This is a genomic window from Actinoplanes sp. NPDC026670 (assembly GCF_040638175.1).
Lineage (GTDB): Bacteria > Actinomycetota > Actinomycetes > Mycobacteriales > Micromonosporaceae > Actinoplanes.
Window position 1 is genome coordinate 1 of sequence record NZ_JBEZXU010000008.1, and the last position, 55,627, is coordinate 55,627.

Annotated in this window: 55 protein-coding genes and 1 pseudogene (1 of these 56 cut by a window edge); 28 read left to right on the plus strand and 28 right to left on the minus strand. The window is 71.2% G+C overall.

The features are described from left to right. Window positions 1–131: 131 nt before the first annotated feature. The 10 genes and pseudogenes from AB0E94_RS10030 to AB0E94_RS10075 all read right to left on the minus strand — a co-directional run bounded on the left by AB0E94_RS10030 (window position 132) and on the right by AB0E94_RS10075 (window position 13,618). Window positions 132–917 (minus strand): ABC transporter permease, encoded by a 786-nt coding sequence (locus tag AB0E94_RS10030; protein WP_360324579.1) that lies wholly within the window; start codon window positions 915–917, stop codon window positions 132–134. A 260-nt stretch (window positions 918–1,177) separates the two neighbouring features. Further along, window positions 1,178–2,113: pseudogene (locus AB0E94_RS10035) on the minus strand (ATP-binding cassette domain-containing protein); the annotation flags it as partial. Window positions 2,114–2,316: 203 nt separating this feature from the next. After that, window positions 2,317–5,634, minus strand: a complete 3,318-nt coding sequence (locus AB0E94_RS10040) for a BTAD domain-containing putative transcriptional regulator (protein ID WP_360324582.1) — start codon at window positions 5,632–5,634, stop codon at window positions 2,317–2,319. Window positions 5,635–5,758: 124 nt separating this feature from the next. Continuing rightward, a complete protein-coding gene (locus AB0E94_RS10045; RefSeq protein WP_360324584.1) occupies window positions 5,759–7,222 on the minus strand; it encodes a GGDEF domain-containing protein in 1,464 nt (487 codons plus the stop codon). 13 nt (window positions 7,223–7,235) lie between these two features. After that, entirely contained in the window at window positions 7,236–8,300 is a 1,065-nt protein-coding gene (locus tag AB0E94_RS10050; protein ID WP_360324588.1) for a bifunctional glycosyltransferase family 2/GtrA family protein, read from the minus strand. A gap of 5 nt (window positions 8,301–8,305) precedes the next feature. Continuing rightward, the gene (locus AB0E94_RS10055; protein WP_360324591.1) at window positions 8,306–9,259 is read right to left on the minus strand and encodes a phosphodiester glycosidase family protein; all 954 of its coding nucleotides are present in this window, start codon (window positions 9,257–9,259) and stop codon (window positions 8,306–8,308) included. 63 nt (window positions 9,260–9,322) lie between these two features. Then, window positions 9,323–10,216: a helix-turn-helix transcriptional regulator gene (locus AB0E94_RS10060; protein ID WP_360324593.1), complete on the minus strand. Its 894-nt coding sequence runs from the start codon at window positions 10,214–10,216 to the stop codon at window positions 9,323–9,325. Between the two features lie 185 nt (window positions 10,217–10,401). Continuing rightward, window positions 10,402–12,240, minus strand: a complete 1,839-nt coding sequence (locus AB0E94_RS10065; RefSeq protein ID WP_360324596.1) for a carbohydrate-binding domain-containing protein — start codon at window positions 12,238–12,240, stop codon at window positions 10,402–10,404. Beyond that, a complete protein-coding gene (locus AB0E94_RS10070; protein ID WP_360324599.1) occupies window positions 12,240–13,019 on the minus strand; it encodes a polyphosphate polymerase domain-containing protein in 780 nt (259 codons plus the stop codon). Before AB0E94_RS10070 ends, AB0E94_RS10065 begins: the two co-directional genes overlap by 1 nt. Next, entirely contained in the window at window positions 13,016–13,618 is a 603-nt protein-coding gene (locus AB0E94_RS10075) for a DUF4956 domain-containing protein (protein ID WP_360324602.1), read from the minus strand. The genes AB0E94_RS10070 and AB0E94_RS10075 overlap by 4 nt, the downstream gene beginning before the upstream one ends. Before the next feature lie 170 nt (window positions 13,619–13,788). Here AB0E94_RS10075 and AB0E94_RS10080 point away from each other — a divergent pair, with 170 nt between their 5' ends. From AB0E94_RS10080 to AB0E94_RS10095, 4 genes are read left to right on the plus strand one after another with little or no spacing between them, the layout of a single operon-like run. Continuing rightward, a complete protein-coding gene (locus AB0E94_RS10080) occupies window positions 13,789–15,171 on the plus strand; it encodes a ferric reductase-like transmembrane domain-containing protein (protein ID WP_360324604.1) in 1,383 nt (460 codons plus the stop codon). A gap of 12 nt (window positions 15,172–15,183) precedes the next feature. Further along, window positions 15,184–15,582 (plus strand): FMN-binding protein, encoded by a 399-nt coding sequence (locus tag AB0E94_RS10085; RefSeq protein WP_360324606.1) that lies wholly within the window; start codon window positions 15,184–15,186, stop codon window positions 15,580–15,582. A gap of 8 nt (window positions 15,583–15,590) precedes the next feature. Next, the gene (locus AB0E94_RS10090; protein WP_360324609.1) at window positions 15,591–16,289 is read left to right on the plus strand and encodes a response regulator transcription factor; all 699 of its coding nucleotides are present in this window, start codon (window positions 15,591–15,593) and stop codon (window positions 16,287–16,289) included. Continuing rightward, window positions 16,286–17,659 (plus strand): HAMP domain-containing sensor histidine kinase, encoded by a 1,374-nt coding sequence (locus AB0E94_RS10095; RefSeq protein WP_360324611.1) that lies wholly within the window; start codon window positions 16,286–16,288, stop codon window positions 17,657–17,659. Before AB0E94_RS10090 ends, AB0E94_RS10095 begins: the two co-directional genes overlap by 4 nt. Here the strand turns inward: AB0E94_RS10095 and AB0E94_RS10100 are convergent. Continuing rightward, window positions 17,644–18,321 (minus strand): GntR family transcriptional regulator, encoded by a 678-nt coding sequence (locus tag AB0E94_RS10100; protein ID WP_360324614.1) that lies wholly within the window; start codon window positions 18,319–18,321, stop codon window positions 17,644–17,646. The two genes, AB0E94_RS10095 and AB0E94_RS10100, sit on opposite strands and share 16 nt — an antisense overlap. A gap of 147 nt (window positions 18,322–18,468) precedes the next feature. On the opposite strand from AB0E94_RS10100, the gene AB0E94_RS10105 reads away from it, so the two are divergent. Further along, entirely contained in the window at window positions 18,469–19,428 is a 960-nt protein-coding gene (locus AB0E94_RS10105; RefSeq protein ID WP_360324616.1) for a PrpF domain-containing protein, read from the plus strand. 68 nt (window positions 19,429–19,496) lie between these two features. Here the strand turns inward: AB0E94_RS10105 and AB0E94_RS10110 are convergent, their stop codons facing one another. Further along, window positions 19,497–19,907: a cupin domain-containing protein gene (locus AB0E94_RS10110; RefSeq protein WP_360324618.1), complete on the minus strand. Its 411-nt coding sequence runs from the start codon at window positions 19,905–19,907 to the stop codon at window positions 19,497–19,499. Window positions 19,908–20,053: 146 nt separating this feature from the next. Here AB0E94_RS10110 and AB0E94_RS10115 point away from each other — a divergent pair, with 146 nt between their 5' ends. From AB0E94_RS10115 to AB0E94_RS10170, 12 genes are all read left to right on the plus strand, one after another. Beyond that, window positions 20,054–20,626: a carboxymuconolactone decarboxylase family protein gene (locus AB0E94_RS10115; protein ID WP_360324620.1), complete on the plus strand. Its 573-nt coding sequence runs from the start codon at window positions 20,054–20,056 to the stop codon at window positions 20,624–20,626. Next, window positions 20,623–22,104, plus strand: a complete 1,482-nt coding sequence (locus tag AB0E94_RS10120; RefSeq protein ID WP_360324622.1) for a sugar ABC transporter ATP-binding protein — start codon at window positions 20,623–20,625, stop codon at window positions 22,102–22,104. Before AB0E94_RS10115 ends, AB0E94_RS10120 begins: the two co-directional genes overlap by 4 nt. Next, on the plus strand, window positions 22,101–23,069 hold the full coding sequence (locus AB0E94_RS10125) for an ABC transporter permease (protein WP_360324624.1): 969 nt from the start codon (window positions 22,101–22,103) through the stop codon (window positions 23,067–23,069). Before AB0E94_RS10120 ends, AB0E94_RS10125 begins: the two co-directional genes overlap by 4 nt. A gap of 4 nt (window positions 23,070–23,073) precedes the next feature. Then, a complete protein-coding gene (locus tag AB0E94_RS10130; RefSeq protein ID WP_360324627.1) occupies window positions 23,074–24,024 on the plus strand; it encodes a sugar ABC transporter substrate-binding protein in 951 nt (316 codons plus the stop codon). Between the two features lie 30 nt (window positions 24,025–24,054). Continuing rightward, window positions 24,055–24,984: a LysR family transcriptional regulator gene (locus tag AB0E94_RS10135; protein WP_360324630.1), complete on the plus strand. Its 930-nt coding sequence runs from the start codon at window positions 24,055–24,057 to the stop codon at window positions 24,982–24,984. Window positions 24,985–25,063: 79 nt separating this feature from the next. After that, window positions 25,064–25,957, plus strand: a complete 894-nt coding sequence (locus AB0E94_RS10140; RefSeq protein ID WP_360324632.1) for a VOC family protein — start codon at window positions 25,064–25,066, stop codon at window positions 25,955–25,957. Further along, the gene (locus AB0E94_RS10145; protein WP_360324635.1) at window positions 25,957–27,378 is read left to right on the plus strand and encodes an NAD-dependent succinate-semialdehyde dehydrogenase; all 1,422 of its coding nucleotides are present in this window, start codon (window positions 25,957–25,959) and stop codon (window positions 27,376–27,378) included. Before AB0E94_RS10140 ends, AB0E94_RS10145 begins: the two co-directional genes overlap by 1 nt. Beyond that, window positions 27,378–28,160: a fumarylacetoacetate hydrolase family protein gene (locus AB0E94_RS10150; protein WP_360324637.1), complete on the plus strand. Its 783-nt coding sequence runs from the start codon at window positions 27,378–27,380 to the stop codon at window positions 28,158–28,160. Before AB0E94_RS10145 ends, AB0E94_RS10150 begins: the two co-directional genes overlap by 1 nt. Further along, the gene (locus tag AB0E94_RS10155; RefSeq protein WP_360324640.1) at window positions 28,150–28,524 is read left to right on the plus strand and encodes a VOC family protein; all 375 of its coding nucleotides are present in this window, start codon (window positions 28,150–28,152) and stop codon (window positions 28,522–28,524) included. Before AB0E94_RS10150 ends, AB0E94_RS10155 begins: the two co-directional genes overlap by 11 nt. Next, a complete protein-coding gene (locus AB0E94_RS10160) occupies window positions 28,524–29,291 on the plus strand; it encodes an alpha/beta hydrolase (protein WP_360324642.1) in 768 nt (255 codons plus the stop codon). Before AB0E94_RS10155 ends, AB0E94_RS10160 begins: the two co-directional genes overlap by 1 nt. Next, entirely contained in the window at window positions 29,288–29,731 is a 444-nt protein-coding gene (locus AB0E94_RS10165; RefSeq protein WP_360324645.1) for a heme-binding protein, read from the plus strand. The genes AB0E94_RS10160 and AB0E94_RS10165 overlap by 4 nt, the downstream gene beginning before the upstream one ends. Next, a complete protein-coding gene (locus AB0E94_RS10170; protein ID WP_360324647.1) occupies window positions 29,724–30,665 on the plus strand; it encodes a hypothetical protein in 942 nt (313 codons plus the stop codon). Before AB0E94_RS10165 ends, AB0E94_RS10170 begins: the two co-directional genes overlap by 8 nt. Window positions 30,666–30,716: 51 nt before the next feature. Here the strand turns inward: AB0E94_RS10170 and AB0E94_RS10175 are convergent, their stop codons facing one another. After that, window positions 30,717–31,004, minus strand: coding sequence for a putative quinol monooxygenase (locus AB0E94_RS10175; protein ID WP_360324650.1), 288 nt, complete (start codon window positions 31,002–31,004; stop codon window positions 30,717–30,719). A 157-nt stretch (window positions 31,005–31,161) separates the two neighbouring features. Here AB0E94_RS10175 and AB0E94_RS10180 point away from each other — a divergent pair, with 157 nt between their 5' ends. The 5 genes from AB0E94_RS10180 (at window position 31,162) to AB0E94_RS10200 (ending at window position 37,462) form a co-directional block, all read left to right on the plus strand. Continuing rightward, complete coding sequence (locus tag AB0E94_RS10180; protein ID WP_360324652.1) at window positions 31,162–32,574, plus strand: aldehyde dehydrogenase family protein; 1,413 nt, start codon at window positions 31,162–31,164, stop codon at window positions 32,572–32,574. 27 nt (window positions 32,575–32,601) lie between these two features. Beyond that, window positions 32,602–33,795, plus strand: a complete 1,194-nt coding sequence (lhgO, locus tag AB0E94_RS10185; protein ID WP_360324654.1) for an L-2-hydroxyglutarate oxidase — start codon at window positions 32,602–32,604, stop codon at window positions 33,793–33,795. A 102-nt stretch (window positions 33,796–33,897) separates the two neighbouring features. After that, window positions 33,898–34,758 carry an amidohydrolase family protein gene (locus AB0E94_RS10190; protein ID WP_360324656.1) on the plus strand — a complete coding sequence of 287 codons (861 nt, stop codon included), beginning with the start codon at window positions 33,898–33,900 and terminating at the stop codon, window positions 34,756–34,758. Beyond that, window positions 34,755–36,395, plus strand: a complete 1,641-nt coding sequence (locus tag AB0E94_RS10195) for a thiamine pyrophosphate-dependent enzyme (protein ID WP_360324659.1) — start codon at window positions 34,755–34,757, stop codon at window positions 36,393–36,395. Before AB0E94_RS10190 ends, AB0E94_RS10195 begins: the two co-directional genes overlap by 4 nt. Before the next feature lie 11 nt (window positions 36,396–36,406). Next, a complete protein-coding gene (locus AB0E94_RS10200) occupies window positions 36,407–37,462 on the plus strand; it encodes an Ldh family oxidoreductase (RefSeq protein WP_360324661.1) in 1,056 nt (351 codons plus the stop codon). 182 nt (window positions 37,463–37,644) lie between these two features. Here the strand turns inward: AB0E94_RS10200 and AB0E94_RS10205 are convergent, their stop codons facing one another. The 3 genes from AB0E94_RS10205 to AB0E94_RS10215 form a co-directional block, all read right to left on the minus strand. Next, on the minus strand, window positions 37,645–38,421 hold the full coding sequence (locus tag AB0E94_RS10205) for an ABC transporter ATP-binding protein (RefSeq protein WP_360325108.1): 777 nt from the start codon (window positions 38,419–38,421) through the stop codon (window positions 37,645–37,647). 62 nt (window positions 38,422–38,483) lie between these two features. Continuing rightward, window positions 38,484–39,509: an iron chelate uptake ABC transporter family permease subunit gene (locus AB0E94_RS10210; RefSeq protein WP_360325110.1), complete on the minus strand. Its 1,026-nt coding sequence runs from the start codon at window positions 39,507–39,509 to the stop codon at window positions 38,484–38,486. Between the two features lie 8 nt (window positions 39,510–39,517). After that, complete coding sequence (locus AB0E94_RS10215) at window positions 39,518–40,477, minus strand: iron ABC transporter permease (protein WP_360325113.1); 960 nt, start codon at window positions 40,475–40,477, stop codon at window positions 39,518–39,520. A gap of 195 nt (window positions 40,478–40,672) precedes the next feature. On the opposite strand from AB0E94_RS10215, the gene AB0E94_RS10220 reads away from it, so the two are divergent. Both AB0E94_RS10220 and AB0E94_RS10225 read left to right on the plus strand, forming a co-directional pair. Further along, window positions 40,673–41,713 (plus strand): ABC transporter substrate-binding protein, encoded by a 1,041-nt coding sequence (locus AB0E94_RS10220; protein WP_360324663.1) that lies wholly within the window; start codon window positions 40,673–40,675, stop codon window positions 41,711–41,713. Between the two features lie 242 nt (window positions 41,714–41,955). Next, a complete protein-coding gene (locus AB0E94_RS10225) occupies window positions 41,956–43,182 on the plus strand; it encodes an IS110 family transposase (RefSeq protein ID WP_360325116.1) in 1,227 nt (408 codons plus the stop codon). A gap of 73 nt (window positions 43,183–43,255) precedes the next feature. Here AB0E94_RS10225 and AB0E94_RS10230 read toward each other — a convergent pair whose 3' ends face one another. Further along, window positions 43,256–43,594 (minus strand): MmcQ/YjbR family DNA-binding protein, encoded by a 339-nt coding sequence (locus tag AB0E94_RS10230; protein ID WP_360324665.1) that lies wholly within the window; start codon window positions 43,592–43,594, stop codon window positions 43,256–43,258. A 50-nt stretch (window positions 43,595–43,644) separates the two neighbouring features. Here AB0E94_RS10230 and AB0E94_RS10235 point away from each other — a divergent pair, with 50 nt between their 5' ends. Next, a complete protein-coding gene (locus AB0E94_RS10235) occupies window positions 43,645–44,610 on the plus strand; it encodes a sulfotransferase (RefSeq protein ID WP_360324668.1) in 966 nt (321 codons plus the stop codon). Between the two features lies 1 nt (window position 44,611). Here the strand turns inward: AB0E94_RS10235 and AB0E94_RS10240 are convergent, their stop codons facing one another. From AB0E94_RS10240 to AB0E94_RS10270, 7 genes are all read right to left on the minus strand, one after another. Continuing rightward, complete coding sequence (locus AB0E94_RS10240) at window positions 44,612–45,247, minus strand: SRPBCC family protein (RefSeq protein ID WP_360324670.1); 636 nt, start codon at window positions 45,245–45,247, stop codon at window positions 44,612–44,614. Beyond that, window positions 45,244–45,612 (minus strand): metalloregulator ArsR/SmtB family transcription factor, encoded by a 369-nt coding sequence (locus tag AB0E94_RS10245; protein ID WP_360324672.1) that lies wholly within the window; start codon window positions 45,610–45,612, stop codon window positions 45,244–45,246. The genes AB0E94_RS10240 and AB0E94_RS10245 overlap by 4 nt, the downstream gene beginning before the upstream one ends. A 102-nt stretch (window positions 45,613–45,714) precedes the next feature. Further along, window positions 45,715–47,091 carry a cellulase family glycosylhydrolase gene (locus tag AB0E94_RS10250; protein WP_360324675.1) on the minus strand — a complete coding sequence of 459 codons (1,377 nt, stop codon included), beginning with the start codon at window positions 47,089–47,091 and terminating at the stop codon, window positions 45,715–45,717. A 114-nt stretch (window positions 47,092–47,205) separates the two neighbouring features. After that, window positions 47,206–48,225, minus strand: coding sequence for an ABC transporter ATP-binding protein (locus AB0E94_RS10255; RefSeq protein WP_360324678.1), 1,020 nt, complete (start codon window positions 48,223–48,225; stop codon window positions 47,206–47,208). After that, on the minus strand, window positions 48,222–48,989 hold the full coding sequence (locus tag AB0E94_RS10260) for an ABC transporter permease subunit (protein WP_360324680.1): 768 nt from the start codon (window positions 48,987–48,989) through the stop codon (window positions 48,222–48,224). The genes AB0E94_RS10255 and AB0E94_RS10260 overlap by 4 nt, the downstream gene beginning before the upstream one ends. Beyond that, window positions 48,977–49,873: an ABC transporter permease gene (locus AB0E94_RS10265; protein WP_360324683.1), complete on the minus strand. Its 897-nt coding sequence runs from the start codon at window positions 49,871–49,873 to the stop codon at window positions 48,977–48,979. Before AB0E94_RS10265 ends, AB0E94_RS10260 begins: the two co-directional genes overlap by 13 nt. Beyond that, window positions 49,866–50,990 carry an ABC transporter substrate-binding protein gene (locus AB0E94_RS10270; protein WP_360324686.1) on the minus strand — a complete coding sequence of 375 codons (1,125 nt, stop codon included), beginning with the start codon at window positions 50,988–50,990 and terminating at the stop codon, window positions 49,866–49,868. Before AB0E94_RS10270 ends, AB0E94_RS10265 begins: the two co-directional genes overlap by 8 nt. A gap of 203 nt (window positions 50,991–51,193) precedes the next feature. On the opposite strand from AB0E94_RS10270, the gene AB0E94_RS10275 reads away from it, so the two are divergent. Beyond that, window positions 51,194–51,544 carry a hypothetical protein gene (locus AB0E94_RS10275; protein ID WP_360324689.1) on the plus strand — a complete coding sequence of 117 codons (351 nt, stop codon included), beginning with the start codon at window positions 51,194–51,196 and terminating at the stop codon, window positions 51,542–51,544. Here AB0E94_RS10275 and AB0E94_RS10280 read toward each other — a convergent pair. Continuing rightward, window positions 51,513–51,911 carry an SRPBCC family protein gene (locus AB0E94_RS10280; protein WP_360324692.1) on the minus strand — a complete coding sequence of 133 codons (399 nt, stop codon included), beginning with the start codon at window positions 51,909–51,911 and terminating at the stop codon, window positions 51,513–51,515. The two genes, AB0E94_RS10275 and AB0E94_RS10280, sit on opposite strands and share 32 nt — an antisense overlap. 66 nt (window positions 51,912–51,977) lie before the next feature. On the opposite strand from AB0E94_RS10280, the gene AB0E94_RS10285 reads away from it, so the two are divergent. Further along, window positions 51,978–52,904 carry a hypothetical protein gene (locus tag AB0E94_RS10285; protein WP_360324694.1) on the plus strand — a complete coding sequence of 309 codons (927 nt, stop codon included), beginning with the start codon at window positions 51,978–51,980 and terminating at the stop codon, window positions 52,902–52,904. 26 nt (window positions 52,905–52,930) lie between these two features. On the opposite strand, the gene AB0E94_RS10290 is transcribed toward AB0E94_RS10285, so the two are convergent. The 3 genes from AB0E94_RS10290 to AB0E94_RS10300 are packed head-to-tail and all read right to left on the minus strand — an operon-like array spanning window position 52,931 to window position 54,558. Then, window positions 52,931–53,488 carry a hypothetical protein gene (locus tag AB0E94_RS10290; RefSeq protein ID WP_360324697.1) on the minus strand — a complete coding sequence of 186 codons (558 nt, stop codon included), beginning with the start codon at window positions 53,486–53,488 and terminating at the stop codon, window positions 52,931–52,933. Window positions 53,489–53,520: 32 nt separating this feature from the next. Then, window positions 53,521–54,327: a methyltransferase domain-containing protein gene (locus AB0E94_RS10295; protein ID WP_360324700.1), complete on the minus strand. Its 807-nt coding sequence runs from the start codon at window positions 54,325–54,327 to the stop codon at window positions 53,521–53,523. 45 nt (window positions 54,328–54,372) lie between these two features. Then, on the minus strand, window positions 54,373–54,558 hold the full coding sequence (locus AB0E94_RS10300; RefSeq protein ID WP_360324702.1) for an antitoxin: 186 nt from the start codon (window positions 54,556–54,558) through the stop codon (window positions 54,373–54,375). A gap of 104 nt (window positions 54,559–54,662) precedes the next feature. Here AB0E94_RS10300 and AB0E94_RS10305 point away from each other — a divergent pair, with 104 nt between their 5' ends. After that, window positions 54,663–55,627 carry the 5' portion of an ATP-binding protein gene (locus tag AB0E94_RS10305; RefSeq protein ID WP_360324705.1) on the plus strand. It continues 466 nt past the right edge of the window, so 965 of the gene's 1,431 nt are visible here — the first part of the coding sequence; the start codon lies at window positions 54,663–54,665; the stop codon falls past the right edge of the window.

Here is a 55,627-nt window from a genome sequence, read left to right on the forward strand (position 1 = left end):
GTTCGGACAGCAGGGCCCGGTCGCCGTCGGCGAGGTGGCGCAGGGTGTCACGGCGTGCGGTCAGTTCGGCGATCTGGTCTGTGGCGCGGAATGCGCCACAGACCACCACGCGGTGTGGACTGGTTGGGGCGTTACTGGCCCAGCCGGCGGTACAGGCGGACGGACAGTGGGCCGAAGATGAGCATCAGCGCTACCGGCCAGGCGATCGCCAGGAGCGTTGCGTGTTCGGCCGGCCAGGAGTCGGAGCCCAGTCCCGGGTTGCCGAACAGGTCGCGCAGGGCGGTCGTGGTCGCGGAGATCGGGTTCCATTCGGAGACGGTTCCCAGCCAGCCGGGCATCAGTTCGGGGGCTACGAACACGTTGGAGACGGCGCTCAGCGGGAAGGCCAGCGGGAACACGATCGTCGAGACCGTGTCCGGGTTCGGGGTGGACAGGCCGAGGGCCACGCCGACGCAACTCAGGGACAGGCGCAGCAGCAGGAGCAGGCCGATCGCGGCGAGCACGTTGCCGATGCCGAGGTGCCAGCGCCAGCCCACGAGCAGGCCGCACACCACCAGGACCGCAGTCTCCAGCAGCGCGCGCACCAGGTCGGCGGCGACCCGGCCGCTGATCAGCGCGGACCTCGCCATCGGCATCGACCGGAACCGGTCCACCACGCCGCGGCCCACGTCGACGGCGATGCCGGTGGCGGTCGCGCCGACGCCGTACAGCATGGTCATCACGAAGACGCCCGGGATCAGGAACTCGCGGTAACCGCCTCCGCCGGGCACCGACATGCCGCTGCCGAAGACATACCCGAACACCAGCACGAACATGATCGGCAGGCTGAAATAGATGACGATCTCCTCGGGCGCCCGCGCCACATGCCGCAGGTAGCGCCCGGCCATCACCCGCCCGTCCGCAATCGCCGCGCTCATGCCGCCACCTCCGAAGAGGCGGAGGAGGAGGTGGGTGAGGAAGCGGAGGAGGAGGCAGGTGAAGGCGGGGAGGTGGCGGGGGCGGGTGAGGAGGCAGGTGAAGGCGCGGAGGTGGCGGGGGTGGGTGAGGAGGCGGAGGAGGAGGTGGGTGAAGGCGCGGAGGTGGCGGGGGTGGGTGAGGAGGCGGAGGACGAGGCAGGTGACGACGCCGAAGTGGGCGAGGTGGGGGACGAAGCAGAGGGAGAGGTGGGGTGGGTGGCGGTCAGGTGGAGGAAGGCCTCGTCCAGCGTCGGGCGGTGCAGGCCGATGTCGGCCACGGTCATTCCGGCCTCCTGCAAGGCGAGGGCGGTTGCGGTCAGCGTCGCCACCCGGTCCTTCGGCAGCGGTACGCGCAACCGCCTCTGATCCACGTCGATGTCCGGCCGGACGCCGCTGATCCGGGTCATGATGGCCGCCGCCAGGTCGAGGTGGGCGCTCTCGCGGATGACCACCTCGAGACGGTCCGCGCCGAGAGCCGACTTCAGCTGGTCAGGGGTGCCCTCGGCGACCACCCGTCCGGCGTCGACGACCGAGATCCGGCCGGCCAGCTGATCGGCCTCCTCCAGATACTGGGTGGTCAGCAGCACCGTCGTCCCGTCTGCGACCAGGCCCCGGACGGCGTCCCACACCTGGTTGCGGCTTCGCGGGTCGAGTCCGGTGGTCGGCTCGTCGAGGAACAGCACCCGTGGCCGCCGGATCAGGCTCGCCGCCAGGTCCAGGCGTCGCCGCATGCCGCCGGAGTACTCTTTCGCGGAGCGCCCGGCGGCGTCGGTGAGACCGAAACGTTCCAGCAGTTCGTCGGCGCGGGCGCGGGCGTCCCGTGGCCGCAGGTGATGCAGGCGGCCGAAGAGGACCAGGTTCTGCCGGCCGCTGAGCAGCTCGTCGACGGCCGCGTACTGGCCGGTGAGCGCGATCCGTTCGCGGACCAGGCCGGGTTCGCGGGTGACGTCGGCGCCGGCCACCTCCGCCCGGCCGGCGTCGAAGCCGAGAAGTGTCGACAGTACCCGCACGGCGGTCGTCTTCCCGGCCCCGTTGGGTCCCAGCAGCCCGTGCACGATGCCCGCCGGAACCTCCAGATCGAACCCGTCGAGGGCTACCGTCCCCGGCCCGCCCCGATAACGTTTGCGCAGCCCAGCGGCCACGATCGCGAATGTCATGACCCCAGGCTGGCGGCCGCCGCTGACCACCCGCGCACCGCACGCTGACGACCCACTGACCAGCCCGGCGGGACAACCGCGACCCAGCCCGGCCAGCTGGAAAAGGGGGCGTGACGCGACCCGGCCCGGCGGGACAAGCGCGACCCAGCCCGGCCAGCTGGAAAAAGGGGGCGAGACGCGACCCCGGACCAGGCCTGACTTCGCTACGGCGTGCTCAAGGGCAGGTCGACGGCCTCGTCCGGGGTCAGGGCGGCGCCCTCGGCGAAGACGGACGCGAACCGTTGCGCGCCGAGCGCCGCCCGTGCGGCCCCGGCGGCGGCGCGGCCCGGTTCGGACACCTCCGGGTCGGGGCGCAGGCCCAGCGCCTGAACCGCGCCGAGCAACCGGGCCGCACGTTCCGGTGAGCCGGCGGCGACGGCCAGGCCGGCGAGCCGTTCGAACGCCTCCGCCATCACCTGGAACCCGAGCATCCCGCCGCGAACCGTGAACACCTCCCGGTACCGGGCCGCAGCGGTCGCCGGATCACCGGACAGCTCCGCGATCCGCCCCAGCATCACCAGGATCGTCATCCGGGTCCCGTCGGCGCTGTACCACCCGGCCGGGCACGCGGCGAGCGCCTCGGCGCCGTACCGCCGGGCCAGCTCGAGATCATCGGACGCCAGGGCCAGCGAACCGAGACCGAGCAGGGCGGCCGCCACCAGCTCGGGGGCGCCGGCCGTGCAGGCCAGCTCGGCGGTGCGGGTGAAGTCGGCGGCCGCGCCGTCCAGGTCGCCGGTGTCCATCCGGGCCTGGGCCCGCCCGCGGAGCAGATCGGCGACGTCGACGCCGGAGCCGAGCTCACCGGCCAGCCGCAGCGCCTCCGCGGTCGGCGCGATGGCGGCGGCCGGATCGCCGCGCCAGGAGGCGACCTCGGCCAGTCCGGACAGCGCGAGCATCGCGCCCCAGCGGTCGCCGAGGGCCCGGAACCCGTCGAGCGACGACCGGAACTCGGGTTCGGCGAGAGCCGGGTCGACGCCGGCGAACAACACCATCCAGCCGGCGCCGATGCTGCCGAGGGCGCTGCTCCACGGGTCGCCGGCGATCTGCGCACGGAGACGGCGGTTGAGTTCCAGGATGTCGCCCGGGTCCCCGGACGGCGGGCCGACCGCCATCGCCGACAGGTACAGCAGGAACGGCTGTGCCGGGGCGGCGGTCAGCGTCCGCATGTAATCGGCCCAGCGAGCCGCCGGACGGCCGTGATCGGCACGGTCGCTCAGCGCCGAGTTGAAGACGCTCAGCACGTACTCCTCGAGGTGTCCCGGCGGCGGCTCCGTGCCCGCCTCACGCAGGACGAGCCGGGACAGCGTCGCGGCCTCGCTGCGCAGCCCGCGCAGCCACCAGTAGAAGGACAACGCGGCGACCAGCCGGAACGCGGTCGGCAGCGCGCCTCCGGCGACGCTGCGACGCAACGCGGCGTGCAGATTGTCCCGGTCGTCGTCGAGGCGGTCCAGCCAGGCGATCTGATCAAATCCGCGGAGGTACGGGTCAGCGCGCTCTGCCAGCTCCATGAAGTACCTGGCGTGTTCCCGGTGCATACGCGGACGTTCCCCGGATCCGGCCAGTCGCTCCGCGCAGAAGACCCGGATGGTCTCCAGCATCCGGTACCGTTCCCCGTCCCGTTCGATCAGCGACTTCCCGACGAGTCCCGCGAGCACGTCGACGACTGCGTGCTGCCCGTGGGCGCTGTCGGTGGTGAGCAGGTGGGCGCCACAGATCCGTTCGACGGCGTCGAGGGTGGCGCCGCCGGTGAAGACGGTGAACCGGCGGGCCAGCACACGTTCCGGTTCGGTGAGCAGGTCCCAGCTCCACGCCACGACTGCTTGCAGGGTGCGGTGCCGGCCCTCGGCGGTGCGGCTGCCACCGGACAACAGCCGGAACCGGTCCCCGAGCCGGGCGGCGATCTCGGTGACCGGAAGCGCGTGCAGGCGGGCCGCGGCGAGTTCGACGGCGAGCGGCAGCCCGTCGAGGGTCCGGCACAGTTCCCGGATCGCGCCGGCGTTGGCGGCCGTGACCGCGAACCCGGGCGCCACGTCCGCGGCCCGGTCCAGGAAGAGCCGCACCGCCGGGGACCCGGCGAGGTCCAGGGCGGTCCCGTTGGTGCCCGGCACCGGGAGGCCGCCGACCGGGAGCAGGGCTTCGCCGGTGATGCCGAGCGGCTCCCGGCTGGTGGCGAGGATCCGCAGCCCGGCCGCCCCGGCCAGCAGCCGTGCGGCCAGCGCCGCCGCCGCGTCGATGACGTGCTCGCAGTTGTCCAGGACGAGCAGCAGCCGCCGGTCGACGAGGGCCGCGACCAGCCGGTCGACGACACCGGGCGCCGACGGGCTCTGCCGGGGCGGGTTGACCAGGACGTCACGGAGCCCGAGAGCGGCCTGTACCGCTGAGGGCACGCCGTCGGGCCCGGCGCCGGCGAGCTCGACGAACCAGACGTCGCCGTCGTGCCGGGCCGCGGCCTCGGCGGCGAGCCGGGTCTTCCCGGCGCCACCGGGACCGTGCAGGGTGACCAGCCGCCGGTCCCGCAGCACGGCGGCGACCCGGGCCAGTTCTCCGGCACGCCCGACGAAACTGGTCAGCTGACCCGGAACACCGTGCCGAACCGGCCCGGCCCCGGAACCGGCCGGCCCGGGAGCGGCCCCGGGCGTGCCGAAGGGAGCGGCCCCGGACGTGGCCGAGGTGCCGGAGACCGGGGTGCCGAAGGGGGCGGCCCCGGGCGTGGCCGAGGCGCCGGAGACCGGAGTGCCGAGGGCAGCGGGGCGAGCGCTGCCACGGAGCAGGCCGGCGTGCAGGGCGGACAGTTCGGGCGACGGGTCGGCGCCGAGCTCGTCGGCCAGGGTCCGGCGGGCGTCCTCGAACGCGGTGAGCGCCTCGGCCGGCCGGCCCGCCGCGATCAGCGCCCGCATGAGCAGAGCCCGTGGCCGTTCCCGCAGGGGATGGGCGGTGATCAGGTCGCGGAGTTCGGTGACGGCGCCCGGTGACAGCGGGAACGACGACGCGAGTTCGGCCGCATACCGGTCTTCGAGGGCGGTCAGCCTCAGCTCGGTGAGCCGGGCGGCCTGGGCGTGCGCGAACGGCGCGTCGCGTACATCAATGAGGGGTTCTCCTCGCCAGAGATCCGCCGCCGAACGCAGAAGGGTGACCGCCTGCTCGGGTTCGCCGGAGGCGAGGGCCCGGTGACCGTCGGCGGCGAGCGCGGCGAACCGGTGGGCGTCGACGTCGTCGCGGTCCGCGATCAGGCGGTACCCGGCCGGGCCGAGCTCGACCGGCAGCGACTGCCGCAGCCGGGACACCTGCGACTGGAGCGCGTTGGCCGCCCCGGCCGGTGGCTCGTCACCGTAGAGCCCGTCGATCAGCCGGTCGATCGGGACCGGCCGGCCGGCGTCGAGGAGCAGCATCGCGAGCAGCGCGCGCAGGCGGGGGCCGCCGAGCGGGATCGGGGTCCCGTCCGGCCGTTCCGCCTGGACCGGACCCAGGATGCCGAACCGCATGCCGACGATTCTGCCGCCCGGCTCCGTCCAGCAAGGACCCGGTCCGCGTGGAGAAGCGGAGAAGCGGAGAAGCGGGCGAGGCGGAGATTCGGAGATCCGGCGACCCCGGTGAAGGTGCCGGGGATCAGGCGGCGGCCGGAACGGTGGACGCCGCCGCGCCGGCGACCCGGTTGCGGCCGGCGTTCTTGGCCGCGTAGAGCGCCCGGTCCGCCGCCAGCACCAGCTCGTCGGTGGTCCCGGCGGCCGGCATCCCGGCGATCCCGACCGAGACGGTCACGGTGAGCAGGCGGGACTCGTCGACCGCGATCGGCGCCGCGCTGACCCCGCGGCGGATCCGTTCGGCGATCTCGCCGGCCTGTTCGGCGCCGGTGTCCGGCAGCAGCACCGCGAACTCCTCACCGCCGTAGCGGGCCACCACGTCACCGGGCCGGACCAGTTCCCGCAGGCGGTGGGTCACCTCGACGAGGACCCGGTCGCCGCCGTTGTGGCCGTACGTGTCGTTGACGCTCTTGAAATGGTCGATGTCGAGGAGCAGCACGCTGACCGGCACGCCGTTCTTGACCGACCGTTCGCCCTGGTTGCCGAGCGCCTGTTCGAAGAACCGCCGGCTGCGCAGCCCGGTGAGCCCGTCGGTGACGGCGGCGTGCCGCTGGGCCTGGACGAGCCCGGCCATCCGGAGCATGACCAGCAGGAACAGCAGGTTGCAGACGACCGCCGCGGCGACCACGTGCTCCTCGCCGCCGGTGTGGTGCTGGATGACGATCGACGTCGGCGCGGTGATCGCGGCGATCGCCAGGATCGCGAGCCGGCCGGGGGTGGCGTCCGGGGTGGCCGTGCTGGACGCGCTGATCATCTTGATCGCGGACGGGTGCAGCACCCCGGCGGCGGCGCAGAAGCTGGCGAGGATCCAGAACGCGTCCAGGAAGTTGCCGGCCTGATAGGTGCCGGCCTGGGTCTGGAACCCGTAGATCGCGTCGGTGACCAGGCCGAGCACCAGGTTCGCGCCGATCAGCCGTAGCGCGGTGGTCCGCGGGCCGGCGCCGAGCATGAGCCGGGCCCCGACGACGATGAGCATCAGGTCGCCGACCGGGTAGGCGACCGACACCAGCGAGGTGAACTTGTCGCCGAAGTCGACCAGCGGCACGATCAGGAACTGGAAGACCAGGTAGCCGGCGCCGATGGCGACGATCGCCGCGTCGATCACGCTGGCGCTGTCCCAGCCGGGGGTCCGCCGCCTGACGATCAGCAGCAGCCCGACCGCCATCAACGGGTAGACCAGCAGGTAGAAGAGGTCCGGCAGGCCCGGGTAGGGCGCTTCGCCGTGCACCAGCGCCTCGAAGTAGAACAGCACGTCGCCGATCACCCCGGCCGCCCCGGAGGCGGCCAGCAGCAGCATGATCGTCCGCATCGCCGGTCGCCGTACGGCGGTGACCGTGGCCGCGATCGCGAAGGCCGCGTTGGCGCTGACGTAGAGCGCCACCTGCACGCCGGGCGCCAGATCGGCCCGTACGAGCAGGTAGTACACGGTGATGATCACGGGTGCGGCGGCGAGGACGAGCTGCCAGGCTGCCACGCGACGGGGGGTCATGGGCCAAGGTTGGTCACCCGCGGGTGCCGGCCGGCTGTGGCTCGGTTGCGATCGGGGTGCCGGTGTCGGCGGGCCGCCGGCCGAAGACGAACAGCCGCTGGATCGCGAACCCGGCCAGGAACAGTGCGAGCTCGGTGACGACCTTGCCGACCACCAGTGAGCCGGTCGCCGCGGTGAGCCATTCCAGCAGCGCCACGTTGGCGGTGAGGGAGGCGACCGCGAGGGCGGCGTAGCGGGGCGCGGCCTGCCGGTGCGGGGTGCGGCCGCCGCCACCGAAGACGGCGCTGCGGTTGACCGTGTAGTTGAGGGTGGCACTGATCAGCCGGGCGACGACCGCGGACGTGACGAGCTGGCCGGTCCAGGCGACCAGGATCGCGAGCAGGGCGGCGTCGACGGCGAACGCGAGCAGCGACGATCCGGCGAACGCGAACAGCGGCCCGTAGATGCGGGCCGAGTCGATGATCGGCCGGAAGTGTGAGGAGCTGTTGCCGTCGAGATAGACGGTGGCGATGCCGACCTCCTCCACCGGCAGCCGTTCGCGGGCGGCGCGGAGCAGGAGTTTCAGCTCGTACTCGAAGCGGTCGCCGGGGATCCGGCCGAGCCAGCCGAGCATCCGTGCCGGGTAGCCGCGCAGCCCGGTCTGGGTGTCGGTGACCGCGAGGCCGGTGATCATCCGGAACAGGATCCGGGTGGCGGCGTTGCCGTACCGGCTGCGGGCCGGGACCGGCCCGGTGAACCGCCGGACGCCGAGGACCATGGCGGCCGGCGAGGTGCTCAGCCGGTCGGCGACCGCCTCGATGTCCTCGACCCGGTGCTGCCCGTCGCTGTCCGCGCAGACCACGTCCTCGCCCGGCCAGCGGGCGGCGATGTGCGCGAATCCGGTCTTCAGGGCGAAACCCTTACCCCGGTTGGTGGGCAGGGTGATCACTTCGGCGCCGGCGATCCGGGCGTTTTCAAAGACTTGGCGGTACGGCGTACCCGAGCCGTCGTCGACGATGAGGATGCGATGGCAGCCCAGCCGTTCGACGAGGCGCACGAGCCGCTGGTCGGGCTGGTAGGCCGGAATGAGCACGATCATCGTCATCACCCGGCCACGTAGAGGATGTCGCTGGTGCCGCGCTCCTGGCCCTTGCCGAGCGGGTTGTTGACGAGCTTGTCCTGGAAGATCATCGCCGAGCTGCCGCCACCGTCGAGGTTGTAGGCGATCTGCGCCCCGAGCCCGGTGAAGATCTCCGCGAACTCCGGCATGGTCACGCCCCGGCTGTAGCCCTTGCTGCGCCCGTCGACCACCACGAACAGCAGATGGTTGGTGTCGATGAAACCGATCCCGGTACGTGGCTGCTGCCCCTGGATGGAGTGGTTGCCGAAGTTGGTGTCCACCTCGATCTGGTCGATCCCGGAGATCACCGCGCCGTCCTGGACGAGCCCGGGCCCGAACGACAGCGTGTTCCACACCCCGTCCTCGATCAGCTCGTCGGCGCTGGTCTTCGTCTCGTCGTAGAGCTTCATCGACCCGTCGGCGTAGAGGGCCAGCCCCTGCCGGGCGCCGGAGTCGCGGAACTTGACCCCGTTGCGGACCACGATGCCGGTGTCCCGGAACCCGTAGTAGTCGCCGTTGATGGCGAGGACCGCGTTCACCGAGGCGGCGATCTCCGACGGGTTCGCGATGATGTTCTCGCCGAACTGGTCGTTGGCGAACGCCGACTTCACGATCGTCGCGTCGGTGACCTGCACGTCGGCCACGTAGTAGGTGACCTTGTCGGTGCCCGTACCGGTCGCCACGTTCTTGATCTTGATGGTGGCGGTGTCGCTGGAGTAGCTGCTCGCGGTGGCCGTGCCGGTGCTGTCCGCCTCGGCCGCGACCACGTTCTGCGCGGCCAGCTGGGAGGCGCCGGTGACCTCGACGTGGTCGAGGACGTACCGGTCGAGGGCCCAGGCGCTACCGCCGCCGACGGCGGCGAGCAGACCCAGGCCGCCACCGAGCAGGCCGCGGCGGCTGATCCGGCGGGGTTGTGGGGTTACGGGGTTCGTCGTCACGCATTGCAGTCAACCGGCGGATCTTGTGGGCCTGCTGTGCCCGGCCCATGGGTGAATCGTGAGTTACCAGCGGGCCAGGTGCTCGCGAAGGATCTCGGGTGTCCGGCTGGGCAGCTCGGCCTCGATGAACAGCCGGCCGATCGCCGCCGCATACCTGTCCACCTCTTCCCGCCGCTCCAGGTAGAGCCCGCTGGTGAGGTGTTCGATGTAGACGACGTCGGGCAGTTTCTCGTGCGGGAACCGCAGGATGCTGAACGCCTGCCCGGCGGCCGCGTGCCCGCCCTTGGCGAACGGCATGACCTGCAACCGGACCCGCGGCGACTCGCAGATCGCCAACAGGTACTCGATCTGCTCGCGGAGCACCTCGGGGCCGCCGATCGGCCGGCGCAGCACCGCCTCGTCGAGGACCGCCCACAACCGGGGCGCATCGGGCCGCTGGAGGACCTGCTTGCGGGCCATCCGCAGCTGGGCGCGCCTGGTGATCTCCTCCGGCCCGCCGTCCTCGTGGCCGAGTTTGATCACCGCCCGCGCATACGCGTCGGTCTGCAGCAGGCCCGGCACGAACTGGATCTCGTAGGTGCGGATCAGCTCGGCCGCCTGCTCCAGGTCGAGATAGTTCTGGAACCAGGTGTCCAGCACGTCCCCGAACGCCTGCCACCAGCTCGGCGCGTTGGCCTCGCGCATCATGGCCAGCACCCGGCGGTGCTCGGCCGGGTCCTCGACGCCGTAGAGTTTCAGCAGGTCGGTGACGTCACGTTCCTTGAAACTGACCCGGCCCAGCTCCATCCGGCTGATCTTCGACTCGCTGGCCCGGATCGTGTAGCCGGCCTGGTCGCGGGTGAGTCCCTTGGCCCGTCGCAGGGCGCGCAGATGCCCGCCGAGCTGTAGCCGGCGCACTGTCGCCCCGCTGTTGTGGCTGAGGCCGTTCTCGTCGTTGTCGATCACTTCGTCGGGCACTTTATCGGCACCTCGGACCTCTTCGAGAGTCCTGTGTGGATCCTGGGATGGCGATCCGCATCAGCATACTCACGGCGGAGCCGGTTCCGCGCCGGAGGTCAACTCGAAGAGCGACGGCCCGGTCACAAATGCGGCGCCCGGAACCGTTGCCGGTCCGGGCGCCGCATCGGGGGGCGGGAAGGTGGTCAGCGGTTGCCGCGACGGCCCTGGCCGCCGGCCGGGGCCTGCCCGGCGGTCACCGTGGCGACCTTCGTGGCCGAGCCGAGCGACCCGGAGGCGGCCAGCCCGCCGGTGCTCGCGCCGGACGCGGTCCCTCCGGTGTAGACGGTGTACGACTCCCCGCTGGTGATCTTCGACGAGGAGAAGGTGATGTTCTGCACCGACTTGCTGGTGACGAAGGTGGCGACGACCGTGCCGTCGCTGTCGGCGATCTGCACCGTCGTGCCCGCCGCGATGGTGCTGTCCAGCGTCGCCGAGATCCAGCCCTGCTCGGAGTCGGTGCTCGGGGTGACCACCATGCCGGAGCTGCCCGCGGCGAGCAGCGTGCCGCCGCTGACCGTGAACGTCCCGTTGACGTCGAGCGCCCCGTTGCCGTTGCCCTCCGGCCCGTTCACCACGACCGTGCCGCCGGTGATCGACGCGACGCCGTTGGAGTCCAGACCGTCGCCCTCGGAGTCGATGACCAGGCTGCCGCCGTTGATCGTCACCGAGAAGTCACCGACCTCCTCGCCGCCGCCACCGGGGCCACCGCCGCCACCCGGGAAGCCGCCACCCTGCTGTCCGCCCTGGTCGGCGGTGTCGGTGGTGTCGGTGCTGGTGGTGCCGCCGGCGCCGTTGATGCCGTCGTCGCTGGAGACCACGTGCACCGTGCCGTCGTTGAGGACGAAGACCGCCGCCTCCAGACCCTCGACCGCCGAGGTGACCTCCAGCGAGCCGGCGTCGATGATCTGCTGGCCCTCCGCGTGCACCCCGTCGTCGCCGCTGGCCACGGTCACCTTCGCGCCGTTGAAGTGCACCGCGCCGTCGGTGTGCACCGCGTCGTCGGACGAGTCGACGAAGACGGTGCCGCCCTCGAGGACGGTGATCACCCCGGACTTGAGGCCCTTGGCCGAGGTGTCGTCGGACGGCTTGACCGAGTGCCCGCCACCGGCCGCGATGGTCAGCGTGCCCTTGGTGACCACGATGTCGGTGGCCGCGTCCACACCGTCGCCCTGGCTGGTCACCTCGACCGTGCCACCGGACACCGACACGTACCCGGAGTCGGCGTCCTCGGTGTTGTCGGCCTTGAGGCCGTCGCCGCCCGCGGTGACCGTGATCGTCCCGCCGGAGACCGCGACGTAGTCCTTGCCGCGCAGCCCGTCGTCCTTCGCCGTCACGGTGACCGTGCCGGACTCCACGAGCAGCCCGTCCTTGCTGGCGATGCCGTCGTTGCCGTTGCCGGTGACGGTCAGCTTCCCGTCGCCGGTGATCGTCAGGTCGCCGGCGCTGAACAGGGCGGCGTTGACGTCCGCGTCCTCGGCGTAGGTGGACGCGTCGGACAGCGTGTTGCTGCTGCCGTCGGCGAGCTCGACGACCAACTCCTTCACCTCGGTGGCGGCGATCGCCGCGGTGGTGGAACTGGTGATCTCGGCGCCGTCCAGGATCAGCGTCACGGTCGCGTCCGGCGCGGTCACCACGATCTGCCCGGCCAGCTTGCCGCTGATCGTGTAGGTGCCGGCGGCGGTGATGGTGACGGTCGAGCCGTCGACCTTGACACCCTCGGCCGACGAGGTGGCCGAGTCGCCGGTCAGCTCGATCGTCCCGGTGGTTCCGGCGTCGTCACTGCCGGCGGTATGGACCTCCTTGTTCGCCGCGAGGACGGTGGCGGCGTTCTGCGTGCCGTCGACCGCCGAGGCGTCGACGGTGCTGGTGGCGGCCACCTCGGTGGCCGCGGTCGTGGCGTCCGAGGTGGAGCAGCCGGCCAGCACGGCGGTGGCCAGGACCAGGGAGCTGACGGCGGCGAGGACCTTCTTGCGGAGTCTCATCAGAACCCTTTCGCGGTGGTGGTGAAGTGCCGGCGCAGGACGGGGCGCCAGCGGTTGGCGGGAAGCTCGGGACGCAGCGCGGCGAGCCCGGTCGCGTACTTGGAGATCGAGGCGGGGCGGTGGCCGAGCGACCAGAGCAGCCGGTCGACGTCGGAGGCGGCCCGGCCGGACTTGGTCTCGACGATCACCGAGTGCGGCATGTGGACGGTCGAGCCGTCCGGCAGCTGCCAGCCCAGGCCGGTGTCGATGGTGACCCGGCTGCCGGTGGACGGCACGTAGAGGGTGTTGCGGCGGTAGTAGGTGGCCATCACCGGGCGCAGCGCGAACACGTCGGGGCGGAGCCCGGCCTCGGCGAGGACTGCGGCCGCGTACGCCCGCCCCTCCGCGCCCAGGTCGGCGCCGTCCCCGGCGTACGGGATGCGCTCCTTGACGGTGACCCCGCGCGAGCCGCGCGTCTTCACCTCGACGAAGTTCAGGCCACTGTCCAGATAGGTGCGGACCCGGACCTTGAAGCGCCGGCGGCGGCGGTGCGCGGCGGCCAGGAAGCTGTCCATCGCGGCCGTGTCGAAGTAGATCGACCGGTATCCGAAGGTGCGCTGCTGATCGATCTGCAGGGCCCGCACCTCGTACGGCATCCGGTCCAGCAGGGCCGGGAGGGCGTCGGCGGGCAGCACGTACTTGCGGTCCAGGCGGGTCAGCAGGGCGGCCTCACCGACCAGCTCGTCCAGGGAGATCGGCGCGAACCGGTGGAACAGCGGAACCTCGGTGGAGACGCTCATCGGGCGTTCACCCGCTCCATCTGCGGGCCCAGCTGACCGGCGGCGCGGCCACGGCCGGTCCCGGCGATCCAGCGGACCTCGACCAGGGTGCTGTCGTTGACCATGTCGATCTGCTTGATCGCGACCGCTGTCACCTGGCCGCCGAGCGTCTGCTCCAGATGGGCGCGCAGCGCGGTCTCGTCGCTGTACGCGACGTCGAGCCGGATCAGCTGGTTGCGGTGCCGGCGGAACAGCGCCGGGTGGTCGCCGACGAACAGCGCGGCCACGACCAGGGCCATCAGGCTCAGGTGCAGGATGTCCATCACGTTGCCGAGCCCGGCGATCAGGCCCAGGGCGAGAGCGGCGAAGTAGTACGCGATCTCGTGCTGGCTGATCTCGTCGGAGCGGAGCCGGATGATCGACAGGACGCCGAAGAGCCCGAGCCCGAGGCCGGCCCCGACGGTCGAGGAGCCGAGCACGGTGGCGACCGCGAGGACGCCGATGTTCACTCCGAGGAAGGCGGTGACCAGATCCCGCCGCCGGTGGCGGGGGAAGTAGACACCGAACGTCAGGACGATGATCGCGACGAGATCCGCGGCGACGGCGAGCAACGTTGTCACTAGAGGCTTCCTTCAGGTGGTGTTCATCAGGTGTTTCCATTTCGCCGGATGACCCTGTCCGCATCCTGTGAGGTCTCTATGGCGTTGAAGTGAGTTCGCCCAGGCGCTCTTAGGCAACCCTTAGAAACCGCCCCCGGGCGTCTTAGAAGATCCGGTCAGGGTTGGCGCTCATGACCGTTACCACTGAGCCCGCCGCAGTCCGGCGCCGGCTGCCCGTCACCCCCGCGTGGTGGCCGGGCGCCGGTGCGGCCGCCGCCGCGCTGAGCCTTCTGATCGTCACCGCGCTCTGGGTGGGCAACGGCGGCGTGTCCGACGTGACAGGTGGCGACGCGGTCACCGCGATCGGCCGGCTGACCGGCCTGTACGCCTCCGACCTGCTGCTGCTCCAGGTGCTGCTGATGGCCCGGATCCCGCTGGTCGAACGGGCCTTCGGCCAGGACCGGCTGGCCCGCTGGCACCGGTGGACCGGGTTCACCTCGTTCTGGCTGATGGTGCTGCACATCGTCACTGTCACCATCGGGTACGCGGCCGGCGCGAACCTGTTCACCACGCTGTGGGAGCTGGTCGTCGACTACCCGGGGATGCTGCTCGCCGCGGCCGGGACGCTCGCCCTGCTGATGGTCGTGGTCACGTCGATGCGGGCGGCCCGCAGGAAGCTGCGCTACGAGTCGTGGCACCTGCTGCACCTGTACGCGTACCTGGGCGTCGGGCTGGCGCTGCCGCACCAGATCTGGACCGGGGGCGACTTCACCGGCACGGCCTGGGCGCGGGCCTACTGGTGGACGCTGTACCTGGCCGCGGCGGGCGCCGTTCTCGCGTACCGGATAGGTCTGCCGTTGATCCGTAACCGCAGGCACCGCCTGACGGTGAGCCGTGTGGTCGCCGAGGGGCCGGGTCTGACCTCGGTCCATCTGACCGGTGAGCGGCTCGCCGAGCTGCCGGCGCGGGCCGGTCAGTTCTTCCACTGGCGGTTCCTGGACGGCCCCGGCTGGACCCGCGCGAACCCGTTCTCGCTGTCGGCGACGCCGCACGGCGACACGCTGCGGATCACCGTCAAGGACGCCGGCGACGGCAGCTCCCGGATGGCGAGCCTGAAACCGGGCACCCGGGTGCTGTTCGAAGGGCCCTACGGCAAGCTGACCGGCGAGGCCTGGGCCGGCGAGCCGATCGTGCTGATGGCCTGCGGCATCGGCATCACCCCGCTGCTGGCGCTGCTCGGCGAGCTGCCCTACCGCGACGGCGACGCGACCCTGATCTACCGTGCCCGCACCGGCGCCGACCTGGCCTTCCGCGGCGAGCTGGAGTGGTTCGCGGCGCAGCGCGGGGTGCGGGTGACGCATCTGACCGGAGCCCGGGCCCGCAGCACGTCCTGGCTGCCCGGCGCGCTGGCCGGCGCCGACGACGCCGCGGCGCTGCGGCAGATCGAACCGCGGATCGCGGCGGCCCGCGTCTACATCTGCGGCCCCGAGGAGTGGGCCGCCGCCGCGAAGGCCGCCGCGCTCGCCGCCGGCGTCCGCGCCGACCGTGTCCACACCGAACTCTTCGCCTGGTAGGGAGAATCCTCGATGCGACGAATCAGCCTGTGGGGGCTCTCCACCCTGGCCGCGCTCGTGTTCCTGTTCAGCTACCGGACCAGCACCGGCGGGACCGCCGCTGAGGTCACCGTCGCGGCGACGCCGGCCGGAGAGGGGCAGACCTTCACCGGGGCGACCGTGGGGACCCAGGAGGGCGACGTCCAGGTGGTGATCACCGTCGACGGCGGGAAGATCACCTCGGTCGCCGTGCCGGTCCACCCGACCGGCAGCCGGAAGCACGACGAGATCAGCGCCCGGGCGATCCCGGAGCTGGTCGAGGCCACCCTGGCGGCACAGAGCGCGGACATCGACTCGGTGTCCGGCGCCACCTACACCAGCGGCGGCTACCGGGAATCCCTGCAGTCGGCGATCGACGCCGCCGGGCTTTAATGGGGCCTATGCGGATCCTGGTGGTGGAGGACGACGCGGCCGTGCGTGACTCGCTGGCCCGTACGCTGCGGTTCCAGGGCTATCAGGTGGACATCGCCGGGGACGGCCTGGCCGCGCTCGACGTGGTCCGGGCCGGCGAGCCGGACGCGATGGTCCTCGACGTGAGCATGCCCCGGATGGACGGGCTGGAGACGTGCCGTCAGCTGCGCGCCGGTGGCGTGGTGGTGCCGGTGCTGATGCTGACCGCCCGGGACAGTGTCGGCGACCGGGTCGCCGGGCTCGACGCGGGCGCCGACGACTACCTGGTCAAACCCTTCGCCCTGCAGGAGTTGCTGGCCCGGATCCGGGCGCTGCTGCGCCGTTCCGCGCTCGCCCCGGCGCCGGCCGAGGAGGCTGTCGAAGAGCTTCTGACCTTCGCGGAGGTACGGATGAGCCCCGCCACCCGTGAGGTGTGGCGGGGGGAGCGCGCGCTGAAACTGACCCGTACCGAGTTCGGCATCCTGGAGGCGTTCCTGCGTCACCCGCGGCAGGTGCTGACCCGGACCGCGCTGTTCGAGCAGGTCTGGGGCTACGACTTCGGCGAGGGGTCGAACAGCCTGCACGTCTATCTCGGCTATCTTCGGCGCAAGCTGGAGGCCGAGGGCGAGGCGCGGCTGTTGCACACCGTCCGCGGTGTCGGATTCGTGCTTCGGGAGGAGCCGCTGTGAGAGCGTGGTGGCGGGCCCGTCCCCTGCACGACAGGCTGTCGTTGCTGGTCACCGGCGCGGTGGCGGCCGCGGTGCTGCTCGTCTCGGCGGGCGCGTGGGTGAGCGTCAAGGCGATCCAGCAGAACAAGATCTCCGCCGAGCTGCTGTCCGACGCCCGGACCATCGCCGAGAACCCCTGGCAGTGGCTGGAGGCGCAGGGCGCCCGCCCGGACCCGGGCGACAAGGAGATCGGCCCCTGCTGGCAGATCCTCGACCGGTCCGGGGTGGTGGTCGGCGGCAGCGCCGTCCGGCTGCCGGTCACCGGCACCGCCGTCGCCATCGCGACCGCCGGCCAGCCCGACGCGCAGGAGACGGTCACCATCGGCCCCGGCGAGTACCTGATGCTCACCGTGCCGATCGACGGCGGGGGAGCGGTCCAGGTCGGCCTCGACCCGAGCCCGGACGAGCGGGTGCTCGCCGCGTTCGCGGCCCTGCTGGCGCTCGGCTGCGCGGCCGGGATCGCCGGGGCGGCCGTCCTCGGGCGGACCGTGGCCCGGGCCGGGCTGTCCCCGGTCGACCGGCTCACCGACGCGGTCGAGGACGTCGCCGTGTCGATGGACCTGACCCGGCCGATCGAGGTGTCCGGCAACGACGAGATAGCCCGCCTGGGCCGCTCGGTGAACTCGATGCTGACCGCCATCGACGCCTCCCGGCAGGCACAGCGGGCCCTGGTCGAGGACGCCGGGCACGAGTTGCGCACCCCGCTGACCAGCATCCGGACGAACGTGGAGCTGCTGATCGCGGTGGAACGGCAGCCCGACCTGGCGTACCGGCTGCCGCCCGACGAGCGGGTGAAACTGCTCGACGACCTGGACGCCCAGGTCCGGGAGCTGGCCACGCTCACCACCGAGCTGGTCGAGCTGTCCCGGGAGGAGGGCAGCCGGGAGACCATCGAGCAGGTGGAGTACGCCGAGGTGGTGACGGCCGCGATCAACCGGGTGCGGATCCGCGCCCCCGGGCTGACCTTCGACACCGACCTCACCCCGGTGACCGTGCTGGGCCGCCCCGGCGAGCTGGAGCGGATGGTGGTGAACGTGCTGGACAACGCGGCCAAGTGGAGCCCGCCCGGCGGCACCGTCACCACCCGGCTCACCGGCGCGGTGCTGACCGTGGCCGACAACGGGCCGGGGATCGCCGACGAGGACCTGCCGCACGTCTTCGACCGCTTCTACCGGGCGACCGCGGCCCGCTCGATGCCCGGCTCCGGGCTGGGCCTGGCGATCGTCGCGCAGACCGCCACCCAGCACGGCGGCGGCGTGACGGCCGGCCCGAACGACCCGCACGGCACGGTGGTGACGGTGCGCCTGCCCGGGCGTCAGGTGCCCAGGTAGTCGATGGCGCGCAGCGCTTCGATGACGCTGGCGATGTGCTCGCGCATGGCGTCCTCGGCGGCTTTCGGGTCGCGGTCGCGGATGGCCGCGATGATCCGCTCGTGCTGCGGCAGCGACCGCTCCGGCCGGCCCGGCACCAGCGACAGCATGTACTGGTGGCGGACGATCTGGCCGCGCAGCGTCTCGACGATCCGGTCCGCGGTGCCGTGCCCGGCGATCTGCCGGACCAGGGCGTGCAGCCGCTGGTTGAGGTCGCTGTAGCGGCGGTGCTCCCCGGCGTCGACGGCCCGGCGCATCAGCACGGCGATCTCGTCGAGCTCGGTCGCCTGGTCCGGGCCGACCCGTTCGGCGGCGCGGGCCGCGATCAGGCCCTCGACCACCATCCGGACCTCGGTGATCTCCACGGCCTCGGCGGTCGACACCTTGCGGACCTGCGCGCCCCGGTTGCGCTGCATCTCGATCAGGCCCTCACCGGACAGGTCCTGAAGGGCGGCCCGCACGTTGAACCGGCTGGTGTCCAGCCGGGCGCAGAGCTGCGCCTCGACCAGCCGCTCGCCCGGCAGGTACTCACCGCGCAGGATCGCCTCGCGGAGGGTGTCGCGCACCTGTGCCGCCGTGTTCGCGGCGCGGGCCGGGCGTCGTTCGGTGTGCTCGGGCGGCATCGTTCCCCTTTCCGCTGCTCAGCTTCGGTGGAACCCACAGGATTGTCAACAATTGCCGGAGCACGTGCGGGGAGCCTATCGTTTGCACAGCCCGGCTGTCTGGTCCGGCAGCGACACGATTGTCGACAACATTCACGGGAGGGCCTCATGGCGCACGGGATCCCGGTTCAGGTGCTGCGCGGCGGGCGGTCCAGGGGCGCGTACTTCGTGGGCTCCGACCTGCCGTCCGACCCGGCCGAGCGGGACCGGCTGCTGCCCCGGCTGCTCGACTGGCCGTGCCCGCTGGCCGGCCGGGTCGCCGTGGTGGACCGCAGCGCCGACCTCGCCGGCGGTGTCGACTACCGGTTCCTGCGGGTCGGCGGCGACTCGGTGACCGAGCCCCGGCCGTGCGCCGACCTGCTGGCCGGCGTCGGCCCGTTCGCGATCGGGCGCGGTCTGGTCGCGATCACCGGCGACGTCACCGGGGTCCGGGTGCGGATGCCCGCCACCGGCGCCGTTGCCACCGTGCACGTCGCCACCCCGGGCGGCCGTCTCGCGTACGCCGGGGACACCGTGGTCAGCGGCGTGCCGGGCGCGGCGGCCCGGTTGCTCATCGAGTTCGACGGCGACGCCGTGCTGCCCACCGGCCGGGTCGCCGACGACCTCGACGGGGTGCCGGTCACGCTGCTCGACAACGGGGCGCCGGTGGCGCTGGCCGAGGCGGCGGCGCTCGGCGTCACCGGCCACGAGACCCCCACCCGGCTGGAGTACGACCAGCGGTTGCGCCATCGCGTCGACCGGCTGCGCCGCCTGGCCGGGGAGCTGATCGGATCGGTGCCGAAGGTGTGCCTGCTGGCACCGCCGGCCGGCGGCGGCAGCCTGAGCACGCGGACCTTCCTGGCCGGCCGGGTGCACACCGCGATCGGTGTCCGGGCGGCGGTCGGGGTCGGCGCGGCCGCCACGCTGCCGGGCAGTGTGGCGGCCCGGCTGCTGCGGGTCGCCGACCGGTCGGTGGTGCCGCGGGACGTGCTGCGCCTGGAGCACCCGACCGGCTTCCTCGACGTGGTGCCCGGCTCGTCCGCGGTCAGCACCGCCCGCCTGGTCCTGGATGGCCGCCTTTTTTGTTGACATCTTTGTCGACGATTCGTAACGTGCCCGTCACGCCGTCGGTGACAGGGGGTTCTGAGATGCCGGAGTCAGTCGCGGCCCATCTGGTCCTGCGGGGACAGGTGCTCGACAGTGATCCCGGTTTCGGTGAACGTCCTGGTCACGTGCCCGGAGGTGTAGACCCAGAGGATCCGCAGCGGCCCGTCGCCGACATTGCGGAACAGGTGCGGGACCGGCGACGGGATGTACGTGGTGTCGTGCCGGCCCAGCCGGGTCACCGTCCCCTCGACCAGCACCTCGGCCTCGCCGTCGAGGACCGTCACGTGCTCGTCGCAGTTGTGCGAGTGCATCGGCGCCCCGGTCCCGGCCGGGTAGACGCTGATCCCGCTGGTGATCCGGTTCTCGCCGCCGGCCGCGGTCGTGGTGATCAACGGAGTGGTGACGATCGCGCCGCCACGGTCCAGGACGGGCACCAGCGAGGCCTTGATGATCACGGTCATGGCCGGAGCGTAGGCCGCCGCGGGCCACGCGAGATGCAGCCTTACCTTGCGCTTCCAGCCGTGTGAAGCCTTACCACCCCGGCGTTACGTTCTGGCGAAACATCCACCCCGAGTGCTCGGGATCACAAGCTAGAGGCTGGTCAGCGATGAGACTTCCCGTGATCGATCCGGACGAGATGACCCCGCGTCAACGGGAGGTCGCCGACCGGATCGCCGGCCGCCGGGGCGCCGTCCGCGGCCCGTTCCGAGTGTGGCTGAACAGCCCCGAGCTGTGCGACCGGGTCGAGGCGCTCGGCGCGTTCCTGCGGTTCGACTCCAGCCTGCCGCTGCGCCTGCGGGAGCTGTCGCTGCTGATCGCCGCCCGCCACTTCGACGCCCAGTACTCGTGGAACGCGCACTGGGAGAAGGCGGTGTCCGAGGGCATCCCGGCCGAAGCGGTCCGGGCCATCGCCGAGCGCCGCCTGCCGCTGTTCGACCGCGCCGAGGACGACACCTTCTACCGGTTCTGCGTCGAGCTGCTGGAGAACCACTTCGTCTCCGCGGAGACGTTCGCCGAGGCGAAGAAACACTTCGGGGCGCAGGGCCTGGTCGACACGGTCGGCTCGCTCGGCAACTTCAGCATGCTGGCGCTCTGCCTCAACGCCTTCGAGGTGGACCTCCAGGCCGACCGGGAGCCGCCGTTCCCGGACATCCGCGGATACGCCCGGGTCCGGGCATGACGGTCCTCGCCGTACGCGGCGTCACCAAGAGCTTCGGTGGCGCCAGGGCACTGGAGAACGTCTCGGTGGAGTTCCACGCCGGCGAGGTGCACGCCCTGATGGGCATGAACGGAGCGGGCAAGTCCACCCTGGTGCAGATCCTCTCCGGCACGCTCGTCCCGGACGGTGGGCAGCTGGAGATCGACGGCCACGCGCTGCACCACCTGACCCCGCGCCGCGCCCGCCGGGCCGGTATCAGCACCGTTCCGCAGCGCCGTGAGCTGGTGATGAGCCTGACCGTCGCGGAGAACATCATGCTCGGCGACCTGCCCGCCCGCCGTTCCGTGGTCCGCTGGCGGGCGGTCCGGGAGACCGCCCAGCAGGCGCTCGACGACCTGGGCATCGTCATCGACGCGGGCGCCGTGGCCGGTGACCTGACGGTGGCCGAGCAGACCATGGTCGAGGTGGCCCGCGAGGTCCGCCGGGGCGGCCGGGTGCTGATCCTGGACGAGCCGACCGCCTGTCTCGGGCCGGAGGCCGCCGCCCAGATCCGCGGGCTGGTCCGCCGGCTGCGTGACACCGGCGTCGCGATCGTCTTCATCTCGCACCACATCTCCGAGGTGCTGCACCTCGCCGACCGGATCACCGTGCTCCGCGACGGGCGGGTCACCTGGGCCGGGCCGGCCGCGCACACCGACGAGAAGGGACTGGTCCGGGACATGGTCGGCCGCGACGTCGTGTCGCAGCGCCCGATCCGCCCGGCCCGCTCGCCGGACGTCGGGATCAGCATCCGGCAGCTGTCCGACGGGCGTTTCCTGGACCGGTTCGACATCGACGTACGCCGTGGTGAGATCGTCGCCGTCCTCGGCCCGGCCGGTGACGCCCAGTCCCGGCTCTTCGACCTGCTCTCCGGCCGCCGCCGGCCGGACGGCGGCACGGTGACGGTCGGCGGCCGCCCGGTGCGGCCTGGCCGGATCGGGCATTCGCTGGCCAGCGGCCTGCGCTGTGTGACAGGCGACCGCCGCCGGCTCGGCCTGATCCCCGGGCTGAGCATCGACGAGAACGTGATGCTCGCCCAGGACCGCCTGGACGGCCGCCGGATGCACCGCTGGGGGCTGCTCGCCCGCCGGGCCGCCCCGCTGCGCGACGGCTACCGGGTCGTCTCGCTGGTCCGTAACCCGCCGGTCGAGCAGCTGTCCGGCGGCAACCAGCAGAAGGTGCTGCTGGCCAAGTGGCTCGGCACCGAACCGTCGGCGGTGCTGCTGGAGGACCCGACCAACGGCGTGGACGTGGCCGCGATGGCCGAGATCCACAGCCTCGTCGACGAGCTGGCCGGCCGCGGCGTCGCCGTGCTGCTGGCGTCCTCGTCCGCCGAGGAGGTGATGCGCCTGGCCGACCGGATCGTCGTGGTACGCGACGGCCGCCGCCTCACCGAATACCAGGCCGACCGGATCACCCGCGACGAGCTGATCGCGGCCACCCTAGGAGGAGCGCTGTGACCACCCAGCAGACTCTGGTGAAGCCCAACGTTGCGCGCCTGCGGTCGATCCCGCACGCCGGGCTCCTCGCGGTGCTCATCGCGATCATCGTCTTCGCCAGCGTGCGGACCGACGCGTTCCTCAACCCGAACAACCTGATCAACGTGGCCCGGCAGGTCAGCGTGGTCGCGGTGATCGCGGCCGGGCTCACCCTGCTGATGGTGGCCGGCGGCATGGACTTCTCGATGGGCGGCAACGTCGCGGTCACCACCGCCGTCGCGGCCCAGATGATCGCGCACGGCTGGTCGGTCGCCGCCACCCTGGCCGTCGCGATCACCCTGTCCGTCCTGGTCGGACTGGTCAACGGCGTGGTGGTGACGTTCACGAAGGTCGCCCCGTTCGTCGCCACGCTGGCCACCGCCACCCTGCTCGACGGGGTCGCCCTGCTCGTCATCGACGGCATGAGCATCTCGATCGACGACCACCTGTCCGGGCTCGGCAACGGCAAGACCCTCGGCCTGCCGAACCTGGTCTACGTCGCGGTCACGGTCCTCGCCCTGACCGCGTTCACGATGCGGTACACCACGTTCGGCCGGGACGCCTTCGCGATCGGCGGCAACGAGGACGTGGCCCGGCTCAGTGGCATCGACGTGGTCCGCGACAAGCTCGTCCTCTACGGCCTGGCCGGGGCGCTCTCCGGTCTGGCCGGCATCATGCTGCTCTCCCGCCTGGCCGCCAGCAGTCCCGGCACCGGCGGGCTCCAGCTCCAGCTCACCGCGGTCGCCGCGGTCGTCATCGGCGGCACCTCACTGGCCGGTGGCAAGGGCACCATCGGCGGCACCGTCCTCGGCGTGCTGCTGCTCGGCGTGGTCGCCAACGTGCTCAACCTGCTCCAGATCTCCTCCTACTACCAGCAGATCTCGGTCGGCGCCGTCCTCCTCGTCGCCGCCATAGCGAACATCCTCCAGAGCCTCGGAAGGCGATGAAACCATGACCTCATCCCTGCGTGTTCTCGGTTCCCTTCTCGCTGCCACCCTCTGCGCCGCCTCGCTGAGCGCCTGCTCCGGCGAGACGGCCGACGCGTCCGGCGGCGACAGCCGGACCCTCGGTTTCGTCAACGGCGGCACCACCGAATTCCACACCTGCCTCCAGCGTGCCGTCGAGGCCGAGGCCAAGACGGCCGGCGCGACGGTGATCGCGGCCAACTCCAAGCAGGACCCCGGCACCGAACTGTCCAACATCGAGGACATGATCTCCCGCAGCGTCGACGCGCTGATCGTGCAGACCGTCAACGTCGACGCCCTGAAGAACGACATCACCAAGGCCAAAGGTGCCGGCATCCCGATCTTCCTGACCTCGGTGATCACCAGCGACACCTCGGACATCCTCGGCGCGGTGGTCGTCGACCTGGTCGGGGTCGGCAAGCTCGACGCCGGGTTCGTCGCCCAGGACGCGGCGGGCGCCCCGGTCGAGGCCGGAGTCATCGCCGGCGCTCCCGGCGCCGCCTCGGACAAGCTGGTCAAGGGCTTCACCGAGGCGCTGCCGGCCACCGTCACGGTGGTCGCCAACCAGCCCGGCATGTTCAACCGGGCCAAGGCCCAGGACGTCGCCGAGAACATGATCCAGGCCCACCCGAACCTCAAGTACGCGTTCGTCGCCAACGAGGACATGGCGTTCGGCGCGCTGCAGGCGTTCCAGGCAGCCGGCAAGAACGTCAAGATCGTCACGGTGAACGGCACCGACGACGGCCTGGCCGCGGTGAAGGACGGCCGGTTCGCGGCCACCGTGGCCAACTCGGCGACGGTCACCGGCCAGCTCGCGGTCCGCAACACCATCTCCCTGCTCGACAAGAAGTCGAACGAGAAGATCGCGAACACGCCGATCAAGCTGATCACCAAGGACAACCTGGGCGAGGCCCCGCAGTACTGCCTCGAAGGCTGAGTTCCCCTCTCTCTGTTCGTGGAGGATCCGATGGATCGCATTCTGGTCATGCGCAGCTTCGTGACGGTCGCCAAGGTCGGCAGCTTCAGCGGCGCCGCCAAGCAGCTCGGCACGTCCGGCTCGCTGATCTCCCGGCACGTCGCCGACCTGGAGAAACAGCTCGGCGTACACCTGGTCAACCGCACCGCGCGGTCGGTCAGCCTCACCGAGCCGGGGCTGCGTTACAGCGAGTTCGCCCAGCGGATCCTCGACGAGATCGACTCGGAGGACGCCCGGATCGCGGAGCTGCACGACCGCCCCGAGGGTCCCCTGTCGATCATCTGCCCAAAGTGGATCGGCGGCCTGGATCTCGGCGACGCCATCGCCGCGTTCTCGGTCGCCCATCCGAAGATCGCCGTCCGGTTCGAGCTCGGCGGCATGTCCGACCGCACCTACGACTTCCTCGACTCCGGGTTCGACGTCGCCTTCCACACCCGCGACCTGCGCGACTCCAGCGTGCGGCTGAAACGGATCGCATCGCTGCCGTTCGTGCTCTGCGCCTCGGACTCCTACCTCACCCGGCACGGGCTGCTCACCGATCCCAACGACCTCAGCAACCACGACTGCCTGGTGCACGTCAACGACCCGGTGTGGCGGATCGGGCACGGCCACTCCAGCACCCTGCACAAGATCCGCAACATCGCGTTCCAGTCGAACTCGTACATCGCCCTGCACAAGGCCGCGGTGCACGGGCGGGGGATCGCGCTGCTGCCCAGCCGGTCGGCGTACGACGACCTGGTCGACGGCCGGCTGCGGGTGCTGCTGCCGGAGCTGCCGGTGCCGAGCCGGTCGCTCTACGCCATCTACGGGCCGGCCGCGCAGGCCCCGCGCAAGGTCGAGGTGTTCCTCGCGTACCTCACGAAATGGTTCGCCGAGAATCCCCTGCCGGTCTTCGACGAATCGATGCGATCCGTGCAATGAAGGGTTGCGGAATCACCCGGTCTTAACCCCCGAAATCGCTCCTAGGCTGACCATCAGAAGAGCAGAAAGGCAGGCCGCGGTGGGAATCCAGCGCATCGAGTCGGTGACGTACACCGTCGACGACCTCGACACGAACGTTCGTTTCTTCACGGATTTCGGCCTGTCGCCGGTGAGCGTCGACGACACCCGGGCGGTCTTCCGGACCCGGATCGAGCAGACCCTGATCCTGGACGCCGGCGAGCGCCCCGACCTGCCGCCGCCGGTGGAGAGCGGGCCCACGCTGCGGGAGATCGTCTGGGGCGTGGACACCCCGGCCGAACTGGACCGGCTGGCCGAGAAGGCCGGGGCGGCCGGGGACGAGGTCCGGCGCACCGTCGACCGGACCGGCTTCGGCGTCGGGCTCGCCCTGGTGGGGAAGACCGGGCCGGAGCACGACCCACCCCGCAGGTCCAACAAATCCGGGCATGTCACCCGGGTCAACCAGGCCTTGGAGAGCGTCGGCCAGGTGCGCCCAATCCGGATGTGCCACGTCGCCCTCAACATCCCCAAGGAGGGCCGGGAGGAGGCGGTGGCGTTCTACACCGACCTCCTGGAGTTCATCCCGACCGACGTGGTCAAGCCGATGGGCACGTTCATGCGTGTCGAGGGCGACGCCGACCAGCACAACTTCCTGCTCTGCCACCGGCCCGACAAAGCCGGCGTCAACCACGTGTCGTACGAGGTCAACGGCTTCGACGACGTCATCGAGGGCGGCAACCACATGATCGAGCGGGGCTGGCAGGAGGCCCGGAAGCTGGGCCGGCACACGGTCGGCTCGAACGTCTTCCGGTTCGTGCACGCGCCCTGCGGCGGACGGGTCGAACTGGCCGCCGACATGGACCGGATCGACAGCTCCTACGGCACCCGGGTGCACGAGACCACCCCACCGCACCACATCTGGACACTGCGCACCAACCGCGATCGGGGCGAATGATGGACCTGGCGTTGCACATCGACGGTGAATGGATCACCGACCGGGACACCCTCCCGGTGATCAACCCGGCGACCGAGGAGGTCGTCGCCCACCTGCCGCTGGCCACCCCGGCCGACCTGGACCGGGCCGTCGCCGCCGCGGCGCGCGCCTCCCACACGTGGCGCGGCACCCCGATCGCCGACCGCACCCGGATCCTGCTGAAAGCCGCCGACCTGCTGGTGTCACGGGCCGACCGGGTCGCCCGGGCGATGACCCTGGAACAGGGCAAACCCCTGGCCGAGGCACGGGGCGAGGTTCTCCGGGTGGCGGGCGCGCTGCGATGGGACGCCGAGGACGCACGACGGGCGTACGGCCGGATCATCCCGTCCGCAGCCGACACCGTCCTGTCGGTGCGGCACGAGCCGGTCGGCCCGGTCGCCGCGTTCACCCCGTGGAACTTCCCGGCCGGCTCCCCGATGCGCAAACTCGCCGGCGCCCTGTCGGCCGGCTGCTCGATCGTCATCAAGGCCTCCGAGGAGACCCCGGGCACGGCGGTCGAGATCGTCCGCTGCTTCGCCGAGGCCGGACTGCCGGCCGGGGCGGTCAACCTGGTCTTCGGCGACCCGGCGAGCGTGTCCCGGCAGCTGATCGCCGCGCCGCAGATCCGGATGGTCGCGTTCACCGGCTCGATCCCGGTCGGCAAGCTGCTCGCCGGGCAGGCCGGCAACCGGATGAAGCCGTGCCTGATGGAACTGGGCGGGCACGCGCCGGTGATCGTCTGCGCGGACGCCGACCCGGTGCAGGCCGCGCGCAAGGCCGCGGCCGCCAAGTTCGCCAACGCCGGCCAGGTCTGCACCTCACCGAGCCGTTTCCTGGTGCACGAATCGCTCTGGGCGCCGTTCCTCGCCGAGTTCACCGCGGCCGCCGAACGGGTGGTCGTCGGCAACGGCCTGGCGACCGGCACCACGATGGGGCCGCTGGCCAACGCGCGCCGGCTCGAGGCGATGACCGAGCTGGTCGACGACGCGGTCGAGCACGGGGCGAAACTTGTCCTCGGTGGCGAACGGCTGGACCGGCCGGGCTACTTCTTCCCGCCGACCGTGCTGACCGACGTCCCCGAGCACGCCCGGGTCATGCGGGAGGAGCCGTTCGGGCCGATCGCCCCGATCGTCGCGTTCACCGACCTGGACGACGCGCTGCGGATCGCCAACTCATTGCCCTACGGGCTGGCCGCGTACGGCTTCACCCGCTCGTCCAAGACAGCGGAGAAGCTGATCACCGGCTTCGAGGCGGGCATCCTGTCGATCAACCACTGTGGCGGGTCGGTGCACGAGGCGCCGTCCGGCGGGGTCAAGCAGAGCGGCTGGGGCCGGGAGGGCGGCCCGGAAGGCGTCGAGGCCTACCTGATCACCAAGCGCGTCTCGCACCTGCTGGCCGACTGATGCGTTACGCCCGCATCCGGCTCGACGGCCGGCCCGTGCACGCGCAGATCGACGGCGAGGTCGCCCACGTGCTGGACGGCTCGCCGATCGACGGGGAGCCACGGCGCGCCGGGGTGGCCGTACCCCTCCAGGAAGTTGATTTTCTGCCGCCGGTGATGCCCGGGGTGTTCTATGCCGTCGGGCTCAACTATCGCCGCCACATCGAGCACTACGGCGGTGTCGTACCGGATCGTCCGGAAGTGGGCTACCGCGCGAACAACGCGCTGACCGGCCATAACCTGCCTGTTGTACGGCTAGCCGGTGTTCAGGGACGTTTCGAGGCCGAAGGCGAGCTCGTCGCGGTGATCGGCCGGACGCTGCGGCACGCCACCCGCACCGAGGCCCAGGAGTCGATCTTCGGCTGGACCATCGGCAACGACGTGTCCGCGCGCGAATGGCAGCACAGCGACCGCACCTTCTGGCGCAGCAAGAACAGCGACACCTTCAAACCGATGGGCCCGTGGATCGAGACCGGCGTCGACCCGCTCGCGCAGACCACCACGGTCCGTATCGACGGCGTGGTGAAAGCGGAATTCGCCACCGGCGACATGGTCTTCGACCCGTTCGACTACATAGCCGAGATCACGAAATACATCACCATGCACCCCGGCGACGTGCTCTGGATGGGCGCCGACAGCACCGTCCAGCTCGAACCCGGTTCCACCGTGGACATCGAGATCACCGGAATCGGCACGCTGTCCAACCCCGTCGTCGACGAGAAAGGCACCCCTCATGTCGAGTAACGCCCCCAAGTACATCCACCACGTGAACTTCCCGACCACCGATCCGGAACGCACCAAGGAGTGGTATTCCAAGGTGTTCGGGCTGAAGGCGATCACGCCGAAGAGCAACACCCGGGTCGTGCTGATGACCCGCGGCAATTTCGATCTGCATTTCACGCCGGTCGAGGAGATGGACCGGATGGCGCCCTACCACTTCGCGATCGAGGTGGAGGACTGGGACGGATTCCTGGAGCACCTGAAAGCGCTCGGCATCCGCCACACCAGGCCGATCGAGCGGCCGGAGAACCAGTCGAAGTTCTGCTACATCCACGACCCCGACCACACCATGATCGAGCTCGTCTACCACGGAAAGCGGCCCGCCTGATGCCTTTCGCCACTGCTCCGGACGGGGCGAGAATCTACTACGAACGGCACGGCGACGGCCCGGCGATCCTGTTCGTGCACGGCTCCGGCGGGCACCATGCCGCCTGGTGGCAGCAGGTCGCCGCGCTACGCGACAGGTTCACCGTCGTCACCGTCGACCTGCGCGGCTTCGGCAAGTCCGACTCGTCGATGCCCGAGTTCGACGGCCAGGACTTCCCCGGCGACCTGATCGCCGTCCTCGACGCCGAGGACCTGCGGGACGTCCTGCTGGTCGGCCAGTCGATCGGCGCGGTCGCGGCCCTGAAAGCGGCCCTCAAGCGCCCGGACCGGGTCCGCGGTGTCGCGCTCGGCCACTCGCTCGGCGGCCTGTCCCACCCGGAGCTCACCAGGCTGGTCGACGCGGACCGGGCCGAGGCGGTCCGACTGCCCGTCCTGGACCGGCTGCTCAGCAAGCGGTTCCAGGCGGAGGAGCCGGCGAAGACGTTCCTCTTCCAGCAGATGGGCACGTTCAACGTGGCCAAGATGGCCGACCTGCGCAATCTCTCGGTCGACGGGCCGGCCATCGACGATATCGTCGCCTCCGGCGTCGCCGTGACGTTCCTGGCCGGCGAGACCGACGCGGTGCTCAGCGTCGCCACCGTCCGCCGCGCCCACGAGTTGGTCAAGGGCTCCCACCTGGTGGTCGTGCCGGGCGCGCCGCACTCGATGTACTGGGAGTCGCCCGACCTCTACAACGCGGCCGTGGCGGCCATCCGGGAGTCGCTGTGAAACTCACCCTCGCCGAGGCCGAGACCATCCTCGCCCTCGTCCTCAACCGCGGCGACCACCTCGGCAAGGCGCTCAGCGTCGCGATCGTCGACGCCGGCGGACACCTGATCACGGTGAAACGGTCCGACGGCGCCCGCGCGCTCACCCCGAGCATCGCGATCGCCAAGGCCTACAGCGCCGCGATCATGGAACGGCCGACCAACATGCTGTACGACTGGGCGAACAGCAATCCCGGCTTCTTCGCGCAGCTCAGCCAGATGGCCGCGCACCCGATAGTGGCCACCGAGGGCGGCGTCACGATCAAACGCGACGGTGAGATCCTCGGCGGCCTCGGCGTCTCCGGCGGCACCCCGGCCGAGGACCAGCAGGCCTGCGAGGACGTCCTGAAGGAGTTGGGCTACGAGCTGGTCTTCGCGGCTTGGGGGAAGAACCGTGGCTGACACCTTCAAGTTCCGCATCGACCACCACGGCAGCCTGGTCCGGCCGCCCGAGCTGCTGCCGTCGGCGAGCCGCGAGGTCCAGGACGCCGCCATCGCCGAAGCGGTCCGCAGACAGCGCCGGCTCAGCCTCACCGTGGTCACCGACGGGCACTTCCGGCGGGCCGACCTGCACAGCGCGGTGCTCGACGTGGTGCACGGCCTCGACGACGGCGTGCTGAAAGCGGACCGGTCGCTGGTCGCCGACGACACCGCCGCCATCGCGGCGCAGACCCAGGTGCCGGCCAAGGCCACCCTGCCGTCACCGGCGTGGATCGCGGCGCGGACCTTCCGGCCCGGCGGCCCGTGGGCCAGCGCCCGCGAACTCGGCGAAGCCCTCGCCCTGCTCATCCGGGACGAGATCGAGGCGGTCATCTCCCGCGGCGTCCGGCTCATTCAAATCGACAATCATGGGTACGGCGAAGGCCTCTACAGTTCAGCCGGCCTCTCCTTCACCGACGCCGTGGCGGTCGACACGCTCGCCGTTTCGGTCGCCGACAAGCCCTTCGACGTCCGGATCGGCCTGTGCCCGCTGACCCGGGTCGGGGCGGACTTCGACGCCGAACGCCTGTTCACCTCGATTCCGGTGGACCGGTGGATCCTGCCCTACGACACCGGCGCGCCGGCCGAGACGGAGCTGCTCCGGGCCGTCCCCACCGACCGGGACGTCTGCCTCGGCATCGTCGACCCGCGGGTGCCGCAGCTGGAGGACGTGGACACGGTGATGGACCGGATGGACGCCGTCGCCGCGATCCGTGACCTGGAGGATGTGGCGATCAGCCCGAGCAGCGGTTTCGCCGACGTGGCGGCCCGCCCGCTGCTGGGCGTCGAGGATCAGTGGCGAAAGCTCATCCACGTGGAGACGTTCGCGCGGATGTGCTGGGGCAACGAGCTCTGACCCCGCGTGCCGGCCTGTGGCGCGGATCGGACCGCACGTCGGCACGCGGTTTCAGAGCGGCGCCGCGAACGTCACCCGGCGCTCCAGCAGGCGCGGGCGGACCACACCGAGGATGAGCTCGGCGAAGTGGTCGCTCGCGGCGTGCGCCTCGAAACCGGCCCGGTCGGCGTACACCTCGTAGAGGACGAACCCGTCCGGGTCCTCGGCGTCGGCGTGCACCACGTATTCCAGGTTCGCCGGCTCGGCCCGGGTGTGCTCGCGCATCAGCAGCAGCGACCTACGGACCAGTTCGGTGTCCTCCGGCGCGCACCGGTAGTGGGCGATGACGGCGTAGGCCATGACGTTTCCTTTCACGATTGACGAGCCCCGGGGACCGGGCCAGCGCATTCCACCAGGGAAATGGCCACGCCGGGCGCAACCAATGCTTCCCCCGGAACGCCTGGTGGCCCCTTTTCCGCGTTCCTAGCATTCGGCTGACCTTGAGTGAGGAGCAGCAATGTCCCTTCCGACCATGGAGACCCTGGCCGGCGGCCGCTGGATCGGCGGCGGCGACTGGATCGACGTCTTCGACCCGGCCGACGTGCGGGAGCCGTACCTCCGGGTGCCCGCCCTGACCGCCGGGCAGGTCACCGCGATCTACGCGGGCGCCGAGGCGGGTTTCGCCGTCTGGCGGGCGATGCCGGCGATCACCAGGTCGGCGATCCTGGCGAAGGCGTCGGCGCTGCTGCGGATCCGCAACGCGGAGATCGCCGGCGCGATCGTCCGGGAGAACGGCAAGTCCCCGGCCGAGGCCCGGGTCGAGGCGGAGAAGGCCGCCGACTTCTTCGAGTACTACGCGGGCGTCGGCCGGCAGGAGTACGGCTCGCTGATCCACGACGTGCGCCCCGACACCCGCACCGGCTACCAGCGCGAACCGCTGGGGGTGGTGCTGGCCGTCACCCCGTGGAACGACCCGCTGATCACCCCGGCCCGCAAGCTCGCCCCGGCCCTGGCGGCGGGCAACGCGGTCGTCCTGAAACCGGCGTCCGAGACCCCCACGTCGGCGCTGCACCTGGCCCGGGCCCTGCACGACGCGGGGGTGCCCGCCGGTGTGGTGAACGTCGTCACCGGCCGTACCGCCGAGATCTCCGACGCTCTTCTCAACGACCCGCGGATCGCCGCGGTGAGTTTCACCGGCGGCAACGAGGTCGGCGAGGCCCTGCGGGTGCGGCTCGCCGCCCGGGGCGTGCGTTTCCAGTCGGAGCTCGGTGGCAAGAACGCGTCGGTGGTGCTGGCCGGCGCGAACCTGCCGAAGGCCGCGGCCGCCGTCGTCGCCGCCGCGTTCGGCCAGGCCGGGCAGCGCTGCACGGCGACCAGCCGGCTGCTCGTCGACCGGGCCGTCCACGACGGGTTCCTGCCGCTGCTGCTGGCCGAGGTCCGGAAACTGCGGCTCGGTCCGCTGGTCAGCCGCGCCCAGCAGCGAAGTGTCGTCGCCCACATCGACCTGGCCGTGAAGCAGGGCGCAGTGGTCGAGCTCGGCGGCGGCGAGGTGCCCGGCCCCGGCTGCCACGTCGAGCCGACCGTCCTGACCGGTGTCACCGCGGACATGGACGTGTGGCGCGAGGAGGTGTTCGGCCCGGTCCTCGCAGTGCGCGTGGTCGACGGCCTGGACGAGGCGATCACCGCGGTCAACGACACCCGGTACGGCCTGGCCGCCGCCGTCTTCACCGACAGCCTGGCCGCCGCGCACCGGTTCCTCGCCGAGGTCGACTGCGGCCAGATCGCCGTCAACACGACGACGTCCGGATGGGACGTGCACCAGCCGTTCGGGGGGTTCCGGGACTCCGGGTCCCCCTTCAAGGAGCAGGGGCCGGAGGCGATGCGGTTCTATACCAAGGTCAAGACCTTCGCCATCCACTTCGGGAGTTGAGATGGCCGCATCAGAGAGGCAGTACCTGTGGCGGACGAGATCATCGGGATCATCGGAGCCGGCATCGTCGGCCTGGCCATCGGGCGGGAGATCAGCCTGCGGCGGCCCGGCACCCGGGTCGTGGTCGTCGAGAAGGAATCCGAGGTCGGGCAGCACCAGACCGGCCACAACTCGGGTGTCGTGCACGCCGGCATCTACTACCCGCCGGGCAGCCTGAAAGCGGAGCTCTGCACCCGTGGGCGGCTGCTGCTGCGCGAATACTGCGCGGAGCGTGGCATCGCCTACGACGAATGCGGGAAACTGGTCGTCGCGGTGCGGGAGGACGAACTCGGGCGCCTGGACGACCTGGAGAAAAGGGCGCGGGAGAACGGCGTACCCGGGCTGAAAAGGGTTGACCCGAGCGGGATCAGGGAGATCGAGCCGCATGCCGCGGGCCTCGCCGCGCTGCATTCACCGGAAACGGCGATCACCGATTTCCCGGGCGTCACGAAGGCGTTCGCCGAGGACATTCGCAAAGCCGGCGGAGAGGTACGGCTGAACTTCCCGGTCACCGCGATCAAGCGGAACGTCGGGTCGATCCGGATCGAGTCGGGCGACCGGAGTGTGACCGTCGACCAGGTGATCGTCTGCGCCGGCATCCACTCCGACAAGGTGGCCGGGCTGGCCGGTGACGTCGCCGAGCCGCGGATCATCCCGTTCCGGGGCGAGTACATGCGGGTCAGCGACGAGAAGGCGGACCTGGTCCGCGGCATGATCTACCCGGTTCCGGACCCGCGCTACCCGTTCCTGGGCGTGCACTTCACCCGCCGGGTCACCGGGATCGTCGAGGTCGGCCCGAACGCGGTGCTGGCCACCGCCCGGGAGGGCTACACCCGTACCCGCTTCTCCATCCCCGACCTGGCCGGCATCGCGGCCTGGCCGGGCACCTGGCACATGGCCCGCAAACACTGGCGGACCGGTGTCAAGGAGGTCCGCGGCTCGCTGTCGAAGAGCCGTTACATGGCCGAGGCGATGCAGTACGTCCCGGAGATCGGCGCGGCCGACGTGGTCCGGGCCGGCGCCGGCGTGCGCGCCCAGGCGCTGGACCGCGACGGCAGCCTCGTCGACGACTTCCGGATCCACCGTCTGGGCCCGGTCACGGCCGTCCGCAACGCGCCCTCACCTGCGGCGACGTCGTCCCTGGCGATCGCCGAGCACGTGGTGGCCGAGGTCTTCGGATGAGTCGTCCGGTGCAAGAACCGATTGCGTTCCACGGACTCCTTAGGGGCCGGGAACGCACCTAGCGTCAACCACAACCCGCTGGTTTTTCGAAAGGAAACGCGCATGTTCGTCGTCGACTCCCAGGTGCACATCTGGAAGGAAGAGACCCCGGACCGTCCCTGGGTTCCCGGGGCGCGTGAGCGTATCCGGCTGAACGGCCACCGGGAGGACCCGTTCAGCTACGAGGAGTGCCTCGCGCTGATGGACGAGGCCGGCGTCAACCGGGCGCTGATCCTGCCGCCGTCGTGGGAGGGGGACCGCATCGACTACGCCCTGGAAGCGTGCGAGGCGCACCCCGACCGCTTCGGCATCATGGCCCGCATCCCGCAGAACAAGCCGGCCGAGGGCGCGGCGATGATGCGGGACTTCGCGCAGAACCCGTACGTGAAGGGCACCCGGCTGACGTTCCACCGCCCGATCGACCGGAACTGGATGATCGACGGCACCAACGACTGGTACTGGCCGCTGGCCGAGGAACTGAACATCCCGACCATGGTGCACGCGCCGATCTGGAAGGCCGAGCTGGGCCGGATCGCGGCCGCCCACCCCGGCCTGAAGATCATCATCGATCACATGGGCATCATGGCCCGCTGCGTCGACGACGCCATCGGCTACTGGGTGCAGGAGACCGCCGACCTGCACGAGCACCCGAACATCTACGTCAAGGTGTCGGCGCTGCCCGGCTACTCCACACAGCCCTTCCCGAACCTCAACATCGAGAAGTACGTGCGCGAGATGGTCGACAAGATGGGCCCGAAGCGCTGCTTCTGGGGCACCGACATAACCCGCCTGCTCGGCCACGGTCTCAGCTACGTGGAGACGATCGAGCAGTTCACCAAGCACTTCGACTTCACGCCGGAGGAGCTGGAGTACATCATGGGCCGCGGCATCTGCGAGGTCCTCGACTGGCCGATCCCGCGATGACCGGCCACATCGACGGCGGTGACGCGGTCATCGCCGCGTTCAACGCGGCCGGGGCGGACTACGTCTTCTCCTCACCGGGGTCCGAGTGGGCCCCGGTGTGGGAGTCGCTGGCCCGCCGCCACCGCGACGGGCTGCCCTGCCCGCACTATCTGGATCTGACCCACGAGACCGTCGCGGTCGGCATGGCCACCGGGTACGCCCTGGTCACCCGTCGCGCGCAGGGTGTGCTCCTGCACGCGGGCCCGGGCCTGCTCCAGGGCTCGATGGCGATCCACGGCGCCCTGCTGGCCGGGGCGCCGATGGTGGTCGCCTCGTCGGAGTCGGTCACCTACGGCGACGGTCCCGGCCCCGACCCGGGCGGCCAGTGGTACCGCAACCTGTCCGTGGTCGGCGGCCCGCACGTGATCGCCGCCCCGTTCACCAAGTGGTCGAACCAGGCCGCCAGCGTGCACACCCTGACCACCATGATCACCCGCGGGGCGGAGCTGGCGGCCCGTGCCCCGGCCGGGCCGGTCTACCTCAACATCCCCCTCGAGGTGCTGCTCGACCCGTGGGCCGGCCCCGACCCGAAACCGGTGGTGGCCCGCGGGGCGACGGTCAGCTCGGCCGGGGACGTCGAGGCCGTTCTGGAACTGCTCACCGCCGCGTCGAACCCGGTGATCGTCACCGAGACGACCGGCCGTGAGGAGGGCGGCATGGCGGCGCTCGTCGCGTTCGCCGAGGCGCTGCGGATCCCGGTGGTCGAGCCTGCGTCGGCGGTCTGCGCCAACTTCCCGCGCACCCACGAGCTGCACGCCGGCAGCGAGTTCGACCCCGACGCGCACGACGTGATCGTGCTGCTCAACTGCCGGGCGCCGTTCTATCCGCCGTCCCGGCGGCCGGCCACCGCGAAGATCGTGGTGATCGACGAGGTGCCGCAGCGGCCACACATCGCCTACCAGGTCCTCAACGCCGACCACTACCTGGAAGGCGGGGTCGTCGCCACGCTGCGGGCGCTGGCGGCCCAGGCCGTGGCCACCCGGACCGCGCCGGCCTCCACCGAACGCGAGGCGGTCGCGGCGGCCGAGCGGAGGACCGCCGGCACCCTGGACCCGGTGCAGGTGGCCGCGGCGCTGCGCACGATCACCGATTCCGTCGTGGTCGACGAGACGATCACGCACAGCCGGGTCGTCCAGCGGCACCTCCAGCGGGACGACCCGGACTCGTACTTCTACGTGCAGGGCGGCCTCGGCCAGGGCATCGCGGTCGCGCTCGGCGTGAAACTCGCCGCCCCGGAGAAGACCGTCGTGCTGACGATCGGTGACGGGGCGTTCCTCTACAACCCGATCGTCCAGTCGTTGCAGGCCGCCCGCGCCAACGGGCTGCCGCTGCTGATCGTGATCTTCAACAACCACGAGTACCGGTCGATGAAGATGAACCACCTGCGCTTCTACCCGCAGGGCGCAGCCGTCGAGACCGGCGAGTTCCTCGGCAACGACCTGACCGATCAGCCCGACCCGGCCGCTTTCGCCGCCCCGTTCGCCATGCACGCGGAAACCGTCGAACGCCCCGGCGAACTGGCCCCGGCCCTCGACCGTGCCGTCAAGTCGGTGCAGGGCGGCACCACCGCGATCGTCAACATCCACGTCTCCCGCTGACGGAGTTCCGCATGCCTCCTCCCAAGGTCCTGGTCCCCGCCGACGAGCTGGGCGCCTTCACCACCGCACTGTTCACCGCGGCCGGCGTCAGCGCCGAACACGCCGCCACCATCTCCGCCGTGCTCACCTGGGCCAGCCTGCGCGGCGTCGACTCGCACGGTGCCTCCCGGGTGCCCCGCTACCTGGAACTCCTCGACTCCGGCGAGGCCAACCGGGCCCCGGCGCTCACGTTCAGCTCGACCAGCCCGGCCGTCGCCGTCCTCGACGCCGACCGCGCGCCCGGCCCGGTGGCGCTGACCGCGGCCGCCGACGAGGCGATCCGGCGCGCCCGGACCAGTGGCATCGGTGCGGTCGGGGTACGCCGTACCGTCCACACCGGCGCGATCGGCTACTACACGTCCCGGATCGCCGACGCCGGCCTGGTCGGGATCGCCTTCGTGGCCGGGATGCCGAACATGGCGTACCCCGGAGTCAAAGGCGCCGCCGTCGCGACCAGCCCGCTCTCGATCGCCGTGCCCGCCGCCGGCAGGGCCCCCGCGCTGCTCGACATGGCCACCGCCGGCATCGCCCTCGGCAAGATCGCCCAGTACCGCAACGCCGGCCGGGAACTCCCGCCCGGCACCGCCGCCACCGCCGACGGCGTCCCCACCACCGACCCGGAGCTGGCGAAGATGCCGCTGCCGCTCGGCGGCGTCAAGGGCGCCGGCATGTCCCTGGTGTTCGAGCTGCTCACCAGTGTCCTGGTCGGTGCCCCGATCCTCAGCGCCTTCCACTCCGGCGACCCGCAGGGGCGGGTGCACCGGCAGAACGCCCTGATCCTGGCCCTCGATCCGGGCGCCTTCGGCGACCCCACGGCGTTCGGCCCCGCGGTCGCGACGACGCTGGACACCCTGAAGAGCCTCAACCCCGCCGACGACGGTACTACCATCCGCTACCCGGGTGAGGGCAGCGCCACCGTGGCCGTCGAGCGGGCGGCTCAGGGGGTGCCCGTACCCGCGAAGGTCTGGTCCGAACTGCTGACCGCAGCCGAGAAGCTCGCCGTCCCGGTCGAAGACCGCCAGCCGTAGCCCACGGTCCTTTCGGGCCTCCGATAACCGCGGTGAGCGACGGCTGGGACCGCCGGCCGTCGCTCACGGTCCTTTCGGGCCTCTCTTTACCGCGGGGGGCGACGGCCGGGACCCCAGCCGTCGCTCACGGCGCTTTCGGGGCGGCTATTACCGCGGTGGGCGACGGCTGGCGGGCCTGGGTTTCAGACCTTTGCGCCGGTGGAGCGCCGGGCCGCCGGGATCACCAGCGGGGTGCCGGTCTCCGGGTCGTCGATCACGCGGCACGGCAACCCGAAGACCTCCTCGACCAGTTCCGCGGTGAGCACGTCGGCGGGCTGTCCGGACCGGGCCACCCGGCCGTCGCGCATGGCGATCAGGTGGGTGGCGTAGCGGGCCGCGTGGTTGAGGTCGTGCAGAACCGCGACGAGGGTACGGCCCTGGTGCTCGTGCAGCTCGGCGCAGAGGTCGAGCACCTCGATCTGGTGGGCGATGTCCAGATAGGTGGTCGGCTCGTCGAGCAGCAGCAGCGGGGTCTGCTGGGCGAGCGCCATGGCCAGCCACACCCGCTGCCGCTGGCCGCCGGAGAGCTCGTCGACGTGCCGGTCGGCCAGGTCGGCCACTCCGGTGGCCAGCATCGACTCCTGCACGACGTGTTCGTCCTCGGCCGACCAGCGGCGCAGGATGCTCTGGTGCGGGTAGCGGCCGCGGGCCACCAGTTCGGCCACGGTGATGCCGTCCGGCGCGGTCGACGACTGCGGCAGCAGGCCGAGGGTCTTCGCGACGGCCCGGGTGGGCTGCGAGTGCACGTCCCGGCCGTCCAGCAGCACGGTGCCGGCGGCCGGCTTGAGGAGCCGGGACAGGGCCCGCAGCAGCGTCGACTTGCCGCACGCGTTGGGCCCGATGATCACGGTGAACGAGCCGTCCGGGATCTCGACGCTCAGGTTCTCGGCGATGACCCGCTTGTCGTAGGCGAGCGTCATCCCGCTGCCGCTGAGCCGAGGCGTGTGACCCGTCATCGTGTCTCCTGTTGCAGTGTCAGTCATCAGATCCGCCCGGCGCGGCGTTCGGTGGTCAGCAGCCAGACCAGGTAGGCGCCACCGACCAGGCCGGTGACCACGCCGACCGGCAGCGCCCGGTCGGTGAGCAGGTGCTGGGCGAGGAAGTCGGCGCCGGTGAGCAGCAGCGCCCCGACGAGGATGGCCGGCACCAGGTTGGGCCCGGGCGCCCGGGTGAGCCGTTTCGCCAGGTGCGGGGCGATCAGCGCGACGAAGCTGACCGGCCCGGCGCTGGCCGCCGCGAACGACACGAGCAGCGCGGCCGACATCAGCGCCCCGTTGCGCAGCAGCGACACCGGCACCCCGAGGGCGGACGCCGAGTCGTCGCCCATCTCCAGGATCCGCAGGCCCGGCCCGCAGGCCAGCAGCAGAACCGGCAGGGTGACCCCGAGCACGACCAGCATCGGCACGGCCTGACCCCAGTCCCGCCCGTCGAGGCTGCCGGTGAGCCAGAGCAGCGCCCGCGCGTTCTCCATCTGGACGCCCCGGGTCAGCAGGTAGCCGCTGATGCCGGTGAGGATCGCGGCCATGCCGATGCCGACCAGGATGAACCGGAACCCGTGCAGCGCCCGCCCGGCGATCAGCTGGATGAGCAGCGTCGTGGCCAGGCCGCCGGCGACCGCGGCGACCGACAGCTGGGTGCTGGTGCCGCCGAGAATGATCACGGTGAGCGCGGCGGTGCTGGCCCCGTTGGTGACGCCGAGCATGTCCGGGCTGCCCAGCGGGTTGCGCACCAGCGACTGGAAGACCGCGCCACCGGCCGCCAGCGCCGCGCCGACCAGCAGCGCGGTGATCAGCCGGGGCAGCCGCAGCTCGCCGATGATGAACTCGTGGGCCGGGTTGCCCTCGCCGAACAGGGTGGTCACCACGTCGGCCGGGGCGATCTCGAAGTCGCCCGTGCCGAGGCTGAACACGCTGATCACGAACGCGCCGAGCGCCGCGACCACTCCCACGACGACGGCCCGGGGGCGTACGCCGACCGTCCGGCCGATCGGGGTCCTCTTCTCGATCAGGGTGGCGGTCATCGGGCGGCTCGCACGAGATAGAGGAACAGGGGGCCGCCGAGGACCGCGGTGACCGTGCCGACCTGGAGCTCGCCGGGGCTGCCCAGGATGCGGCCGAGCACGTCGGCGCCGAGCAGCAGCACCGGCGCCAGGATCGCCGTGTACGGCAGCAGCCACCGCAGGTCGGGCCCGGTGAACGGGCGGACCATGTGCGGGATGAGCAGCCCGATGAAGACGATCGGCCCGCACGCCGCGGTGGCGCTGCCGCAGAGCAGGGTGACCGCCACGATGACAGCGGCTCGGATCACCGACGGGTTGGCGCCGAGCGCGCGGGCCGAGTCGTCGCCGAGCGACAGCGCGTTCAGCGGGCGGGCCACCAGCAGGCCGGTGAGCAGGCCGGCCGCGAAGAACGGCAGCAGCCGCTCGACCGTGGGGAAGTCGGCGCTGGCCAGCGAGCCGGCGGTCCAGAACTTCATCTTGTCGATGGCCTGCGTGTCGGAGAGCAGCACCGCGGACACATAGGAGAGCAAGGTCGCGTTGAGGGCGGCGCCGGCCAGCGCGAGCCGGGCCGGGGTGGCCGACCGTCCGCCGCCGACCGCGTACACCAGGGCGGTGACGACCGCGGCGCCGGCGAGCGCGAACCACACGTACCCGAAGAAGGTCCCGACGCCGAAGAAGACGGCGGCCGTGGCGACCGCGGCCGACGCGCCCGCGTTGATGCCGAGCAGGCCGGGGTCGGCGAGCGGGTTGCGGGTCAGCGCCTGCATGATCGCGCCGGCCAGGCCGAGCGCCATGCCGACCATCAGGCCGAGCAGCGTCCGGGGCAGGCGCATCTCGTGCACGATCCGGTAATAGGGAGAGTCCGGGTTCCACAGTCCGGCCCAGACCTCGCCGGGGGAGAGGAACCGCGCGCCGAATCCGATGCTCAGCACGGCGACCGCGACGAGCGCGGCAACGGCAAGGGCCAGACCGAGCAGGCGTACGGACGACCGGCGCCCGGGACGTGCCGGCGCCGTGGCTCGTAGCCCCTGGTCGGCAGGGGCGTCGATGGTGGACAGTGCGGCTCTCCCGTCCCGGTGTTCCAGATCCTGTTGACGCGCAGTCGTTTCGTTAGGTTAGCCTAACCATCGCACGCGGTCTAAGGGCCGGTCGTACCCCAGAAAGACTTGAAGATGAAGTATTCGCAGGTTTCCTTGTCCCGTCGTGGCCTGCTGGCCGCCGGCGGCGCCGTCGGTGCCGGCGCGCTGCTCGCCGCCTGCGGTGGCGACAAGGGCGAGTCCGGGTCCTCGGCCGCCTCCGCTCCCGCTGCCGCCGCCGGCCCGTGGGCGTTCACCGACGACCAGCCGAAGGATCTCAAGGCCGACAAGACCCCGGCCAAGGTCGTCGCGTTCACCGGCACCGCCGCCGCGCTGGCCGACCTGGGCCTCCAGGACAAGATCGTCGGCGTCTTCGGCGAGACCAAGAAGGCCGACGGCACCGCCGAGGCGCAGGCCGGCTCGCTGGACATCGGCAAGGTTCAGATCATCGGCAACGCGTGGGGCGAGTTCTCGGTCGAGAAGTACGCCGCGCTCGCGCCGGAGCTGCTGGTCACCCACATGTTCGACCCGGGCGCCTACTGGTACATCCCGGACGAGAGCAAGGACCAGATCCTCAAGCTCGCCCCCACCGCGACCATCACCGTCGGCCGGGTCCCGCTGACCAAGCCGATCGAGCGGTACGCCGAACTGGCGAAGTCGCTGGGCGCCGACCTGAACGCGCCGAAGGTGGCAGCCGACAAGGCCCGCTTCGAGAAGGCCGCCGCCGACCTGTCCGCCGCTGCCAAGGCCGCCGGTGGCATCAAGGTGCTCGCCGGCTCCGGCGCGGCCGACATCTTCTACGTGTCGAACCCGAAGGTGTCGTCCGACCTGATGTACTTCAAGGAGCTCGGCGTCGACGTCATCGTCCCGGAGAAGACCGACGGCGGTGACTACTACGAGTCGCTGAGCTGGGAAAATGCCGACAAGTACCACGCCGACATCATCTGGCTGGACGCGCGCACCGGCACCCTTCAGCCGAACGACCTGGCGTCGAAGCCGGGCTGGAGCGCGCTGCCCGCGGTCAAGGCCAACCAGGTCTTCCCGTGGCAGGCCGTGCCGATCTACTCCTGGGCCGGCTCGGCGCCGCTGCTCGAGGCGCTGACCGCCGCGATCACCAAGTCCAAGAAGCTCGCCTAATGGGAGCTGCCGGGTCAGCCGCTGGCAGACTCGGTGCCTGGTAGCCGCGAGCGGGTGAGCACTCTCTTCGCCTGGACCGATGTTGAGTCCTGGGGTCAGACCGTGCCCCCGCTCGTGGCCGGGAGACGAACGGCTGATGGGGTGTCGTGCCCGCTGACCGTTGGCGTGAGCACTGGTCCATTAGGGCGCTGGAGTCTTCCGCAGGCTGCTGACATGGACCCGTGACGGAGCGGAGACCGCAAGTGCTGTTCGTCGGTGACGACTGGGCGGAAGATCACCATGACGTGGAGGTGCAGGACGATCATGGCCGGGCGATGAAGGCGGTCCGGCTGCCCGAGGGCGTGGACGGGATGGCCCGCTTCCATGACTTGGTGGCCCGGTTCCTGCCCGACGACGCGAAACCTTCCGACGTGCTCGTGTGCATCGAAACCGACCGTGGACCGTGGGTGCGGGCGCTGATCGCGGCCGGCTACCAGGTCTACGGGGTGAACCCGAAACAGGCCGCCCGGCACCGCGAAGGTATGTCGCTGTCGGGCGCCAAGAGCGACAAGGCCGACGCGCACACCCTGGCTGACATGGTCCGGACCCGCCGCCACCAGCTGCGGCAGGTCGCCGCGGACTCCGACATCGCCGAAGCCGTCAAGGTCGTGGCCCGGGCCCACCAGACCTTGATCTGGGAACGCACCCGCCACACGCTGCGGCTACGAACAGCGCTACGCGACTACTTCCCCGCCGCCCTGGCGGCTTACCAGCCGTTGACTCTCACCGGCGCCGACACCCTCGAACTGCTGGCCAAGGCACCCACCCCGGCCGCGGCGGCGAAACTGACCGTCACGCAGATCAGCGCGGTCTTGCGCAAGGCCCGCCGTCATGACGTCGCGGCCAAGGCCACCGCGATCCAGCAGGCCCTGCGCACCGAACACCTGGGCCAGGCCGACATCGTCGCCGGCGCCTACGCAGCCACGGTCCGCGCCATCGCCGCGGTCCTGCAAACCCTGAACACGGAGATCAAAACTCTCGAACGGCAGGTCGAGGCCCATTTTGGCCAGCACCCGGACGCTGAGGTCTACCTCAGCCAGCCCGGCATCGGCGCGGTCCTCGGCGCCCGGGTGCTCGCAGAGTTCGGCGACGCCACCGACCGCTACACCGACGCCAAAGCCCGCAAGAACTACGCCGGCACCGCACCGATCACCCGCCAGTCCGGAAAATCCAAGACCGTCCACGCCCGGTACATCCACAACGACCGCCTCGTCGACGCCCTGCACATGCAAGCCGGCGTCGCGATCCTGCACGACCCCGGCGTCCGCGCCTACTACAACGAACTCCGCGGCCGCGAAGTCGGCCACAACGCCGCACTGCGTCAAGTCGGCAACCGCCTCGTCGGCATCCTCCACGGCTGCCTCAAAACCGCCACTGCCTACGACCAGAACACCGCCTGGTCACACCGCGCACAACCCGCCGCAGCTTGACATCTAAGAAGCTGGGGTGTCTGACCCGTCCGGGGGCGAGCGGGCTGAGGCCGGCCAGCTCGCCCCCGGCTGGTCAAGGGCGGTCCTTCTTCGGCAGGGTGGCCACCACCGCGTCGTAGGAGGCGTCGACCGCCTCGTAGATCTCGTCGTCCGGGATGGCGCCGCCGAGCCGCAACGTGTTCCAGCCGTGCCGGCCGATGTAGGCGCTTGCGGTGGCGTCGCCGGGGTACCGGGCCAGCCACTCGTCGGCCAGGTCGCGGCCCTTGCCGCACTTGACGCCGACGGCGTCGCCGCCACCGAGGAACGCGAAGATCTTGGCGCCCACCTTGGCCACCGTGTCGCCCTCCCACGGCTCGTCGGGCCACGCCCCGGGCTTGGCCAGACAGTAGCGGAGCAGCTCTTCACCGGTCATATATGCCTCTTCTTTGCAAAACAGACAATCTGTATTTTACGGTCTAAGGCATGTCTGACCGACCGATCTTCGTCGTCGGCTGCCCGCGTTCGGGCACGACCATGCTCCAGCTCATGCTGCACGCACACCCCCGGATCGCGCTGCCCCCGGAGAGCCGGTTCCTGCTGCCCGGCTATGCGCGCCGCCGGGAGTTCGGCGACCTCGGCGACCCGGCGCGGCGGCGGGCGCTCGGCGAGTGGATCACCGGCACCCCGCACTTCGGCGATCTCGGCCTGGAGAGCGGGGCGGTGGTCACCGCGGTCACGTCGGCGCCGCCGACGCTCGGTTCGGCGTTCGGGACGGTCTTCCGGATGTACGCGCACCGCTTCGGCAAACCACGCTGGGGCGACAAACGGCCGCTCTACCTGCGGCATCTGCCGACGATCCGCAGGCTCTTCCCGGACGCGCAGATCATCAACATCATGCGCGACGGGCGGGACTGTGTGGCGTCGCTCAAGGAGGCCCCGTGGAGCTCCGGTGATCTCGACGAGCTGATCGACGTGTGGGCCCGTTCCGCCGACAACGCGCTGCGGGCCGCCCGCACCCTGCCGGTGGACGGCTTCCATCAGGTCCGTTACGAGGACCTGGTGGCCGGCCCGGAACCGCACCTGCGCCGGATCTGCGACTTCCTCGGCGAGGAGTACCACCCGGCGATGGCCCGGCCGTCCGAGCTGGCCCCGGTCGCCGTCCCGGGGTACAAGACGTGGCACGCGCTGACCCACTCGGACGTCACCACCGCGCGGGCCGGCAGCTGGCGGGAGCGGCTCACCGCCGACGAGATCGCCAGGTGCGAGGCGGTCTTCGGCGACCGGCTGACCCGTTTCGGCTACGAGCCGGCCACCGAGTGCCGCCGCACACCCCGGGTCCGGGCCATCCGCACGTGGCTGACGGTGCGCGACCGGATCAGCCCGGCCCGCGACCGCGCCGAGGACGTCCGGGGCCGCCTGCGCGGCCCCACCCTGCCCGCCCGCCTGTGACTCACTCCTGGCCGGTGTAGGCCTTCAGGGTGTTCGCGGCCTGGCGGCGGGCCTGCTCCGGGTCGGTGCCGAAGGCGATGTCCGCCTCGGTCCACGCCTCGGCGCTGAGCCGCATGAACGTGATGCCGTCGGGCGACATCGCCCACTCCATCGCGGCCTCCGGGGTGATCGTCGCCTCGGGGGTCGCCAGGTGGTTGGCCAGGCCCCAGAACGCGCCCTCCCAGCCCAGCCCGACGGCGCCCGGGCCGTACTGCTCCCAGTGCTCGTCGTCGACGTGCGCCACGTGCTCCAGCTCGAACCGGGCGCGGCCGTCGCCCTCCGGGGTGATCCGCACCTCGACCCAGCTCACCTGGCCGCCGAACTCCCAGGTGGCGCCCACCGCGCGCGGCTTCTCGCACTTCGTGATGGTGCCGCCGGCGTTGCCCTCGAACTGGTAGCTCCCGCCCAGGCGCAGCTCACCGGAGACCGGCAGGAACCACCGGGGGATCCGCTCCGGATTGGTGACCACGTCCCACAGGTCGTCCTGGTCGGTGTCGTAGGACTGGCTGATCGTCATCACCCGCGCCTCACCGGCCTCCAGCACGCGGGTGCCGATCGTCCGCCGTACGTTGCTGATCTGCTCTTTGACCTCGATCATCGTGCGCTCCTCGCATCGCTGGTCCCGACGCCTTCGCCGAGTCGCCGAAGGCGTTTTCCGCGGGCCACCTCGGTGGCCATCGCGGACAGGTGCGGCGTCCAGAACCTCCGGAACGGGGTCAGCCACTCGTCCACCTGCCGCAGCGCGGTGTGGTCGACCGCGTAGAGGCGGCGTGCGCCGTCGGGCCGCACGGTGGCGAAACCGTTGTCGCGCAGCACCCGCAGGTGCTGGGACACGGCCGGCTGGGTGATGCCGAACTCCGCGCGGATTACCGCGGTGACGGCGCCGGAGGTCTGCTCACCCTCGGCGAGCAGCTCGAGGATCCGGCGGCGGACCGGATCACCGAGTACGTCGAACGCATGCACGAGCAGGACCCTATCAGATGCGACTTATATAAGTGGTGCCTTTTGAGATAGGCCGCCGGGCCCGCCCGGTGGAAGGGAGGCGGGCCCGGCGGAGCAGGCGGGTCAGGCGCGGATGCGGTTACGCAACAGCGCGCCCGACTCGGTGAGCGAGCCGGTTCCGGCGAACGAGCCGGCGTTGCAGGTGCCGGGCTTGAAGGCGGCGCTGCCCTCGCTCGCGTCCGAGTACGTCCAGTTGGCATACCCGATCTTCAGCCGGTCAAGCAGGTCGAACCAGGCGTTGCTGCTGGCCGTGTCGACCGCGCCGTCGCCGGTGTAGGTCACCGTGCCGAACTCGGTCACGAACAGCGGCAGCGAGGCCGCGGCCCGTTCCACCTCGGCTCGGTAGTTGTCCTTGTGCGAGGCGGCGTAGTAGTGGAACGCGTACATCACGTTCGCGGCGCTGACCGGGTTGCTCACGATCTCCGAGGAGTTCGAGCCCTCCGAGACGCCCAGTGAGGACCAGCCCCGGGTGCCGACGATCACCACGCCGTCCGGGTCGTTCGCCCGGATCACCGGGATGACCTGGTCGGCATAGTTCTTGATCTGCGCCCAGCTCACCCCGTTCGGCTCGTTGGCGATCTCGTAGATGACGTTCTTCTTGTTCGCGTGCCGCGCCGACACCTGCGCGAAGAAGGTCTTGGCGCGCTCCAGGTTGTACGCGGGGTCGCCCGGCGTGAGGATGTGGAAGTCGATCAGCGCGTACATGCCACGCTCGGTGGCCTCCTCGACCAGGTTGTTCACCCGGTTGGTGAACCCGGCCGGGTCGGTCTCGTAGCCCTGCTCCTGCACGTACATCGAGATCCGGAACAGGTCCGCGCTCCACTCGCCGGCGAGCACGTCGAGCGAGGCGTCGGTGTAGCAGTTCGGGAACCACTGGATGCCGTGCGTGCTCATGCCCTTGAGCTGGACCGCCTGGCCGTACTCGTTGCAGAGCTTGGTCCCGCAGACCTTGAGCTGCCCGTTGACCTGCACCGGGGTCCCCGTCGTGGGGGGAGTGGAGGTGGACGGCGAAGGCGAGGCGCTGGACGGCGACGGGGACGGGTTCGTCGTCCCGGTGCAGGCCTGCCCGTTGACCAGGCAGTTGGTCGGGCGGCCGGCGCCGTTGGCGATGAACCCGAAGCTGGTGGAGGCGCCGGCCGCGATCGTCGCGTTCCAGCCGGCCGGCGTGAACGTGTAGGTGTTCCCGCTGACGGCCTGCGTCGCGTTCCACGACTGGCCGACAGTCGTGCCGGCCGGGAAGGTCAGCTCCACCTTCCACGTGCTGATCTGCGACGACGTGTTGTTGTTGACGGTCACCTGGGCCTGGTAGCCGTTGTTCCACGAGCTCTGCACGGCGAACGCCGCCGTCTCCGCGCTGGCCGGGAGCGCGAAGAAGGCGGCGGTCGATGCGGCCGCCACGGCGAGTACCGTGGTCAGGACCGTTGCTGTCCGGCGTTTCACGAAAGCATCACCTCGGGGGATGGGTGCGGGCTGCCGTTGGGGACCGGCAGTGGGGGAACCCGCCCTGGGAGCGCTCCCAGGAACCCCGACTGTAACGCCTGCGTTAACCGGCGTCTATTCCAGGGCGACCGCCACCGGCTGGATCGTCACCCGGACCCCGGTGCCCGGGGTCAGTTCGGGCAGCCGTCCACTCGGCACCTGGGCGATCACCAGGTGGTCCCCGACGGACACCGTGACCCGGCTCGTCGGACCGAGGAAACTGCTGGTCAGCACCTTCGCCGTGCTCTCCGGGTCGGGTGTCACCTCGACCGCCTCGGGCCGGATCAGCGCGGTTACCGCGCCACCGGAGTGCGGGCTCACCAGTGGCAGCCGGTTGCCGAGCACTTCGACCACCTCGCCGGAAACCGTTCCCGGCAGGCGGTTGCTGGTGCCGACGAAATCGGCCACGAACGCGGTCGCCGGCCGCAGGTAGACCTCCGACGGGGTGGCCAGCTGCTCCAGCTTCCCGGCCCGCATCACACCGACCCGGTCGGCGACCGCGAGGGCCTCCTCCTGGTCGTGGGTGACGAACAGGGTGGTGGTGCCGACCTCGGTCTGGATCCGGCGGATCTCGTCCCGCAGCTGCACCCGGACCTTGGCGTCCAGCGCCGACAACGGCTCGTCGAGCAGCAGCACCTGCGGCTCGATGGCCAGCGCCCGGGCCAGCGCGACCCGCTGCTGCTGCCCGCCGGAGAGCTGATGCGGGTACCGGCTGCCGAAGCTGCCGAGGCCGACCAGGTCCAGCATCTCGGCGGCCTTCTCCTTCGGAGCACGGCCTTTCCGGAGCCGCAGGCCGAACTCCACGTTCTGCAGGGCGTTCAGATGCGGGAAGAGGCTGTACGCCTGGAACACCATCCCCATGCCGCGACGGTTGGCCGGCAGCCGGGTGATGTCCTTGCCGCCGACCAGGACCCGCCCGGCGGTGGCGTCCTCCAGCCCGGCCAGGATCCGCAGCGCGGTGGTCTTGCCGCAGCCGGACGGCCCGAGCAGCGCGATCAGCTCGCCCGGCTCGATCGACAGGTCCAGGTCGTCGAGGGCGTGCACGCTGCCGAACGTGCGGCGCAGCCCGTCGAGGTGAACGGCGACGCCGGTCATGAGATCTTTCCTTTCCGGCGATTACCCGCCAGGGACAGGACTAGGAGCAGCACGAACGCGAGCAGCAGCGCGGCCAGCGACACCGCCACCGACACCCCGGCGCTGCTCTTGCCCAGGAACTCGATGGCGACCTGCAGGTTGGTGCGGTGCAGCAGCGACGCGATGGTGAACTCGCCGAGCACCAGCGCGACGGTCAGGAACGCGGCGGACAGCACGGCCGAGCGGATGTTCGGCAGCACCACCCGCACGATCACGGTGAACCAGCCGGCGCCCAGGCTGCGGGCCGCCTCGGCAAGGGTCTTCACGTCGATCGCGGACAGGCCGGCGTCGATCGCCCGGTACGCGTACGGCAGCACCAGGATGGTGTAGGCGAACACCAGCGTCAGCGACGAGCCGCCGAGGAAGTAGTTGACCCAGGCGTACACCGGGGCCAGGCCGACCACCAGCACGATCGCCGGGATGGTCAGCGGCAGCAGGCAGAGGAACTCGACCAGCCGGCGCAGCCGCGGCAACCGCAGCCGGACCCAGACCGCGGTCGGCACCAGCAGCGCCAGCATCAGCAGCGAGGTGAGCGCCGCCTGCGCCAGCGAGGCCACGATGCCCTCGGCCAGCGCCGGGTACTCGGAGCTCAGGCGCGGCCAGTCGAGCAGCAGCGGCCAGGTCTTCGCGTCGCGGGTGCTGAACTCCACCATCGCGACCAGCGGCAGGAGGAAGAACACGCCCATCACGGAGAGGACGGTCCACCTGAAGATCACCCGAGCCATTTCGCGGTCCTCTTCTGCAGCAGCGAGTAGAGGGCCATCACCACGGCGACCACGACCACCATGCCGAGCGCCATCGCCTTGCCCAGGTTGGCCTGGCCGAGCACGACCTCGCTGGTCAGGGCGCCGCGGATCTGCAGCGGGACGATCGGGCTGCCCTGGCTGACCAGGGCGGCGGCGGTCGCGTACGCGGAGAAGGCGTTGGCGAACAGCAGCAGCGTCGAACCGAGGAACGCGGGGGCGAGCAGGGGGCCGGCCACCCGGGTCCAGTACTGCCAGGTGTTGCCGCCCAGGCTGACGTGCGCCTCCCGCCACTGTGGGCGGATGCCGTCCAGCGCGGGCAGGAAGACGATCACCATGAGCGGGATCTGGAAGTACGTGTACACCAGCGTCAGGCCGGGCAGCTCGAACAGCCAGACCCCGTTGGCGTACGGGTCGAGCCCGTGCTCCTGGAGCCAGATCGTCACGAAGCCGGACAGCCCGATGGTCGCCAGGAACGCGAACGCGAGCGTGACGCCGCCGAACTGGGCGAGCACCCCGGCAGCCGCGGTGACCAGCCGGCGCAGCAGCCCGTCCGGTTTCGCGGTGACCAGCGCGTACGCCAGGATCGCGCCGAGCACCGCGCCGATCAGCGCGCTGGACGCGGACAGCGTGATGCTGCGGCCGAACGCGGCGACGATGTAGTCGTCGGTGAGGGCACGGACGTTGGCCAGGGTGAAGCCGCGCCCGCCGTCACCGGTGAACGCGCCGATCACCACCGTCAGGGTCGGGATGACCAGGAAGATCGTCACGAACGCGAAGAACGGGACCGTGCCGAGCAGGGCGGCGCCCCGCAGGCGTGGCCGGGCGGCCACGCGCTGCGGAGCGTCCGCGGCGATCTCAGCCAATTGCCTTGGCCCAGTTCGCGGTCAGGTACTCCTTGGCCTTGGCGCTCTGCGCCTCGGTCGGGATGACCGCGGTGCCCTCGATGGCGGGCAGCGCGGCGAACGCGGCCGCGTCGATGGTGCCGGCCTTCTGCATGGCGTCGGCGCGGACCGGGCGGGCGCCACCCTTGAGCCACAGGTTCTGGCCCTCGTCGGAGTAGAGGAACTCCTGCCAGAGCCGGGCCGCGGCCGGGTGCGGGGCGTCCTTGTTGATGGCCTGCACGTAGTACGAGCCGAGGACCGCCCCGGACGGCACGAAGACCTTCCAGGTGGGCAGCTTCTTCGACTCGGCGGCGTTCAGGTAGTCCCAGTCGAAGACGACCGGGGTCTGGCCGGACTCGATGGTGGCCGCGGTCGGGTCGACCGGCAGGAAGTTGCCGGCCTTCTTCAGGTTCGCGAAGAACTCGACGCCCTTGGCGATGTCCTCGACGGTGCCGCCGTTGGCCAGCGACGCCATCTGCACGCCACCGAACGCCGCACCGGCCTGGGTCGGGTCGCCGTTCAGCGCGACCTTGCCCTTGTACTCGGCCTTCAGCAGGTCGGCGACGCTGGTCGGGGCGGGCACCTTGGCGCTGTCGTAGCCGATCGACATGTAGCCGCCGTAGTCGTTGACCCAGGTGCCACTGGCGTCCTTGAGGCTGTCCGGGATCTCGGCGAACTTCTCCACCTTGTACGGAGCGAACAGCGCGGTGTTCGCGGTCGCCACCGAGACGCCCAGGTCGAACACGTCAGGGGCGGTGTCCTGGCCCTTGAGCTGGGTGGCGGCGTTGATCTCGTCCTGGCTGGAGCCGTCCGGCTGGGCCGAGTTGACCTTGATGCCGTACTTCGTGCCGAACGCCTTGATGATCTCGCCGTAGTTGGCCCAGTCCGGCGGCAGCGCGATGACGTTGAGCTGCCCCTCCTTCTTGGCCTCGGCGATCAGGGCGTCCAGGCCGCCCAGGTCGGCGGCGCTGGTGGCGGTCCCGGCCTTGCTCGTGGCGGCCTCGGACTCCTTCTCCGGGGGCGAGCAGGCGCCGGCGAAGGCGATCATCGCGGCAGCCGTCAGGGTGGTGACTGCGGAGCGGGCAAGGGTGGTGCGCACTGGAGTTCCTCCTTCTGCGGCACCGGCGACCGGTGCGCGCTGGTGGATCATGGAAGTGCCGGGTGGAGGACGGGCATACGGCAGGAGGCCAGGGGGCGAATTCGGCCCTACCGCCGTCGCCTGGGGGTAGCCTGCACTTTTCCATGCGGAGGGCATGATCGAAAGCAGTCGTTGGACGACTGTTATATGGCAGACTCACCGATGTGGATCACGCCGCCCTCGCCCGGCTCGCCGCGGCGGCCGGAGTCGCGGGCGTCGCCGTTCACCTGGCGCTCGCCGGCGGTCACGCCGGGCACGCTCCCGCGCTCTTCGCCGCTCTCGGGGTGCTCGCGCTGGTCTGTGTGCCGTGCGGTCTCTCGCTGTTGCGCCGGCCCGCCGACCGTGCGGCGTGGATCACCCTGCTGGTCCTGAGCGGGCTCATGATGGTGCTGCACCTGGCCATGGACCCGCGGGGCCCGATGCTGGCGGTGGTCCTGGCGGTGCCGGGGCTTCAGGTTCTGCTTTTTCTCTATTCGGTACGGATCACCGGCGCCCGGACTCAAGCACCTCTTTGAGCCGGGTCAGGTCGGCCTGCACTGCGTCGGCGTCCTGGTCGAAGTCGTCGTCGGTCATCCACGGCAGCCGCCGCAGCGTGAACATGATTTCCGCCCCGTCGCCGTCCGGGATGACCCGCATCGGCGCGTAGACCTCGTCGCCGTCCGGCGGGCGCACCCAGTGGTCCAGCACGCCGAATTCGTTGCGGGGTGTGAAGACCAGCTCGGCGCCGTCGTCGCCGATCAGCCACCTGTCGTCCTCCCGGGTCACCGACGTGGCCAGGCCGGGCGCCCAGGCCGGCAGGTTGGCCGGGTCGCTGGTGAACGTGTACACGTCACCGGCCGGAACGTCGATGCGCTCGCTGAGGTAGCGGGATGCCGAAGTCACTCCGGCATCGTCGCAGAAAATTCCGGCTCTTGACGGCGTACCGATTGATCGACATAGTCCGTATCCATGAATGTGACATCGTTCCGTTCTTGGAAACGGACGGCGGTCGCGGCGACGGCTGCCGCCCTGGTCACGGCGCTGACCGTGGCCCCCGCCCCCGCGAGCGCCTCCCCGGCGGTCGCGAGTTACGCCACGACGATCAACGGTGACAGCGCCGACGTGTACTACCCGGTGACCGGCACCCGGCTGCCGGTCGCGCTCTTCCTCCAGGGCGCCAACGTCGACAAGTCGAACTACTCCACCTACGCGGCGACGCTCGCCTCGTACGGCTTCGTCGTGGCCGTCCCCAACCACACCCGCAGCCTGTTCGGCACCAGCGGCCTCTTCCCCGAGGGCGCGCAGGCCGGCTGGACCGTCGACTGGGCCGAGGCCGAGGACGACAACCCGGCGTCCCCGCTCCACAAGCGGATCGACGAGAACACGCTCGTGCTGTCCGGCCACTCGTTCGGGGCCGCGACCGCGCTCAGCCTGAGCACCGGGCTCTGCATCATCCCGTTCTGCTCGATCGCGAACACCGCGCCGGGCGAGCTGGAGGCGGTCGTCACCTACGGCGGCAACTACATCCTCTCCGGCACCTCGATCGCCCTGCCGGTGCTCAACACCGTGCCGGTCGGCTACATCCAGGGCCTCGCCGACGGCGTCGCGACCCCGGACGAGGGCCTCTCCACCTACAACCTGACCACCGGCACGCCGAAGGCGTTCATCTCGGTCACCGGCACCAACCACTACGGCGTCACCAACGGGCAGAACCCGGCCGGCGCGGCGCCGGACACCTCGGCGCAGACCCTCGACCAGGCGGTCGGCGTCGAGACGATCGCCCGCTGGTCGGCGCAGTGGCTGCTCGCCCAGACCGGGAGCAGCGCGGCCAGGAAGTACGTCTACACCACCGGCGACGCGGCCGACCCCAACGTCACGGTCACCTACGTCAAGTAGAACCCGTGCGGCAGAACCCGCGGGTGTCAGGTGCGGCCACGCCGGCCGCGCCTGACGCCCCGGGCCGGCGGCACCGCCGCCACCAGATGCTCCGGCCAGGTCACCTTGACCGAGCCCTGCGCCTCGAAGTCGGTGACCAGCCCGGACAGCGCCGTCGCGGCCCCGGCGACCACCTCGTCCGGCCACGGCATCTCGCCGGCCTGCAACGAGCCCCACGCCTTACGGACAAGCACCGGCGCCTGCTCCGGGATGCCCGTCTCCACCGCGTGGTGCACCATCCCGGCGAGCAGCTCGGCCAGCCCCAGACTCTGCTTGCAACCGTCCAGGATCAGTTTGCTGCGGGCCGCCGCGTCATGGCGCGGACGGCCGCTCACCACCCGCATGTTGCTGAAGACCGCACCCGCCGCGATCGAGCCGAACACCCCGCCGGACATCTCCAGCGCCCGCTCGGTGACGAAGTGCGCCAGATCGTGCGGCACCCGGTACTTCCGGTCGTAGCCGGGTAACTGGAGCACCACACCGTCGCCGCGATGCAGCGTGGCGACCGTGGAACCGGTGTTGCTGTGCGCGAAGACGACCAGCATGCCGACATCTTCGCACCGTGTTCACCCACGCGTCATCGTCCGCCGGGGGTGATCGACACGGCCATCAGGTGGGCGCTCACCGGGACCACGTCCGGCTCCGAGCTGTAGAGCCGGGCCAGCGCCAGCGCGCCGTCCAGCACCGCCCGCTCGTTCGGGGTGCCCGCCGCGGCCTCCGCCGCCGGCCACGCCGGACCCTCGATGCCGTGCACCGTCACGTCGGCCAGCCCGGCCTCCCGGCACTCGCCGGCCAGTTCGGACACCCGATGGAAGTACGCGTGCGTGAACCCCAGCCCTGGATGGTTGCGCCCGTCGGCGAGGATCTGCCCGGCCTCCGCGTAGAGCCGCTCCGACGTGAACCGGCCGGTCGCGGCGAAGTCCAGCGGCCCCGCGAACCGGGAGATCGCCGCGGCCAGCACCACCCCGCCCGGCCGGGTCACCCGCACCGCCTCACGCAGCGCCCGCACCCGGTCCGCCCGGTCCAGCAGGTGGTAGAGCGGCCCGAACAGCAGCGTCGCGTCATAGGCGTGATCCGGCTCCGGCAGCGACCGGGCGTCCCCGACCACCGCGTCCACCGGCGGCTGCCCGGCCCGCGCCTGCTCCACATGCGCCGGCACCACGTCGACCAGCCGCACCCGGTAGCCGGCCGTGAGCAGCGGGCGGGCGTACGCCCCCGGGCCACCGCCGACGTCCAGGATCGATGCCGGCGCGGCTGGCAGATGACCCGCCAGCAGCTCCCCGGTCCGGATCCGCTCCAGCTGGAACGACGGCCTCCGATCCAGGCGCCCGGCCTCGTCGTACCCGGTGTAGAACTCGACGATCTCGCTCGTGGTGCGATCCATCGTGGAATCGTGGCCCGGCCGGCGCCGGCCGGGCCACCGCATTTCTCAGCCCGGAACCGTGTCACCCTCGCCGGTGCGCCGCTGCGCCTCGTCCACACCCCGGTCGATGTGCTCCGAGTACTTGTTGCCGGTCCGCTCGTCGATCTGGTCGCCCACCTTCTCCAGCGCCTGATCCACCTTCTCGTCGTGCTGGTCGGCGAAACTCTTGGCCCTGCTCAGGAAGTCACTCATGACCAGCGGTTTCCCCGCCCCCGTCCCGGGCAAACAGCCGTCCATGCGATCGCGTGTCACGCTGGGGGAGTACGTCAGGCACCCGACCCGGCGGGAGACGGCAGATGACCGACGCGAGTTCCACCCGGCCGCACAGCGAGACCTTCGAACACGCCGGGGCCACCGTCGAGCTCGTCGACGCCGGCACCCTGCTCGCCGCCGCCCGGGTCAACCCGGTCGACCTGCTGCAGCGGGCCACCTGGCCGGAACCGGTGCACCGGGTGGACCTGACCGTCGACGGCACCGGCGGCAGCGAGCACGTCTTCACCGCCCGCATCGAGACCCGGACCTCACCGGAGGCCACCCAGCAGCGGATGCGCGGCATCGTCCTGGACATCGACCCGCTCGGCCGTCTCCTCGCCCGCCGCATCGCCGCCGGGGACCAGGTGGTGACACGTCTCGTCGACGGAGTGGGAATGGCCGCGGCTGTCGCGTACCGAACCCTGGGTCTGGAGAAGCCGGTCGACCGCGAACCCGGACTGCTCGCCGACGCCGCCGCCGGCATCGAAGCGACGGTGACCTACCGCGACGGTGTCGCCCGCCTCGAATCGCGGATCCCGCGCGACGCCGTCGGCGTCGCCCACCTGCGGGCCTTCGTCACCCTCACCCTCCAGGCCGTCGCCGACCTCGCCGGGCCCGAATCGCTGAGCGGCCGCCGCTACGTGATCGGCCGCCAGGCCGGCGCCCCCGCCACCACCCAGTCGGTCACCCTCGATCACGTCGGCGGCCTCGCCGACGTCGTCGCCGAACTGCGCCAGATAGCCGTCTCCTTCCGGCATCCCGAGGCGATGGCACGGTGGGGGGCCCGTCGCCCGCAGGGCCTGCTGATGTACGGGCCACCCGGCACCGGCAAGACCATGCTGTCCCGTGCGCTGGCCAACGAGATCGGCGCCGACTTCCGCGAGATCCGCACCCCGGAGATCCTCGACAAGTACCTGGGCGGCTCGGAACGCAACATCAAGCAGATCTTCCGGGACGCCCGCCGGTACCGGACGCCCACCTTGATGCTGTTCGACGAGTTCGACTCGAT

What these genes read in the sequence shown, in the direction of transcription:
- AB0E94_RS10235 (WP_360324668.1), top strand. Translation starts at nt 43,645, where the DNA reads ATGTCTGACCGACCGATCTTCGTCGTCGGCTGCCCGCGTTCGGGCACG.
- AB0E94_RS10045 (WP_360324584.1), bottom strand. Translation starts at nt 7,222, where the DNA reads ATGACCCCCCGTCGCGTGGCAGCCTGGCAGCTCGTCCTCGCCGCCGCA.
- AB0E94_RS10160 (WP_360324642.1), top strand. Translation starts at nt 28,524, where the DNA reads ATGCCTTTCGCCACTGCTCCGGACGGGGCGAGAATCTACTACGAACGG.
- AB0E94_RS10085 (WP_360324606.1), top strand. Translation starts at nt 15,184, where the DNA reads ATGCGACGAATCAGCCTGTGGGGGCTCTCCACCCTGGCCGCGCTCGTG.
- AB0E94_RS10105 (WP_360324616.1), top strand. Translation starts at nt 18,469, where the DNA reads ATGGCGCACGGGATCCCGGTTCAGGTGCTGCGCGGCGGGCGGTCCAGG.
- AB0E94_RS10040 (WP_360324582.1), bottom strand. Translation starts at nt 5,634, where the DNA reads ATGCGGTTCGGCATCCTGGGTCCGGTCCAGGCGGAACGGCCGGACGGG.
- AB0E94_RS10190 (WP_360324656.1), top strand. Translation starts at nt 33,898, where the DNA reads ATGTTCGTCGTCGACTCCCAGGTGCACATCTGGAAGGAAGAGACCCCG.
- AB0E94_RS10070 (WP_360324599.1), bottom strand. Translation starts at nt 13,019, where the DNA reads ATGAGCGTCTCCACCGAGGTTCCGCTGTTCCACCGGTTCGCGCCGATC.
- AB0E94_RS10295 (WP_360324700.1), bottom strand. Translation starts at nt 54,327, where the DNA reads ATGGATCGCACCACGAGCGAGATCGTCGAGTTCTACACCGGGTACGAC.
- AB0E94_RS10285 (WP_360324694.1), top strand. Translation starts at nt 51,978, where the DNA reads ATGAATGTGACATCGTTCCGTTCTTGGAAACGGACGGCGGTCGCGGCG.
- AB0E94_RS10090 (WP_360324609.1), top strand. Translation starts at nt 15,591, where the DNA reads ATGCGGATCCTGGTGGTGGAGGACGACGCGGCCGTGCGTGACTCGCTG.
- AB0E94_RS10255 (WP_360324678.1), bottom strand. Translation starts at nt 48,225, where the DNA reads ATGACCGGCGTCGCCGTTCACCTCGACGGGCTGCGCCGCACGTTCGGC.
- AB0E94_RS10030 (WP_360324579.1), bottom strand. Translation starts at nt 917, where the DNA reads ATGAGCGCGGCGATTGCGGACGGGCGGGTGATGGCCGGGCGCTACCTG.
- AB0E94_RS10120 (WP_360324622.1), top strand. Translation starts at nt 20,623, where the DNA reads ATGACGGTCCTCGCCGTACGCGGCGTCACCAAGAGCTTCGGTGGCGCC.
- AB0E94_RS10110 (WP_360324618.1), bottom strand. Translation starts at nt 19,907, where the DNA reads ATGACCGTGATCATCAAGGCCTCGCTGGTGCCCGTCCTGGACCGTGGC.
- AB0E94_RS10115 (WP_360324620.1), top strand. Translation starts at nt 20,054, where the DNA reads ATGAGACTTCCCGTGATCGATCCGGACGAGATGACCCCGCGTCAACGG.
- AB0E94_RS10290 (WP_360324697.1), bottom strand. Translation starts at nt 53,488, where the DNA reads ATGCTGGTCGTCTTCGCGCACAGCAACACCGGTTCCACGGTCGCCACG.
- AB0E94_RS10200 (WP_360324661.1), top strand. Translation starts at nt 36,407, where the DNA reads ATGCCTCCTCCCAAGGTCCTGGTCCCCGCCGACGAGCTGGGCGCCTTC.
- AB0E94_RS10065 (WP_360324596.1), bottom strand. Translation starts at nt 12,240, where the DNA reads ATGAGACTCCGCAAGAAGGTCCTCGCCGCCGTCAGCTCCCTGGTCCTG.
- AB0E94_RS10300 (WP_360324702.1), bottom strand. Translation starts at nt 54,558, where the DNA reads ATGAGTGACTTCCTGAGCAGGGCCAAGAGTTTCGCCGACCAGCACGAC.
- AB0E94_RS10150 (WP_360324637.1), top strand. Translation starts at nt 27,378, where the DNA reads ATGCGTTACGCCCGCATCCGGCTCGACGGCCGGCCCGTGCACGCGCAG.
- AB0E94_RS10180 (WP_360324652.1), top strand. Translation starts at nt 31,162, where the DNA reads ATGTCCCTTCCGACCATGGAGACCCTGGCCGGCGGCCGCTGGATCGGC.
- AB0E94_RS10230 (WP_360324665.1), bottom strand. Translation starts at nt 43,594, where the DNA reads ATGACCGGTGAAGAGCTGCTCCGCTACTGTCTGGCCAAGCCCGGGGCG.
- AB0E94_RS10260 (WP_360324680.1), bottom strand. Translation starts at nt 48,989, where the DNA reads ATGGCTCGGGTGATCTTCAGGTGGACCGTCCTCTCCGTGATGGGCGTG.
- AB0E94_RS10135 (WP_360324630.1), top strand. Translation starts at nt 24,055, where the DNA reads ATGGATCGCATTCTGGTCATGCGCAGCTTCGTGACGGTCGCCAAGGTC.
- AB0E94_RS10130 (WP_360324627.1), top strand. Translation starts at nt 23,074, where the DNA reads ATGACCTCATCCCTGCGTGTTCTCGGTTCCCTTCTCGCTGCCACCCTC.
- AB0E94_RS10145 (WP_360324635.1), top strand. Translation starts at nt 25,957, where the DNA reads ATGGACCTGGCGTTGCACATCGACGGTGAATGGATCACCGACCGGGAC.
- AB0E94_RS10155 (WP_360324640.1), top strand. Translation starts at nt 28,150, where the DNA reads ATGTCGAGTAACGCCCCCAAGTACATCCACCACGTGAACTTCCCGACC.
- AB0E94_RS10240 (WP_360324670.1), bottom strand. Translation starts at nt 45,247, where the DNA reads ATGATCGAGGTCAAAGAGCAGATCAGCAACGTACGGCGGACGATCGGC.
- AB0E94_RS10050 (WP_360324588.1), bottom strand. Translation starts at nt 8,300, where the DNA reads ATGATCGTGCTCATTCCGGCCTACCAGCCCGACCAGCGGCTCGTGCGC.
- AB0E94_RS10175 (WP_360324650.1), bottom strand. Translation starts at nt 31,004, where the DNA reads ATGGCCTACGCCGTCATCGCCCACTACCGGTGCGCGCCGGAGGACACC.
- AB0E94_RS10220 (WP_360324663.1), top strand. Translation starts at nt 40,673, where the DNA reads ATGAAGTATTCGCAGGTTTCCTTGTCCCGTCGTGGCCTGCTGGCCGCC.
- AB0E94_RS10195 (WP_360324659.1), top strand. Translation starts at nt 34,755, where the DNA reads ATGACCGGCCACATCGACGGCGGTGACGCGGTCATCGCCGCGTTCAAC.
- AB0E94_RS10080 (WP_360324604.1), top strand. Translation starts at nt 13,789, where the DNA reads ATGACCGTTACCACTGAGCCCGCCGCAGTCCGGCGCCGGCTGCCCGTC.
- AB0E94_RS10100 (WP_360324614.1), bottom strand. Translation starts at nt 18,321, where the DNA reads ATGCCGCCCGAGCACACCGAACGACGCCCGGCCCGCGCCGCGAACACG.
- AB0E94_RS10205 (WP_360325108.1), bottom strand. Translation starts at nt 38,421, where the DNA reads ATGACGCTCGCCTACGACAAGCGGGTCATCGCCGAGAACCTGAGCGTC.